The organism is Acrocarpospora macrocephala (assembly GCF_009687865.1).
Lineage (GTDB): Bacteria > Actinomycetota > Actinomycetes > Streptosporangiales > Streptosporangiaceae > Acrocarpospora > Acrocarpospora macrocephala.
Genome location: NZ_BLAE01000041.1, coordinates 1 through 56,309, shown reverse-complemented (window position 1 = coordinate 56,309; position 56,309 = coordinate 1). Strand labels below are relative to the sequence as shown.

The window sequence follows — 56,309 nt, the reverse complement described above, 5'->3', positions numbered from 1 at the left end:
CGCCATGCTGACCACGCTCAACCGGGGGCACGAGTTCGCCGTGCACGTGCGCGGCGCGGTCGCCAACGGCGTCACCGAGTCGGAGATCCAGGAGGTCCTGCTGCAGGCCGCCGTCTACGCGGGCGTGCCGGCGGCGCTGGAGTCGTTCCGGATCGCGGAGCGGACGCTCGCGGAGCTGCGCGAGCAGGGGGTGACGATCCCGTGACCGCGGTCGGTTTCGTGGGTCTTGGCAAGATGGGCCTGCCGATGGCGGCCAGGCTGGTCTCGGCCGGCTTTCGCGTCAGGGCGTACGACATCAGCCGCCCCGAGGGCATCGATGTGACGGGGGACGTCACCGAAGTGGCCGAGGGCGCCGACGCGGTGGTGCTGATGTTGCCCGACTCCGACGCGGTGGAGGCGGTGCTGGCGGACGCGGGCCTGCTGGCCGCCGCCGCGCCCGGCACCGTGCTGATCGACATGGGCTCCTCGCAGCCGCTGCGCACCCGCGCGCTGGCGGCCCGAGCCGCCGAGCGGGGGGTGCGCCTGGTCGACGCGCCCGTGTCCGGCGGCGTCAAAGGCGCGGTCGACGGCACCCTCACCATCATGGCCGGCGGCGACCAGGACGACCTGGACCGGGTGCGCCCGATCCTGGAGACGCTGGGCAGCCGGGTGCTCCGGCTCGGCCCGGTCGGGGCCGGGCACGCGCTGAAGGCGCTGAACAACCTGATGTCCGCCACCCACCTGCTCATCACGGCCGAGGCGCTGCTGGCCGGGCAGCGTTTCGGCCTCGACCCGGAGACCATGCTGGCGGCCGTGAACGGCTCCAGCGGGCGCAGCGGCTCGACCGAGAACAAATGGCCGAACTTCGTCCTGCCCGGCACCTTCGACTCGGGCTTCGGGCTGCGCCTGATGCTCAAGGACATGCGCATCGCCGTGGACCTCGCCGAGGCCACCGGCGTCGCGCCGCGCCTGGGCCGAGCCACTGTCGACCTGTGGGCCGACGCCGCCGAACACCTGCCCTCCACCGCCGACCACACCGAGATCGTCCGGTGGCTGCGCCAACTCCAAGAGGACACCGAGCCGAGCGCGTAAACGCCCCTCGCCTGTACCCGCCGCCACGGCGGGGCACCTTGACTGACTAGCCACTCATTTATATGCTTCCGCCATGGCTCGGCCGAAGAGCAAGGACAAGAGGGACGCGCTCATGGCGGCTGCGACTCGTGTCATCGTCGCGCAAGGCCTGAGTGCGCCCACGGCGGTCATCGCGCGGGAAGCCGGCATCTCGAACGGCTCGCTGTTCACCTACTTCGAGACGAAAGCCGACCTCTTCAACCAGCTCTACCTTGAGCTGAAAACGGGGATGGCCGCCGCCTCGCTGGATGGGCTTTCGACGAAGGCTCCGCTGCGCGAGCAGTTTTCTCGCATGTGGTCGAACTGGATGCGCTGGGCGACGTCGAACCCCGACAAGAGGCGAGCGCTCGCCCTGCTGGACGTCTCCGACGACATTGCCCAGGAGACCCGTGCCGCCTCGCATCGGGCGATGGCAGAAGTCGCAGGAATACTCGAACGGGCGCGCGCCCGCGGACCGATGCGGGACGCGCCGATGTCGTTCGTCGTCGCGATCATGAACTCGCTGGCTGAAACGACGATGGACTTCATGGTCAACGACCCCGCCAACGCCGACGAGCACTGCAGAGTCGGGTTCGACGCTCTGTGCCGGATGTTGGGCGACTGATTTTTTTTGAGCTAATAAATGACTGACCAGACAGACAACTAAGGAGAGCACATGGCGAAGACAAGTTCGGGAGAGCGCAAGGCGTACATCATCACCGGCCCGACGTCGGGCATCGGTCACAGCACGGCTCTCGAGTTGGCGAAGCACGCCACGGTCGTCCTGGTGGGTCGCGACCGAGGAAGACTCGACGAGGTACAGAAGACGATCGAGGGCGCGGGCCGGCACGCGGTGTCGGTCGTGTGCGACTTGTCGGATCTCGCGAGCGTACGGCGCGCGGCCGCAGAGATCATCGCGCTCCATCTTCCGCTCGCGGGCCTGGTCAACAACGCGGGCATCATCGAGATGCGCGCCACGAAGAACGCGCAGGGCTGGGACACGGCGTTCGCTACGAACCACCTCGGTCCGTTCGTGTTGACCGAGGCGCTCATGCCGCATCTCCCCCACGGCGCGAACGTGGTGTTCGTCTGCTCCGGCGTCGAAGACCCCGAGCGCAGGCCCGCCGTGGTCGCTGGGTTTCGAGGCGGTCGCTACATCTCTGCCGAGGCGAGCGCGCGCGGCGAGTGGCAGCCCGGTGGTTCCACCCTTCCCGGCGGCGACGCCTACGCGACGTCGAAGCAATGCAACCTCGCGACGGTGCTGGCGTTCGCGCGCGAGACTCCGCGGTTGCGCTTCAACGCCGTCGAACCGGGCTTCAGTCCGGCCACGAGCCTCTCGCGCGACGCGAACGTCCTCCTGCGCTTCCTGGGGAGGTACGTACTGTCGTTGTTCGCCCCGTTCATCAAGTACTGGAGCACTCCGGCGCGGGCCGCGAAGGTCATCACGAACGCCCTACTGAACGAGTCGGGAGGGACCGGCGTCTACTACGACGACCGGGGCCGGCCGATGCTCGGCTCGACGCTGGTGCGTGACCCGAAGTTTCAAGACCGCGTCGTCGCGGAGACGCGCGCTCTGCTCTCGACGGTCTTGGCCTGAAGCCGGTCATGCGCAAGACGCTCGGTTACGTCGCGTTCGGCTGGTGACGTAGCCGACGTACATGCCGATCGGCTGGCCCTGGACTACAGGACGGCGACCACACCGAGATCGTCCGGTGGCTGCGGGAGGACACCGTGTAAAGCTCCTTTTTCCAGGATGTATACCTCGCCTATACCGCCCTGAGAGATGATCAGCTTCCGGCTTTGGACCAGGAGCTGAGGTGATCGGGAGTGGCGGTGGAGTTCCGGCTGCTTGGGCCGGTCGAGGTGAGCGCCGCCGGGGTGGCAGTGCCGCTCGGCGGAGCCAAACCCCAGACGCTGCTGGCGGCGTTGCTGCTGGAGCACGGGCACATCGTGCCGACCGCGCGCCTGATCGACATCATCTGGCCGGATGATCCGCCGGAGACCGCCAAGGCGGCGATCCAGACCTACGTCAAGACGTTGCGGCAGGCGCTGGCCCGGCACGGCGTCGCGGATGTGATCGTCACTCGCGCGCCCGGCTACCTGGTCCAGATCCCCGCCGGGTCGCTGGACGTGGACCTCTTCGATCAGCTGCTCGCCCAGGCCCGGGAGGCGTCCACGCCGCAGGAGACCTCCGACCTGCTCGGCGCCGCGCTGGCCCTGTGGCGCGGGCCCGCCCTGGCGGGATCGCACACCTCACTGCTGGCCGGAGAGGTGGTCCGGCTGGAGCAGCTGCGGCTGACCGCCACGCAGGAGCGCATGGCCGCCGATCTGGCGCTGGGCCGGCACGGCCAGCTGGTGGCCGAGCTGGCCGCGCTGGTCGGCCGCCATCCCGCCGACGAGCGGCTGCGCGGGCAGTACATGACCGCGCTGTACCGGCTCGGCCGCCAGTCCGACGCCCTGGCCAGCTTCCGGGAAGGCCGCCAGGTGCTGGTCGAGGAGCTCGGCGTGGACCCGGGGCCGGAGCTGACCGGCCTCTATCACGCGATCCTGCGCGGTGACCCCATCCTGCTGGCGTCGCCGTCCGGGGAGGCGGTTGGCGTCGCCGTGCCGACGCAGCTGCCGCTGGCGCCCGCGGACTTCACCGGCCGCGCGCTCCAGACCTCCACCCTGGTCGCGGCGCTCACAGATCCTGCCCCGGCCATCCAGGTCATCGCGGGGCGCGGCGGCAGCGGCAAGTCTGCCCTGGCCGCCCACGTCGCCCACCAGGTGGCGACCGCGTTTCCCGACGGGCAGCTCTACGCCGAGCTGCGCGGGCTGAGCGAGACCCCCGCCGAGGCGGGCGAAGTGCTGGGGCTGTTCCTCAGGGCGCTCGGCGTGGAGCCGGCCGCCGTCCCGGCCGCCACCGCGGAGCGGGCCGAGCTCTATCGCCGCCTGCTGGCCGGGCGCCGGGTGCTGGTGCTGCTGGACGACGCCGCCGATGAACGGCAGGTACGGCCGCTGCTGCTGGGCGGTGGCGGCTGCGCCGTGCTGGTCACCTCGCGCAACCGGCTGGGCGGGCTGGCGGGCGTGCGCCGTACCGACCTAGACGTGCTCGATCCCGATGAGGCGGTCGAGCTGCTGGTACGGATCGTCGGGGCCGACCGGGTGAGCGCGGAGGAACCGGTGGCCCGTGAGATCGCCGAACTGTGCGGGCGGCTGCCGCTGGCGATCAGGATCGCCGGGGCCCGGCTGGCCACCCGCCAGCGCTGGCCGCTGCGCTTGCTGGCCGACCGGCTGACGGACGAGCGGCGCAGGCTGGACGAGCTGGCGATCGCCGACCTGGAGGTGCGGGCCGGTTTCGAACTCAGCTACCGGGCGCTGGACACCGGCGCGCGCCAGGCGCTGCGGCGGCTGGGCCATCTGGGGGTGCCGGAATTCGCCTCGTGGGTCGTCGCCTGGCTGACCGGCACCGCGGAGACTGCGGCGGAGGATCTGGTGGAACGGCTGGTCGACGCGCAGCTGGTGGACTTCAGCCGGGTCGACGACCTGGGCACGCCCCGGTTCCGCGTACACGACCTGGTACGGATCTACGGGCGGGAGCGGGCCGAGGCCGAGGAGCCCGCGCAGGAGCTGGCGGCGGCCGTGGGCCGGGTGCTCGGCGGCTGGCTGACCCTGACCGACCAGCTGGCCGCCGACGCTCCGTCCGACGAGATCGGCCGGCCGCGCCCCGCCCTGGCGTCCTCCCCCGTCTCCGACGAGCTGGCCGCGCGGGTGCTGGCGGCCCCGCACGACTGGTTCGACATCGAGCAGCCCGCGCTGGTCGTCGGCCTGGAGCGGGCCGCCGCGCTGGGCCTGCACGACCTGGTCTGCCAGTTCACCTCGGCCCGGCTGGGGCCGTCGTTCCTGGGCGTCAACCGGTTCGAGTCCCGGGAGCGGATCAACCAGGCCGCGCTGGCCGCGGCCCGCCGCGCCGGCGACCGGTACGGCGAGGCGACCATGCTGGCCGAGCTGGGACACCTGCGCTACGACCAGGATCACTTCCCGGAGGCGCGCCGGGTCCTCGACGAGGCGCTCGGCGCCTTCCGCGAACTCGGCGACGCGCGGGGGCAAGCCGTGGCGCTGTCCGGGCTCGGCGTGATCTGCCGGGAGGCGGGCCGCCTGGTCGAGGCGCTGCACTTCCTGGATGAGGCCGGGGCGCTGCTCGGCGAGGATGCCGCGATCGCCTACCCGCGGCGGCTGGCCGCTTCGGTCCGGCTGGAGCGCGGTGACTTCCCCGCCGCCTGGTCCGGCCTGGCGGAATCCCTGGCCGCCTACCGCCGCGCCGGCAGCCACCGCGGCGAGGCGGTGACCTTACGCACCATGAGCCTGTTTCACCGCGCGACCGGCGAGTACGCCCCGGCGATCGAGACCGCCGAAGCCGCGAGGACCATCTTCGACCGGCTCGGCGACAAGCTGATGGAGGCGTACTCGGTCCGCGCGTGGGCCAAAGCGCAGCTGCGCCTGGGCCGGACCGAACAGGCCCTGGCCCCGCTGGAAGGGGTGCTGTCGACCTGCCAGGCGATGGGTGACCGCTGGGGCCTGGGGGTGACCCTGCGCACCCTGGGCGAGCTTCATCTGGCCGACGGCCACCTGCGGGACGCGGCCGCCTGCCTGACCGCGGCGATGGAGGTGTGGCAGGACATGGACGCCCCGCTCTGGCGCGCCCGCACCGAACGCGACCTCGCGCTGCTACACGAGGCCCGGGGCGAGTCCGGGCTGGCGGCGAAGATCATGGACCGCGCGGTCAAAGTCTTCCGCGACCACGGCGCCCGCGAATACGGCGAGCTCACCGGCGGTACGGCCGCATTCTGAGATCCCGCCCGCCCGGAATTTCAGCAAAGTTTCAGCGCCTCATTCGAACCTTCTGGTGTCAGCAGGAAGAACACTCTCCCCCGGAAGCTAGTAATGAGACCTAACCGCCTTATCTCCGGCACCCTCGGCATCTGGACGGCAGCCGCTCTCGGCTTCACGAGAGCCACGGTCACATCGTCGCGGTCGCCCGTCCCCGGCGGCGGACTCGCCTATCCCCATGCGTGGACCCACCGCCACGGTGGGTCCACCTGACTTTCGGCAGGCATCACCGGCTCCGCCCTCGAGTGACTCCGTCTCCCCTATCCCGAACTCGCAATGGCCGTCCGATCTCTGACCGGGCGGCCTACAGCGCTATCCAGACTCGATCCGAAGGACAAGAAATGATCCTGCTCTCCGATCCCGTGATCAGCCGAATGCCGATTGAGGAGTCTGGCGAGGTATTGATCGATCTCCGCACCGTCCAGGCGCTGCGCCTCGATCCGCGCATGGCCGACACGGGAGCCGCCTACTCCCATCTTCGCGTCAGCGTCGTGGACCGCCTGGTCACCGCGCAAACCTTGCTGCCACCCGGGCTCTATTTCCTGATCATCGAAGGCTTCCGGCCCGTGGAGCTCCAAGCCCGGTATTTCGACGACCACGTCGCCCGGCTCCGAATTGTCCACCCGGGCCAGGATCCCGCGTGGTATCGCCAGCGGGCCAGCCGCTACATCTCCCCACCCGAGGTCGCCCCGCACGTGGCCGGCGCCGCCGTCGATCTGACCTTGTGCGATACGGACGGCAACGAGCTCTGGCTGGGCACGGAGGTCAACGACACCGACACCGAGGCCTGCCACACCGACAGCGTCGCGATCCCCGCCGAGGCCAGGCGACACCGCCGCGTCCTCAGCGAGGCACTCACCGCGGTCGGCCTGGTCAACTACCCCACCGAATGGTGGCACTGGTCCTACGGCGACCGTTACTGGTCCTGCGTCACCGGCGCCTCAGCCGCCCGGTACGGACCGACGGCACTCCCCACCTCCTGACCGCGAGACGCCCGCCGTGGGGGCTACCGTGAACGCCCGTCTACGACAGCCCCCATCGCGATCACCATGACAGCTTCCGCTGTTTCGGTGGGCCTACGCCGCAGGTGCCAGAGGCATGCCCAAGACGGAGGCACTCACCACATTCCTGGCGGCGCAGCACCCTCAATGGACTAATAACCCCTATAGGGTTATCTTGGGGGCACAGGAGTCTGTGGAGGTGTGCGCGATGCCGAAGATCAACGTCTATCTGCCCGATGATCTGGCCGAGGCCGTAAAGGAGGCCGGTGTGCCGGTGTCGGCGGTGTGCCAGCGGGCTCTGGAGCAGGCCGTGCGACGGGTGACCGCCATCCGGGAGACGGTTCTGGGCGATCTCGACGACGAACCGACCGGAGCGCTGGCGCACTTCACCGCAAGGACGCGGGCCGTGCTGAAACTGGCGGTGGAGCGGGCGCGGGACGCCGGCGAGCCGAGGATGGGAACCGAGCACCTGCTGGGCGCCATGCTGGACGAGGGCACCAACCTGGCACTCCACGTGCTCCGCGCCATGGAGATCGAGCCGGAGCGGGTCGGGCGTGATCTGGCCCGCCGGCAGCCCGGAGAGCGAGAGACCGCCCCGCCGGACGGTGATCCGCGCCGGTTTGACGGGCCCGCGGCCAACGCGCTGGAGCTGGCGGTCACCGAGGCGACCTCCCTCGGCCACAATTACATCGGCTGCGAGCACCTGCTGCTCGGCCTGGCCGTCGAACCCGACGGAGTCGCAGGACAGGTTCTGCGGGCCCTGGGGGCCGATCCCAAGCTCGTCCGCCGCGCCGTCACCGCCGCGCTGGCGGGCTACGTTCACCTGCGGGCCGAGAGCGGGCAGGGCCAGCCGACGGCGTCCGCCGCCGCACAGCAGGCGCTCGCCGCGGCCGTACGTCAGGGAATCGAACCGCTGAGTCGGCGCATCGCCCGGCTGGAGGAGCACCTCGGGCTGACCACCGAAGGCTGACCGCCGTGTTCCGCCGCGCTCGCCGTAGGCCGCCCGATCAGAGGCGGCGGTACGGCCAACGTCTCCTTCCGCTGTGGCAGCAGTGGCTCCAGCTGGCCGCCTTAGTCCTCATCGTGTTGGCAATTCTGTGGTGAAACATCTGCTGATGCCGGGAGCGAGCACGTAGATCAGGCGTGGCGGAGGACGGCCGCACCCGGCTGATCTTCCGGATCGAAACCCCACAACGGAACCGACCTCGCTGGCGTGTGGGACGCCTTCGGTGTGTGAATAGCCCGATAGGCCGCCCGGTTGAAGATCGGACGGCCTAGCGAGCTTGGCTGGTTACTGTGCGGTGGGGATGTGGCTGAAGGTGCTCCACAGAGTGCCGAGGCTGACGTACTGGTCGAAGGACGGGACCGCCGTGCCCTTGCTGCGCCAGGCCAGCATCTGATCGGTGCCGTTGAGACCGAGCAGGTCGGTCTTGCCGTCACGGTCGTAATCGGCCACCAGGAAAGTGGTCACGGTCTTCCAGCCGCTGGTGATGAGCATGCTCTGCCCGCGCGCGGGAGCACCGACGGCGCTGGTGTTGGGCACCACCCAGAACTGGTCACCCGTGGCCGCGTCCACGCCAGCGATGTCGACCTTGCCGTCACCGGTGAAGTCGGCGATGACGATCTTGGACAGGGTGCTCCACTGGGCGCCCAGGTTCACGTACTGGTCGAAGGACGGGACGGCCGTGCCCCTGTTACGCCACACGAACATCTGGTCGGTGCCGTTCAGGCCGAGCAGATCGGTCTTGCCGTCGCCGTCGTAGTCGGTCACCCAGAACCGGGTGACGGTCTTCCAGTTGTCACTGATGTGCATGCTCTGTCCACGTGCCGGGGCGCCGACGGCGCTGGTGTTGGGCACGACCCAGAACTGGTCACCGGTGCCGGCATCGACACCGGCGATGTCGACCTTGCCGTCGCCGGTGAAGTCGGCGATGACAATCTTGGACAGGGTGCTCCACTGGGTACCGAGGTTGACCGGCGGATTCAGTGACGGATGACCAGGTGAACTGGTGTTGATCCAGGCCAGCATCTGATCGGTGCCGTTGAGACCGAGCACATCGGTCTTACCGTCACCGTCGTAGTCAGTCAGCCAGTACTTGGTGACGGTTTTCCAGCCGGTGCTCATGGGGATGCTCTGTCCGCGTGCGGGCGCGCCGGGGGCGCTGGTGTTGGGGACGAACCACATGTCATCACCGGCGGCACCCAAGCCCAGGAAGTCCGGCTTGCCGTCGCCGTCGAAGTCCACCAGCCGCCCCGCCTGCGGATCCACCACCGGCCTGGGAATGGAAAGGCCGGACAACTGGTCCAGGTACGCCTGCGTGCCGTTGAAGACGTTCAGGGTGACATTCGTGGTCGGGACTCCGGGGACGGAGCCGACGTCGGCGTACTGCCACATGAGCCAGGAGCTCCAGCCGGGCGGAACGGCGGGGGTGGTGTGGCTGCTGATGTAGTCGGCCACCTGCAGGCCGTACGAGCCGAAGGCGGTGGTGCTCCCCATGCAACCCGTCATGAACCCCTTCGCCGTGTAGATCCACGGCTTGACGCCGAACGCGGCCTGCACCCTGTCCAGCCAGGTCTGCGCGAACGCCACGGTGGTGTACGGCGGGCAGGAACTGGTGCCGTCGTCGGTCCACTCCAGGTCCAGGATCGGCGGCAGTTCACCCGCCCGGTGCCCGGTGTAGCCCGCCGCGCGCACTGTGCTGATGAAGAAGTCCGCCTGGGCGACGGCGTTCGAGCTGGTCCCGGTCAGATAGTGGTACGGCGCGGTGGCGATGCGCTGCGCCAGGGCGGCGCCGAGATCGCCGCCGAAGTAGGGATTGGTCTTGTTCGTGCCGCGGGTGGCCTTCAGCGTGGCGAAGGTCACTCCGGACTGCCGGATCTGGGACCAGTTCACCGAGGCCCCACCGGGGTGCTGGTATTCCGTGACGTCCACACCCTTGATGGGGAACCTGGCCGGATCCGGGTTGGCGGACGACGCACTGGCTGGCTGAGCGAGCACCCCGGCGAGCCCCACGGCGACGGCGGCCGCAGCAATGAGCCGGCGAGTCAATCTCGGCCATGTCTGTATTGCGGACATTTCTGCTCCAAGGTTGAGAGATATCGAGCGCTGGAACGCACCCGCCGGCCCGACCGCACCCATCCGGTGCGGTCAGCGGCCGGCGGTCGATGGGGTTACTGCGCGGTGGGGATATGGCTGAAGGTGCTCCACAAGGTGCCCAGGCTGACGTACTGCTCGAAGGACGGGACCGCCGTGCCCTTGCTGCGCCAGGCCAGCATCTGATCGGTGCCGTTGAGACCGAGCAGGTCGCTCTTGCCGTCACGGTCGTAATCGGCCACCAGGAAAGTGGTCACGGTCTTCCAGCCGTTGGAGATGAGCATGCTCTGCCCGCGCGCGGGGGCGCCGACGGCGCTGGTGTTGGGCACCACCCAGAACTGGTCACCCGTGGCGGCGTCGACACCGGCGATGTCGACCTTGCCGTCAGCAGTGAAGTCACCGATGACAATCTTGGACAGCGTGCTCCACTGGGCGCCCAGGTTCACGTACTGGTCGAAGGACGGGACAGCGGTACCCCTGTTGCGCCATACGAACATCTGGTCAGTGCCGTTGAGACCGAGCAGGTCGCTCTTGCCGTCACCGTCGTAATCGGTCACCCAGAACCGGGTGACGGTCTTCCAGTTGTCACTGATGTGCATGCTCTGCCCACGCGCCGGGGCGCCGACGGCGCTGGTGTTGGGCACCACCCAGAACTGGTCACCGGTGCCAGCATCGACACCGGCGATGTCGACCTTGCCATCACCGGTGAAGTCGGCGATGACAATCTTGGAGAGGGTGCTCCACTGGGTACCGAGGTTGACCGGCGGATTCAGTGACGGGTGGCCGGGTGAACTGGTGTTGATCCAGGCCAGCATCTGATCGGTGCCATTGAGACCGAGCACATCGATCCTGCCGTCACCGTCGTAATCGGTCAGCCAGTACTTGGTGACGGTCTTCCAGCCGGTGCTCATGGGAATGCTCTGTCCACGTGCGGGCGCGCCGGGAGCGCTGGTGTTGGGGACGAACCACATGTCATCACCGGCGGCACCCAAGCCCAGGAAGTCCGACTTGCCGTCACCGTCGAAGTCCACCAACCGCCCCGCCTGCGGATCCACCACCGGCCGCGGAGTCGGCTCGTCGACATCACTTGCACCCACGGGGCTGGAGTAGCCGACGATGTCGATGTTGGTGCGGGAGTAACTGTTCTCCTTGACGCGATCGCCGCTGTTGCCTTCGATGGTGTAGACCGTGCTGCCGCTCGCCGACTTGACGATCCCGACGTGGTCGATGACACCGTTCTGGTCCCAGTCGAAGACGAGGGCGTCGCCCGGCTGCGGTGTGTAGCCGCTGCCGCGGGTGTGCCAGGTGCCGTGCGTCGTGCCGTAGTCCTTGAACGAGCTGGCCCAGCCGGTGAGCACGCCTCCGCTGCCCTCGGGCACATCGGCGTACGGCACGCCGGCGTTCTTCCACACGTACTTGGAGAAGTCGGCGCACCAGTCGCTGTCACGCCACTGAACTCCGTCGGTGGCGGGGCAACCGGTTCCGGGCTTCCAGGTTCGGAAGTAGCCGGTGTAGTAGTTGCAACCGCTCCCCAGCGGCTGCTCGTGATTGCGCGATGCGTTGTTCAGCTGGCTTTGCGCGACCGAGACGATGGAGTCACGGGACACGGCAGCGGCCGGCATCGTAGTGATGGCGATCAATCCCGATCCCAGAACAGCCGTAGTGGCCAGCCCGACGCTGAGGCGACGGACGAATCGCAGGCCGCTCTGTGCTCCTATGCGGGTGAGGTTCATGAGGATCCTTCCGGTGGAGGACGGTGCTTCGTACTGACACCGGAAGATTCGAAGGGCCTGCTGAAACCTCGCTGAAAATCCGCGGCGGCCGGCTTTCAGCGCGCGGCACCCTCAGCGGCCGGACCGCCGGTGAACTCGTCGTATTCGCGGGCACCGTGGTCGTGGAAGAACTCCGCACCGGCCCTAGCCCGGGTGATGTGCGTGCCCGAAATCAGATATGGGCGATGATCTGGCGTACGGGACGGCCCAAGGCGTTCGCGAGGGCTGCCAGCTCCTCGTCGTTGAACCAGCCTCGATCCGGGTTCCAGATGGCGATCTCGAACCGCGCGAAGCCGCAGGGCCAGTCGTAGTCCAGCGCGTCCAGTGCCGTCTGGCCGCCGCAGCACGGGACCTGGATCGCCAATGTGGGCAAGCCGTCTTCGTAATGAACGTCAAGGAGCTCGGCCCACCACCCGGTGTCGATCGAGGTGCCGCAGAGCGGGCAGCCGATCTTTGTCAGGTTGGCACCGCAGTCGACAGCGGTGAGGCTCTCATACCAGGTGACTTCGATCTCGACGTCCAGGCCGTCTGGGATTCCGGGGGCGAGTTCCGCCGCGAGCGCGGCGGCACGCTCAGCGGCGTCCCGGTCGGGTTGCCAGTACGGATCGGCCGGGATGATCGAGAGCACGTCGTCACTCATCTGGCCCTCGAGGCAGGATCCGCATGCTGACGGATAGTACATGCCCTACTTGTAGAAGGCTTCCTGGCCGGGATTCGCGCGGCGACGGTCGCGGACGATGACATGCCCCGGTCCCTTCGGGGCACCACAGTCCGGGTCGTGCAACTCAAGGTGATCGGTGGGGAAGGCGGCGCCGCGCCCGAGGCGTCCGGGATCGAGGACGAAGACGATACGCGTACCGCTGCCGACCGGAGCATCGATCTCCCAGGGCTCGGCGAGCGGCCGGATGCCGGCGAGTTCCTGGCGGAAACCGCGACCATCGCTCCACATCTCCACGGTCACGCTCTCGCACAGCGCCGCCACAGCGGCAGGAAGCCACCACTCAGGGCCCAACAGGGAGCCGTAGTAGCCGAGTGCGGGCGAATCCGCCCCGCCCCACGCATGCACTTGATCCATCGCCACCGTAAAACCGAGATCATCGAATACCTCGATCACCGTGCGCAGCGTGTGCTCCCTGGCGACACCGGCCGCCGGATGAAGAGCATGTCCCGCCACTGCGCAGAGCAACGCGGTCGGCAGCCTCGGATCGTTCAGCCCCACCCCGAAGTACATTTCGGGCCGCTTCCGCACAACCTCGTCGAACTCCAGCACGGTGATGTCGGCCGCGGTGTATTCGTTGCCCGCCACAGGCCAACACGCTACTGGGGCGACGATCTCCGCGGCCAACGGAGGCCACCGCGCTCCCGCCGGGCCTGGCTCAAGTCTGCCGCCCGTCATGCACGAAGAGCGCCCTGCTCGGGGGCGCTCAGCGCAGCTCCTCAGAGGGGCGATGAACGCGGTTCCTCTGTGTCTGCCACGAGGAAAATCCCCACCTCCCACAGTCGGTGTAGCAGATCGGTCACGGCGTCCGGGTTCTCCAGGGAGGCGTGGGAGGCAGCACGCGCCGGAGTAACCGGAGTAAATCGTCGAGAGCTGTGGATGTGGTGGGGTGCCCACCCGGGCTGGTGGGTCTTCTGGAGGATGGGCTTGAGTCTCCAGTAAGGGGAGACGCGAAGGTGGGGGTATGGACGGCGACACGCTCTACACGATCGGGGCGCTGGCCCGGCGGACCGGGCTTACGGTGAAGACCATACGGTTTTACTCCGATGCTGGGATCGTGCCGCCGACTGGCCGCAGCCCGGCTGGCTACCGGCTCTATGACCTGCGTGCGCTCGCGCGTCTGGATCTCATACGTTCGTTGCGTGACCTGGGCCTTGATCTCGCTGTCATCCGGCAGGTGCTGGATCGGGAGATCTCGGTGCCTGAGGTCGCGGCGGCGCATGCCAACGCTCTGGACGTGCAGATCCGCACTCTGCGGCTGCGGCGCGCGGTGCTGCGAGCGGTAGCCAAGCGGGGCTCCACCCCTCAGGAAATGGATCTCATGCACAAGGTCGCGAAACTCTCCGACGACGAGCGTCGGCGCCTCGTCAACGACTTCATCGACGACACCTTCGGGGGCTCGGACGCCAATCCCGATTTCGTGGACTTGATGCGCTCCGCCATGCCCGACCTGCCGGACGATCCCGAACCCGATCAGGTCGACGCCTGGGTGGAACTCGCCGAGCTCACCCAGGACCCGGACTTCCGCACCGCGGTACGCCGGATGGCCGAGTACCAGGCTGCCGAACGCGCCCAAGGCGACACCACCGGTCTGCACCACGACCTCACCGAAACCGTCCGCCAGCAGGTCAGCGATGCCCTCACCGCCGACGTCGCCCCCGCCTCGGCCGAGGCGGCGCGCATCGTCGACGCCCTCACTGCCCGCTACGCTCAGGTTTTCAGTCGGGCCGACGATACTGACCTGCGTCGCTGGCTGCTGAGGCGCCTGGAGATCGCCAGCGACCCGCGCGCGGAACGCTATTGGCATCTCCTTGCCGTAATCAACGGATGGCCCGTCCCGCCGAGCCTGGCGCCGGTATTCGCCTGGTTCATCGAGGCCGTGCGCGCCGGTCTCAAGCCGTAGCCCGCTGCCGCACCCCGCTCAGTCCGGTCCTGGCGGTCTGAGACTCAGGCCGCCAGGACCGGGGCGCCAGCGCATCGACCTGCTCTGGCCGCTGAGGGATTGTTAACCTGGGCCAGCAGAAGCACCTTTTACAAAGATCACCGGGAGCTGTGTGCACATAGCGGGAATACGGCTGCTGGCCTGGATGGCCTTGCTCTTGACCGTGGCGGCGTGCGGCCAGGAACGGCCGGTCGCGCGGGCGACCGTCACTCCGCCCGCGCAGGAACGTGCGCCCACGCCGAGTCCCGCCCCGCAAGAACGTGTGCCCACGGCGAGTCCCGCCCCGCAAGAGAGCTCCAAGGGCACTGAACCGCGTGGGAGCGATTATCAGGGGCCGGATCGCTGGTTCGAGGCGAGGCTGGCGCTCGCGGACGGACGCCAGGTGGCGATGCACTACCGGCGCGGCGAAGGACTCTACGAGCAGCATCGCAGCCCGCAGGCCAGCAGGTGGACCAAGCCGCACCTGATCTACGGCACCAAGACCGATGCCTGCCAGGGAATCACGCTCCAGGCCAGCGGCGGCACGGTCACCGCAATCGCGGACTTCGGCGTGTACTGCTCGGACGGCGAACCGCCGACGGAGTCCATCGCGGCGGTGGCTGTGGGAGATCTACGCAGCTGGGATCACCACCTCACCAAGGACTTCGACGGCTGGAGGCGCGCCACAATCACCGACAGAGGCAGGAAGGCCACCTTCCGGGGTGGGCGCAGCACGCTCATCTGGACCTTGACCGGCGGCTTCTCGGACCCGGTGCACAGGTATCCCAGCTGAAACCGCCACGTCGCGTGGGTGGCGCCGGTGGCGAGGAAGTGGGCAACGCTGCCGGAGCCGTAGTCGATGTCGGGCCGCTGCCCGTCTTCAGGCGTTCTCCCGCTGGAACAGTCGGGTGCCGAGGAGGACGCCGACGAGGAGGAACAGCACGCTGACCAGGACGCCCCAGCCGACCTCGGCTGAGGTGTAGGAACCGGTGAACAGCGAGCGCAGCGCCTCGACGACGTAGCGGAAGGGGGTGAGCCGGGACAGGACGTCCAGCCAGGCGGGCGCGAGTGACATCGGCAGCAAGGCGCCGGAGAGCAGCATCAGTGGCACCAGCGCGGTGGACATGAGCGGCGGGAAGAGTTCCTGGTCGATCGTGAGCGCGACGGCGTAGGAGAAGGACGCCAGGCCCACGGCGAGCATCACGATGAGGGCCAGGCCGAGTAGCACGCCGCCGGCCGGGGCGCGCAGACCGAAGGCGTACCCCAGGGTGATCACCAGAACGGCCTGGACGAGCAGGACCACGCTGTCCTTCAGCACCCGGCCGAGCAGCAGCGAAGTCCGGCTCGCGGGAGTCACGCGCAGCCGCTCCAGCACGCCGAACCGCTGGTCGAGCACGATGCCGAAACCGGCCAGGCCCGCGCTCATCAGGGCGAGCTGGATCAGCAGGCCGGGGACCAGCGCGCCCCACGAGCCCACGCCGCTCCGGTCGAACAGCGGCCCGAACAGGACCAGGAACAGGATCGGCTGGATCGCGGTGAACAGGATCGCGAACTTGCTCCTGAAGGTGGCGCGCAGGTAGTAGCGGGCCAGGATCAAAGCGCTCGGGGACATCAGGCCACCGCCTCTTCGCGCAGCTCGCGGCCGGTCACCGTGAGGAAGACGTCGTCGAGCGTGGCGTCCGGGCCGATCCCGGCCTTGAGCTGGGCTGGCGTGCCCTCGGTGACGATCCGGCCGTGATCGATGATCAGCACGCGGTCGCACAAAGCGTCGGCCTCGTCGAGGTAGTGGGTGCTGAAAAACACGGTGACGCCCTCGTCGTCGCGGAGCCGCCGGATGTGGCCCCAGAGGTTCGCGCGGCTCTGCGGGTCGAGGCCGGTGGTGGGCTCGTCGAGGAAGAGCAGCGCGGGCCGGTGGAGCAGGCCCATCGCGATGTCCACGCGCCGCCGCTGCCCGCCGGAGAGCGAACCGGCGACCCGCTGCTCCACACCCGTGAGGTCCAGTTGCGCCAACACCTCGCGCACCCGGGCGCGGGCTTCGGCGGGGCGCAAGCCGTACAGCCGGGCCTGGACTTCTAAGTCCTCGCCGACGTAGCCCATTGGGCTGACTGTCGCGCCTTGGGCGACGTAGCCGATGCGGCGCCGTACGCCGGTCGGGTCGGCGAACAGGTCGTGGCCGGCGATGGTGGCGGTGCCGGATGTGGGTTTCAGCAGGGTCGTCAGCAGGCGCATCGTGGTGGTCTTGCCCGCCCCGTTGGGGCCGAGGAAGGCCACGATCTCGCCCTCGGCCACCTCGATCCGGACCCCGCGCACCGCCTCGACCGCGCCCTTCCTGGTTTCGAAGGTCTTCGTCAGTCCTATGGCGTGAATCATGCTCGATAGAGTAACACCAATTTTGGTGTCACTTAAATTTTGGTGATGCCATATAGTTGGACCATGTCGGACGAGCTTGGCCTGCGCGAACGCAAGAAGCGGGAGACCCGGCAGCGGATCGCCGACGTCGCCATGGGGCTGTTCCTGCAGCGCGGGTTCGACAACGTCACGGTCGCGGAGATCGCGCGAACAACGGATGTCTCGGTCAACACGGTCTTCAACTACTTCAAGACCAAGGAAGACCTGTTCCTCGACCGCAACGACCTCGCTCAGGACTCCCTGGCGCGCGTGGTGCGGGAACGGCTGCCCGGCGAGTCCGCGATCCAGGCGATCAGGCGCGACTTCATCGACGCCCTGGAGACCCGGCACTGGCGTTACGGGTTCAACGAGGGCGGCGACGTGTTCGCCAGGCTGGTCAGGGAGAGCCCTTCCCTCTCCGCCCGGCTGCACGAGATGCACTGGACCCGCCAGGTGCTCCTCACCGAGGCCCTCGCCGACGTGGCCGACGCCGATCCCGACGACCCCACCCCTTCGATCGTCGCCGCGCAGGTCTACGCCGTCATCCGCACCCTGACGATGCAGACCCTCATACGGAGGATCGCCGGCGAGATCTGGGACGAGATCGCCCCAGACCTCCGCACCCAGGCGGAACGCGCCTTCGCCCTTCTCGAACACGGCATCGGCGACTACCCCAACGCCGGTCAGTGACCGCCGCCCGCCAGGTTGAGGCCGACGACACCGCAGAGGATGAGAAGGATCGAGGCGATCTTGATGGGGGAAACGTTCTCGCCCAAAAGGATCATGCCTAGGGTGGCGGTGCCGATGGCGCCGATGCCGGTCCAGACGGCGTAGCCCGTACCGACGTCGAGGCTCTTGAGGGCGAGTGCGAGCAGGCCGAAGCTGACGACGGCGGAGGCGATGAAGCCGATGCTCGGCAGCGGTGCGGAGAATCCGTCGCTGAGCTTGAGCGAGTAGGCCATGACGACCTCGAACAGACCTGCGGCGATGACCAGAAGCCAGGCCATGACGGCTCCCTCCTAAGGAGCGTCGTCTGGCAGGCCGGGTACGGCGCGTCTCGTCCGGGCGGGCCTTGATCGTGGCCCGCATAGGGAACAACGGCGGCGGCCTCGTGCGGATTCCCGCACAGCGCCCCGCCCGGAGGGACGGGGCGCCGTTGGCTGGTCAGAACCTCTGAACGGTCTCGCAGGCGACCGGCTCGGGGTCGAGGCCGCCCTTGTCGATGACGATCTCGTCGATGCCCAGGCCGCAGTCCAGGTCGCTGTCCTTGGCCAGGTCCTTGGCGAAGAGCTCGTCCTTGCCGCCGAGGCCGAACAGCTTGTCACCGGCGCCGCCGCCGTCCTCGATCCGGTTGTTGCCGTTGCTCCCGATCAGGAAGTCGCCGCCGAGGGTGGAGCCGACGATGTTCTCCACGTCGTCGCGGACGTTGTCGGAGTCGATGTTGCGGCCGTCGCCGGCCTGGTTGTCCAGGCTCACCCGCACCGACAGGTTGCTGCTCTTGTAGGAGACGGTGTCGGTGCCGGTGCCGCCGATCCAGGTGACCGCCCGGCCGGTCGGCGAGGTGGTGCTGGCGATGAGGTTGTCGTTGCCGTCCCCGCCGTTGACGGTGCCCTTGAACGAGACTCCGACGCTGAAGGAGTCGTTCATGTCGCCGAGGTTGGCGGCGAATTCGCTGGCCGACGTCCCGCAGGTCACCGCGCGCGGGGTGAGCTTCTCGCACCCGGGGAGCGCGGTGAGCGGCTCGGTGTCGAACACGGTGATCTTGCCGTTGAAGACGGTGATGGACGCGCTGTTGATCCCGCGGGCGCCCGCGGTGTAGGTGATCTTCCCGTTGCTGAGGCCGACCGTGCCGGCGGAGGCGGCCTGGCTGGGGGTGGCAAGGGTGGCGGCCAGCGCGGCGGACGCGAAGGCCAGCAGCGACGTCCGGGCCAGGTTCTTGGTACGCATGTCATGTCCTTGATAGTGGGTTCCGTTCTTTCACCCACCCGGTACGCCCCGGCTTGAGCGGGGAGTTCCGCTGTTGGTCAAAGGACACACATCTCCCGCAGAGGAGTCACCGGGAGCGGCGGCGGGTCGCCGCCAGCACCAGGCCAGGGATCACCGCCAAGCCGCAGGCGAGCAGCAGTTCACCGGCGCCGAGCGGCTCGATACGCAGGAGCTGCCGCAGCGGCTCCAGGTACATGGGGGCGACCTGGAAGATCAGCGCCGTCACAACGGCCAGGTCGAGGAAGCGGTTGCGGCGCTGGTGCTCGGCGGGCACCGGAGCGCGCACGGCCAGCGCGACGCCCAGCTGCGCGAGCCCGAGCGTGATGAAGATCATGGTCTGCCAGGGGCGGCCGGTCGCCCAGGCCCACGCGCCGAGCCCGACCGCGATGGCCGCGATGGCGGCGCCGGTCCCCGCGATCGGCGCGAGCAGGCCGCCGAGGATGGACTGCCGCAGCGGGCGCGGCGGGCGGCCCATGGCCCCCGGATCGGCCGGTTCTGCTCCCATGGCGACACCGGGCAGCCCGTGGGTGAGCATGTTGATCCAGAGGATCTGCGCGGGCTGCAGCGCCACGGCCGGGCCGAAGAACGGCATGGCGAGCATGACGAGCAGTTCGGCGAGGCCGCCGCTGAGCCCGTACCGGAGAAAGCGGCGGATGTTGGCGTAGATGCGGCGCCCTTCCTCGACAGCCGACACCACGGTCCGCAGGTTGTCGTCGGTGAGCACCAGGTCGGCGGCCTGCCGGGCCACCTCGGTGCCGCCGCGGCCCATGGCCACCCCGATGTCCGCGCGGCGCAGCGCCGGTCCGTCGTTCACGCCGTCGCCGGTCATCGCCACCACGTGACCGTCCCGCTGCAGGGCCTGGACGATGTCCAGTTTCTGCTCCGGCAGCGTACGGGCGAAGACGCGGGCCCCGGCGAGCCGATCCGCCGACACGCCCTCGGCGAGTTCGGGCCCGGTGACCACCTGGGCGGCCGCGGAAGGAATGCCGACCCGCTCGGCGACGGCCCTGGCGGCGGCCGGGTGGTCGCCCGTGATGAGCCGGAACTGGATGCCCGCCCGCATGCAGGCGGCGACCGCCCCGGCGGCGTCGGCCCGGGGCGGATCGGTGATCGCCACCAGCCCCAGCAGCCGCAGCTCGCCCTCCATGCTGGGCGACATGTCGGACATGTTTTCGGCTACCGCGATCACCCGGTACCCCGACGCGGCCAGTTCCGCCGCCTTGGCCAGGGCAGCCGCCGAGTCCCCGATCACATCGGGAGCGCCCTTGCAGGCGACGAGCCAGCCGCCGGCGGGGGTGCGGTGAACGGTGGTCATGCGCTTGCGGGAGCTGTCGAACGGCACTTCCGACACGCGCGGGTACTCGCGCTGGCACGCCGCCGGGTCCATCCCGGCCTTGCCGGCCAGGGCCAGCAGGGCGGCCTCCAGCGGATCACCGGCCGCGCTCCACTCGCCGTCCGGGCCGGGCGGCACCAGATGGGCGTCGTTGCACAGGACCACGGCCCGCAGCAGAGGCGAGAGGTCATCGGGGTCCGGTCTGATCTCGCCGACCGGCGCGTACCCGCTGCCGGTGACCTCGTACTCGGCTCCCGAGGGGATCCAGACGCGCGTGGCCACCATCCGGCCCTCGGTGAGGGTACCCGTCTTGTCCACGGCGAGGACGGACACCGAGCCCAGCGTCTCGACGGCGGGCAGGCGGCGCACCACGGCCGACCGCTGCGCCATCCGGCGCGCCCCCAGGGCCAGCGCCAGCGTCACCACCGCGGGCAGCGACTCCGGCACGACCGCCACCGCCAGGCTGACCCCGACCAGCAGCATTTCCAGGACCGGCTCGCCCCGGAGCACGCCCAGGACGAACACCAGCGCGCTGGCCGCCAGGACGCTCAGCGCCAGCAGGCGGCCCAGCCGGGCCAGCCGCGTCTGGAGCGGCGTCGGGCGGGGCCGCTGACCGGCCAGCGAGGCCGCGATCCGGCCCAGCGAGCTGTCCGCCCCGATGGCGGTCACCACGGCGGCGCCGCGCCCGTGCGTGACCACCGTGCCCGCCCAGACCCGCCGCTCGTCCGGGCCCACGGTCACGATCTTGTCCACGGGCACCGACTCGCCGGTCAGCGCCGCCTCGTCGAGCTGCAACTGCACCGCTTCGGCCAGCTCGGCGTCGGCGGCCACCACGTCACCGGCCGTGAGGATCATCAGATCCCCCGGCACCACCTCGGCGGCCGGTATCACCCGGTCGGCGCCGTCCCGCCGGACCCGGGCCGTGGGCGCGGCGAGGTCGGCCAGGGCGTCGACCGCGCGGGCGGCGCGCAGTTCCTGGAGCACTCCGATCGTGGTGTTGACCGCGATCACCAGGCCGATGACCAGGGCGTCCACGATGTCCCGCATGGCCAGCGCGATCGCGCCCGCGGCCAGGAGCAGGACGATCATCGGGTCACGTAGCTGGGTGAACAGACGGTCCCAGAGATGCCGGCCGCGCCGTATCGGCACAAAGTTGGGGCCACAGGTGGCCCGGCGATATTCGGCCTCGGCCGACGTCAGGCCTGCGACAAGGGTGGTATTCGTCCTCATACACGTCCTTTGATCGAGCCAAGAAATTCGGCCAGCGAACCCGCCACGTCCAGGTTCTGATCTCCGCCGGCGATGCGGCACCTGGCGAAAGTCCCGAAATCACCGCCGAACGGTTCTCAACGGAGGGCTTTGGTCCTGGCGATCGGGGACTTCCGGACGCTGAGAGGAGCACCGCTCCCCCGCGACAGTGGGATGTGTGAACGGGCGGAAGAGCGTGCTGGCCGAGGCGGCGGGTGAACTGCGCCTGCCGGCTCCGGATCCTGGCACCGGCGTCATCAGTTCCTGGGACCTGTCGATCGGGGTCGACGGGCCTGGGACCCGGTTCGTGGTCTTCACCGCCGGGTGCGCGCTGCGCTGCCTCTACTGCCAGAACCCGGAGACGTGGCGGATGCGCGACGGCCGCCGGGTCACGACCGGCGAGGTCATGGCCGAGGTGGGCAAATACCGGCGGTTCATCGCCGTGGCGGGCGGCGGGGTCACCGTCAGCGGCGGCGAGCCCCTGCTCCAGCCTCGTTTCACCGCGGACCTGCTTCGGCGCTGCCACGAGAGCGGCCTGCACACGGCACTGGACACCTCGGGCTTTCTCGGCGATCGGGCCACCGATTCCCTGCTGGCCGACACCGATCTGGTGCTGCTCGACATCAAGTCCGCGGATCCGAGGGCGTACCGCGATCTCACCGGGGTCGAGTTGGAGCCGACCTTGCGTTTCGCCCGCCGCCTGGCCGAGCTGGGCCGGGCGACGTGGGTCCGTTTCGTGCTCGTGCCCGGCCTCACCGATGATCCGGCGAGCGTGGACGCCCTTGCCGCCTTCGTTGCGGATCTGGGCAATGTGCAGCATGTCGATGTGCTTCCCTTCCATCGCATGGCCATCGGGAAATATCAGAGACTCGGCCTGACCTTCCCGCTCGCCCACGTCCAGCCGCCGGATCAGGCGCTGCTCGACCGCGTCCACGCCCAATTCCGAGCCCGCGGGGTCGTCAGCATCTGACGGCCGCGGATGCCACACTGGCGGTCATGATCCAGCTACCTCCGGTCTTCGCGGATCTGCGGGGCTACCGGCGTACGTGGCTGCGCGGTGATCTGCTCGCCGGGCTCACCGTGGCCGGATATCTGGTGCCCCAGGTCATGGCGTACGCGACGGTGGCCGGGCTGCCGCCGGTGGCCGGGCTCTGGGCGATCCTGGCGCCGCTGGCCCTCTACGCGGTGCTCGGGTCCTCCCGCCAGCTGTCCATCGGGCCCGAGTCCTCCACCGCGCTGATGACGGCGGTCTCGATCGGGCCGCTGGCCGCGGGCGATCCCGCGCGGTACGCGGCGCTCGCGGCCACGCTGGCCGTCCTGGTGGGGGTGTTCGCCACCGCCTGCTGGGCGCTCCGGCTGGGTTTCGTCGCCGATCTGCTGTCCCGGCCGGTCCTGGTGGGGTATCTGGCGGGGCTCGCCTTCACCATGATCGTCGGGCAGCTGGGCCGGGTCACCGGGGTGCCGGTGTCGGGGAACGAATTCTTCGCGGAGCTGGCCTCGTTCGCGCGCGGGCTCCCGGGGATCCACGGGTGGACGCTCCTGTTCGCGGTGGCCGTCCTGGCTTTCCTCTTCCTGGTGCGGCGGCTGTTTCCCGCGCTGCCGGGCCCGCTGCTGGTGGTCCTGCTGGCCACCGCCGCCGTCGCGGCCTTCGGTCTGGAACGCTACGGGATCAAGGTCGTCGGCCCGATTCCCGGCGGGCTCCCGGCGCCGGGCCTGTCGATAAGCGGCGTTGGCGAGCTCGTCCTGCCCGCCCTGGGCGTCCTGCTGGTGGGTTACAGCGACAACATGCTCACCGGCCGGTCCTTCGCCGCCCGCCACAACCAGCAGATCGACGCCAACCAGGAGCTCCTCGCCCTGGGCGCCGCGAACGTGGGCGCGGGTCTGTTCCAGGGATTTCCGGTCAGCAGCAGCGGCAGCCGTACCGCGCTGGCCGACGCGGCGGGCAGCCGCACCCAGCTGTATTCCCTGGTCACGCTGCTCGTGGTGGTTCTGGTGCTGCTGGCGGGAGGGCCGCTGCTGGCCGGGTTCCCGCTCGCGGCCCTCGGCGCCATCGTCGTCTACGCCGCCCTCCAGCTGATCGACGTGGCCCAGTTCCGCCGCCTGTTCGCCTTCCGGCGCAGCGAGCTGCTCCTGGCCGTGGCCACCTGCGTCAGCGTCCTGGTCCTCGACATCCTGTACGGCGTGCTCCTCGCCGTGGCCCTCTCCGTCGCGGAGATGCTCGCCCGGGTGGCCCGCCCCCACGACGCGATCCTCGGCATCGTCCCCGGCCTGGCGGGCATGCACGACATCGACGACTACCCGCAGGCGCGGACCATCCCCGGGCTGCTCATCTACCGCTACGACTCCCCGCTGTTCTTCGCCAACGCCCAGAACTTCCGCCGGCGCGCGCTGGCCGCCGTGGACAGCCAGGAGGACCACCCGATCCGGTGGTTCGTCCTCAACGCGGAAGCCAACGTCGAGGTAGACATCACCGCGCTGGAGGCCCTCGACTCGCTGCGGTCGGAGCTGACCGGCCGGGGCATCGTCTTCGGCATGGCCAGGGTCAAGCAGGACCTCCGCGATTCCCTGGACGCGTTCGGCCTAACCGCCAAAATCGGTGAGGATCGCCTTTTTCCCACTTTGCCCACCGCCGTCGCCGCCTACGAGGCGTGGCGGTGATCAGGCCCTGGGGCGTACGACGGCGACCGGGCACTTGGCGTGGTGCAGCACGCCCCGGCTGACCGACCCGAGCACGGCGGAGCCGAGGGCGCCGCGGCCGTGGGATCCGACCACGAGCAGGTCCGCGCCGCCGGAGGCGTCCACGAGCGCCTCCACCGGATGCGCGGAGTGCACGTCCTCGATGACCTTCACGTCCGGGTATTCCTCCCGCCACCGGTCCAGCAGGCCGGTCACGACCGCGTGCTGGGCGGTCCTGATCTCGTCCATGTCGTAGCTGATCTCGGGTGCGAAGGCGTGCACGGGGAGCTGCCAGGCGTGCAGGGCGCGCACCGCGCTGCCGCGCAGCCGGGCCTGCTCGAAGGCGTAGGCCAGGGCGGGCTCGCAGGCCGGGGAGTCGTCGACCCCGACGACGACCTCGCCGCGGGTCGTCTCGGGCAGCCGGTTCACCACGACCACCGGTCCTGGCGCGTGACCGGCCACGTGCGTGCTGACGGAACCGAGGAGGGCCCGGGCGAAGCCGCCCATGCCGCGGGTGCCGACCACCAGCTCGGCGGCGCCGGCCGCCAGCTCGCGCAGCACCTCGGCGGGCCTGCCCTCGATGACCTCCGTGGTGACGGCCATGCCCGGGCGGCGGGCGTTGGCGGTCTGCTCGGCCTGGTCCAGGATGCGGGCGGCACTGCGGGTCAGCTGGTCGCCCAGGTTGTGGTCGGGGAACTTCACGATCTCGTACGGGTAGCGGTCCAGGACGAACACGATGCGCAGCGGCGCGCGGGTGCGTACCGCGTCGTCGGTGGCCCATTCCACGGCCGCGAGCGAGGCGGGCGAGCCGTCCACGCCGACCACGATGACATCCTTCATGACTCCTCCTTCGTCCCCTCCATCGCATCGCCCGGCGGCCGGGCGGCCCAGAGCCGAAGGTCCCACCGGACCAGGCCCATCGGCCATGTCATCCCGGACCGCCACCGGGAAGACTCGGAACCAGGACGACGAGGAAGGACGATCCGATGGCGGAGACGAGGAACGCGACCGGCGCTGAACTGCACGAGCTCGGCGCGGCGGAGTGCCTGAGCCTGATCTCTCCCGGGGGCGTCGGCCGGGTGGCCTTCAACGGCTCGGACGGGCCGACCATCCTGCCGGTGAACTACCGCGTCATCAACGGCGCGATCGTGTTCCGGACCCGCGCGGGCGGCGCGATGGACGAGGATCTGCGCACGGGCATCGAGGACCTGGAGATCAAGATCGCTTTCGAGGTGGACGAGATCGACGTCGCCCGGCACGAGGGGTGGAGCGTGCTGGTGCAGGGTCCCGTCCATCACGTCGCGGACGACGAAGTGCGCTGGGTGGCCGATCCGGGGGTCCAGGCCTGGGCGGGCGGCACCCGTGACCACTACGTCCGTATCACCCCGCAGCGGATCACCGGCCGCCGTATCCAGACTCTGTGAGGTCCGCCATGACGGTCACCATGGACCGGGAGCCGATGGCCCCGGTCATCGCCTGGCACGGTTTCCGGGGGACGGCCTGGCGCGCGGGCATCGACGTGCGCGGGTTCATCCAGGCCAACTACACGCCGTACGAGGGGGACGAGACCTTCCTGACCGCGGCGACCGAGCGGACCCGCGCCGTCTGGGGCAGGATCGCCGGCCTGCTGCCCGAGGAGCGGCGGCGCGGCGTCTACGACGTGGACGCGTCGACGCCGTCCTCGATCACCGCCCACCGGCCGGGCTACATCGACCGGGAACGCGAACTGATCGTGGGCCTGCAGACCGACGCGCCGCTCAAGCGGGCGATCATGCCGCAGGGCGGCCTGCGGATGGTCGAGAACGGCCTGGCCGCCTACGGCTACCAGCTCGACCCCCTGGTGAAGGAGATCTTCACCAAATACCGCAAAACCCACAACGACGGGGTCTTCGACGCCTACACCGCCGAGATCCGCGCCGCGCGCCGCTCGGGGATCGTCACCGGCCTGCCCGACGCCTACGGCCGGGGCCGCATCATCGGCGACTACCGCCGCGTCCCCCTGTACGGCGTGAACCGCCTCATCGAGGCCAAGAAGGACGAACTGCACAGCCTCGACCGGGCCTTCTCCAGCGACCCGGTGATCCGCGACCGGGAGGAGCTGGCCGAGCAGATCCGCGCCCTGGCCGAACTGCGCGAGATGGCCGCCTCCTACGGCTGCGACGTCTCCCGGCCGGCCGCCACCGCGCGCGAGGCGATCCAGTGGCTCTACCTGGCCTACCTGGCCGCGGTGAAGGAGCAGAACGGCGCGGCCATGTCGCTGGGCCGCACCGCCACCTTCCTGGACATCTACCTGGAACGCGACCTCGCCGACGGCCTCATCACCGAGGAGCGCGCCCAGGAACTGATCGACGACTTCGTCATCAAGCTGCGGATCGTGCGCTTCCTGCGCACCCCCGAATACGACCAGCTCTTCTCCGGCGACCCGACCTGGGTGACCGAGTCGATCGGCGGCATGGGCGAGGACGGCCGCACCCTGGTGACCCGCACGAGCTTCCGCTACCTGCAGACCCTGCGCAACCTCGGCCCCGCGCCCGAGCCGAACCTGACGGTTTTCTGGTCCCCCCGGCTGCCCGAGCCGTTCAAACGCTTCTGCGCCCGGCTGTCGATCGAGACCAGCTCCATCCAGTACGAGAGCGACGACCTGATGCGCCCCCAGTTCGGCGACGACACCGCGATCGCCTGCTGCGTGTCGGCCGCGCCCGTCGGGAAGCAGATGCAGTTCTTCGGCGCCCGGGTCAACCTCGCCAAGACCCTGCTGTACGCCGTCAACGGCGGCCGCGACGAGATGACCGGCGACCAGGTCGGCCCCGCCGTCCCGGCGCTGACGGGCGAGTACCTGTCGTACGAGGAGGTCGCCCCCGCCTTCGACCGGATGCTGGACTGGCTGGCCCGCACGTACGTCAACGCGCTCAACGTCATCCACTACATGCACGACAAGTACGCCTACGAGCGCGTCGAGATGGCCTTACACGACTACCCCGTCAAACGCACTCTGGCCTGCGGCATCGCCGGCCTCTCAGTCGCCGCCGACAGCCTCTCCGCGATTCGCCACGCCCGCGTGCGCGTCATCCGCGACGCCGCCGGCATGGCGGTCGACTACGTGGTCGAGGGCGACTACCCCGCCTTCGGCAACAACGACGATCGGGTGGACTCCATCGCCGCCGACCTGGTCCGCTCGTTCATGGCCAAGGTGCGCGAACATCCCGCCTACCGGGGCGCCGAGCACACCCAGTCGGTGCTGACCATCACCTCCAACGTGGTGTACGGCAAGCACACCGGCAACACCCCCGACGGCCGCCGGGCAGGCCAGCCGTTCGCCCCGGGCGCCAACCCGATGAACGGCCGCGACCGGCACGGGATGATCGCCTCGGCCCTGTCGGTGGCCAAGCTGCCCTACGCGGACGCCCGCGACGGGATCTCGCTGACCAACACGGTGACGCCCGAAGGGCTCGGGCGTACCCCGGCGGAACGGGTGGGGAACCTGGTCGGCGTGCTGGACGCGTACGTGGACGCCGGTGGCTTCCACATGAACGTCAACGTGCTGACCCGCGCCATCCTGCTGGACGCGATGGAGCACCCGGAGAACTACCCGCAGCTGACCATCCGCGTCTCCGGGTACGCGGTGAACTTCGTCCGCCTGACGCGCGAGCAGCAGCAGGACGTGATTGACCGCACCTTCCACGGATCGCTCTGAAGTCCGCTACCAGACGTTGGGGAAGCGGGCGTAGCTTGAGCGGCCGTAGATGATCGGGTTCTGGTTCTTTCGCGACCAGTCCCGGACCGAGCGGGCCACCTGCTCATAAAGCGAATGCAACCCCACCGTATTCTCCCCCGTCGCGGCCGGACCCTTGATCAGAAAGTGGGTGAACACGCCGCCACCGACAACGGCCGACTCTTCGGCCCTCTCGTCCTCCCCGCACGCCGTGATGATCAGCTTGCCCTCGCCGAGATCCAGATCCCGCAACGACAAGGAGATCGGCGCGCGGCTCCCGGCACGGCGGCGCTGCAGTTCCGGTCCCATGAAGGTACGACCGCCGGCACCCCCGCTGAAGCACGAGTCGATCAACATGAGCACCAGCTTGGGCCGGTCGATGCGCTCGAACCACCGGTTGATCTCACTGTCGAAGTCGATGGCCGTCGCGTAGATGTTGCTCTTCTCGGTGTCGTGCGTCACCAGATATCGCGCCACATCATCAGGATGCTGACCCTGTTCCGGGCTGCCATGCCCGGCGAAGTAGATCAGAACCACATCATCAGGACCGGCTTGCCCGCGGAGCCGCACCCCGATCTCGGTCATGATGGCGTGCTTGGTCGCCTCTTCGTCGAGCAAGAGCCGGATGTCCCGTTCCGCGGGATCGATGCGGGTCAGCAGCCGGGCGACGGCCTCGGCGTCGGAGCGGGCGAAGCGCAGGTTGCGGATCCTCCGATCCCGATAGCGGTCGATGCCGACCAGCACCGCGTGGAGCATCAGTCTCTCCTTCTGGAATCATGCAGCGCGGCGATGGCGTCCAGGACATCCTGCTGCGCGAGTTGGACGATGGGCATGGCACCGCTCTCGGTGACGAGCGGCGCCCACTCCGGCCTCGGCTCGCGATTGATGTGCGGCACCTCACCCTCGTACGCCGGCTCGAACGTCTCCAGGACCTCGCGGACATGCGCGATGAAGCCGAGCAGCGCGAGCGCGTCCCGATCGATGGGGATGACCGGTTCGCCGGTCGTGCCGGGTGGCTGGGTCGACATCGTGTCCACGAGCAGCCGGAAGCCCTCGGCCGTCCGCAGTTCCGCCAGGACTTCGACCAGGCGGTTTCCGGTGAGGATGCCGGGGTCGGCGCGTTGCAGGTCCGCGCAGAGCGCTTCGGTCATCAGCCGATCCCGGCGGGCCTGCCGCCAGGGGCGGACGAACCTGGCGATGCCTACCGGCAGCACGATCAGGAAGAAGAGCACGATGGCGCCCGCCACCAGCCGCGCGAAAACAGGACTGCGGTCCATCTCCGCGGAGATCCACGGCCTGGCGGCCATGAACGTGAACGCGGCCACACCGGCAGTGATCTTCAGCCACCAGAAGCGGCCGCCGTAGATCTGGACGACCACGGACAGGCGCAGCCATCCGGGCCACCACTGGCGTGGGGTGACCAGCCGCTTGGCGCTGCGGCGCGCCCGTGCTCCCACCGGATATCCCACGAAGCGGAGCCAGTCGGCCGGGCGAGGGCTGACGTGCCCGTTCAATGCCCCTTCTCGTACCGCCGACGGCCAGATCCCGACGAGCACGGTGACCACGTACACGCCCAGCCAGCCGGCGACCTCGGCGATCGGGGTGCCCGCCAGATACGCGTACAGCAGGCTCGGCGTTCCGATCAGGATCGCGGCCGCGCCGATCATGTGCCTGATCGACAGAGCGTAGTCAGGGAAGAAGTCGGGCCCGAGCTCGAAGGCCGCGAATCTGCGCTCCCACCAGAGGCGGCGCGTTCCCGCCGCGCCCGGCCAGGCGCCGCGGCGAAGCCCGGCCCGGTAGCCCAGATGCAGGCCGAGCATGAGGAGGGTGACGGGGATCAGTGCCACCAGGTCCTGCTCGCCGGCGATGATGAAGAGCGCGGGCCCCAGGGCGAGACACACCAGCAGGTCGATGGCCTGGCCCACGCGGAGCAGCCGGATGGTGTGCAGCAGTGTCGGTTCCCGGCCCGCGCCGCGCAGCTGGGCCCGGATCGTCCGCATTCTGTCGCGCAGGCTGCCTTCTACCTGCAGGGTGAGCAGAGTGCGCCGTAAGTGCGAGAGGACCGCCGCCGGGACGACCGGACGGGAGACCGCTTGGCGGAAGGCGGTGTCGCGCAACACCATGCCCTGGGCGCGGAAGGCCTGGCCCAGCAGCTCGTTCTCGGTGTCCGGATCGGCGGCCGTGGCGAAGCGGACGATGTCGACGCGCTCGGCTGTGCCGGCCTTCGGCCAGACGTCGAGCAGCCGCCGCCCGACCCGTGCGCGCAGGCCGGCGGGGAGTTGGTGCGGTGCGGGCGGCGCGAAGCCGTCGGCGAGCGTGGCGAGCAGGTTGACCGTGGTCTCCCGCCACGGCGTCGCCTCATCGTCGGGGGTTTCATCAGCGGCCAGCAGCGTGTCGGCGATGCCGGTGAGCTCCCCCACCACCTCGCTCGACCGGCGGCGGAGCATCGACACGGTAGCCGGATGCCAGCGGCGCTCGGTAAGCAGTTCGACGGCGGGCACCCGATATGGCCGCGCCAGCAGCGCGACGGTCACGAAATACTCCTGCACCGCGCGGTGCACGAAACTGAACCGCCGCTCCCCTCGATCGGCCGCGAGCGTGGTGTACGCGCCGAGTTTGGCGCTCTGGAGTGACTCGAGCAGCATTTGGATCATGTCGGGAGCCGGACCGGTGCCACCCTCGGGCGTGAGCGCGGCGCACAGTTCCCTGATCGACGGATTGAGGCTCAGGCTCGGATGGTGGGACATGGCCAGCGCGATCTCGGCGGCCGCCGCCGTCACCGACGGGGTGTCGCCCAGCTGTTTCCGCACGTAATGGTCGAGCACGTCGTGCCGGTCCGTGGGAAACCAGCCGCCGGGATCGGCGGTCACCACCCGGTAGAGCAAGCTCAGCAGCAGCGGATTGTCGGCCAGCTCCTGAATCGGAACCGGCGCCGTGGCCAAACGGCTCTCCAGCCGCCTACGGGTGGCGGGGCTCGACCCGAACTTCTCCAGCAGCTGGCCGCGCACCCGCTCGCTCATCGGCAGGATCCGCAGCCTTGGCACCGCCTGGAACGCCGTATATCCGGCGATGTCCCTGGTCGCGACGACCGCGCCGCACGGGGTGAGATCGTAGAGAAAGGCCAGGATCGCCGCCGCGTAGCGTTCCGCCGCGGCGGCCGGGTCGTGCACGCTGAGCAGGGCGGGGATCTCGTCGAAGGAGTCGAACAGGAACTGCCACCAGCCCAGTTTCAGCCCGTGGTCGAACCAGGTGTCCACGAAGTCGGCCACCGCGCCGGATCCGCCTGCCTTCATCGCGGCCAGCACCTCGGCTCGCACGGCGTCCGCAGTGACAGGCCCGGACGGACGGAACCCCCGCAAATCCACGTAGACCGGAACCATCGGCGTCTCGGCCTGCGGAGCTGCGAAGGCATCGCGAACCAGGTCCAGCAGGGCGGTGCTCTTGCCCGAACCAGGACCGCCGGTCAGCAGCACCACCCTGCGCCGCTCCTCGCCGGAGGTCCGCCGCCCGGTCGCGGCCAGGGCCGTCCGGAGTGTCACCACCTGGCGGCGATGGGGCCGGCCCCGGTTCAGGGATTGGCCGAGCCGGGCCTGCTCGTCGGGTTCCTGGAGCTCGGCTTCGAGGTCGGCGCGGCCGTCCATGACCGATCCGTACGAGGCCGTCCTGGTGCGGAACGCGAATTCCGCGACCTCCCGGTATTCCGCCCACTCCGCGGCAGTGGGACCGCTCCCCACCGGACTCCGCCGCGGCGCGGGCGCGGGCGCCGGAGCGGGCGGCTGCGCAGGGTTCGCATGCTGCTCCTCACCGGCCGCGTCCCGGTAGTGCAGCCACCATGGATGCTGGGAGCCATCCGCCATCCGGGTGTGGACCTGCTGGAACACCTCCCGCATGTCGGCCGGCCAGGCGGTGTCCAGCACGTCCATCAGCGCGGTGGAGAACCGGCCGGAACCGTTCTCGGTATACGCTTCGGCACCGCCTCTGGTCGCGACGATCACGGTCTGCTCGCGTGCCGGACGGCCGGGACCGGTCGGTGGGGCGATCGAGGACCATTCGGTCGCCCGGGCGCTGCCCGGCGTCGTCCGGCAGGCGTCGACCAGGAAGATCTGGCGCGGGATCCGGACGAAATCGGTGCGGTAGCTCCGCAGCAGCGCCCGCAGGTTCAGATTGCGGCCGTTGTCGCGCCCTTCGAGGTCGGCCAGGAACAGCCGCTGGTCCTCGTCGGCGCCCTCCGCGCCGTGTCCGGCCCAGTAGAACCAGAGCAGATCGCCCTCGAGGTCGCGGACGCGCTGGGTCAGCAGGCGGTCGATGGTGTAGTGCGTGGGCGACCCGTCGATCAGGCCGAGAGCCGAGCGAGCGGCGGTGGATTCGTCCAGCAGCGAGGCGTAGCACAGGATCTGGCGATCGGGCACGCCGCAGCGGCGCAGCCAGGAGACAAAGCGGGCGGCGTCATTGCCGGGGCCCGGTAAATCCCAGCTTTTCCCCGCATCGTACTGTTCAACGGCGACCACGATGGCCCAGGTTCGTTCGGGCGAAATGTACCGATCCACCCGGTTTTCTCATCTCCTATCCGCTCCCGTACGGAAAAATCTTAAACAAACGTGAGCACGTAGCGAAATATCATCTTCATGCCCAGAATAGGGATGAGGAGCGTGGATTCCCGCTGGAGGGTCGAGCATGGCGCAGTTCGCCGAGACGGAGAGCCATCCGGTTTTCCCTGTCTATCTGCTGATAGACGTCTCGTATTCGATGGCGGGAGCGCCCATCGCGGCCGTCAACGCCTCGCTCCCCGGACTCAAACATGTCATCGACGAGGACCCGATGGTCGGTGAGCTGGCGCGGGTGTGCATTCTCTCCTTCGCCGAGGACGCACGGATCGAGTTACCCCTGGCCGATCTGCAGTACGCCGAGCTCCCCCGGCTGGAGTCCCGCGGCAACACCAATTTCGCCGCCGCGTTCGCCCTCGCCCGTACCGAAATCGAGGCCGGCATCCGCGCGCTCGGAACGGGAACACGTTTCTACCGGCCGGTCGTCTTCTTCATGAGCGACGGCATGCACAACGCAGTCGAGGACTGGCGAGACCCACTACGTGCGCTCATCGATCGCAATTGGCCGTTTTTTCCTGAAATAGTGGCGTTTGGTTTTGGGGATGCCGACGCCGAGGCGCTGGGCACCATCGCCAGTCGTTACGCCTTCAGGGCCAATGGCGAGGACACGGCCGCCCAGGTCCAGGAGATCATGTCCACTCTCGTGCGGAGCATCCAGCGGACCTCGGGGTCGATGGGCTCCGGCGGGCAGGGCGAACTCGTCGTGGACGTGGAGCCGTCCAAATACACCCCGCTCCCGATCCTTGAGGTCAAATGACCCGCGCCGAGCCGGTCCCGCCCGCGTTTGTCCGTGACGAGGACACCACCGCGCCGACCGTCGGCCGGGCCGCGCACGGTTTCCGCGCGTCGCTCGACCCGGCCAACCCGTTGCGCGTGCCGAGCGTGGTCGCGGACGCGGGTCAGCTCGGGCCGTACTGGGTCGCCGCCGCCGCGCTCACCGGCCTGTCGCATCTGCACCTCGGAACGACCGGCCAGGACCGCTACTCCTTCCATGCCGATGCCTCGACCCAGGGGGTGGCCGTCACGGTCGCCGACGGCCTCGGCTCTCGTCCTCGCACGGCGCAACTGGGCGCGGACACCCTCGCGCGCACGCTGTCCCAGGCTCTGGCCGCGACGCCCGGCACCGCGTTCGGCAGCGATCCCCGCCCGGCGGTCGCGGCGGCGGTCGCCATCGCCAACGAACGCCTCTGCGATACCGCCGATCCCCGCGGGCCCGAGAACCTGGCGTCCGTTTTCGCCGCTGCCCGGCTGCCGGAATCGGGCGGGCCACTCATCCTCGCCCGGGTCGGGGATTGCTCGGCGTTCGGCCTCGGCCCTGACGGATTTTTCCCGATATTTGGGGAGAAGGATGGTGCGCTGAACGAGCCCGGCGCGTATCTGCCCGCCGACGATCCGTTGACCGGGCTGGAACTCCGTACCGTCCCGGCTGGGGGGTGTCGCGCGCTCGTCCTGGCCACCGACGGTCTGGCGGAGGACCTGCGCGGCTCGCCCGCGATCCGCGACTGGCTGGCCGCCCGCTGGGAGCGGCCCTGCCACACCATGTGGATGCTCAACTCCCTGCGCTATCGCCGCCAGGGCTCACATGACGACCGGACCGCGCTCGTGGTCTGGTTCCCACCGTTCGAGTAGGGGAGGACATGCGGCTCGTTGGTCGATTCGGCGGCTACGACTGTGAAGACGCGCCCTTCGCCCGTGGCGGCACCGCCTCCCTGTACCTCGCCGAGGGCGCGACGCTGGTCGGCAAGTGTTACGACCAGCCGATCGTGGACGAGTCGCGGATCCGGATGAGCGGCGAACTGTGCGCGCTCGGCCGCAACACCCTGCGTGGCGGCGTGCCGGTCGGCTCCACGGTGGCGACCTCGCTGTGCTGGCCGATCGACTTGATCGACAGGCCGGACGGCGCGATCACCGGGGTGATCCTGCCCGCTCTGCCCGGCGGCTTCCTCCGCGACAAGGGAACCCCGCGCAGCCTGGACTTCCTGCTGATGCGCCGGGCCGCGCCACCGCCCGCCGAGATCCGGGTACGGGTGGTCCGCCGCCTCGCCGAGGTCTTCGCCTGGCTGGACGAGCTCCGCCTGGTCCACGGCGACCTCTCCCCCAAGAACGTCGTGTGGACCGCCGACCCCGAGCCCGCCGTCTGCGTCATCGACGTGGACGGCATGAGCCCGCGAGCTCCCTCGACCGGCGTCGCCACCCCCGGCTGGATGGACCCCCGGCTGGTGGAGGGGCAGATCCCGGCCCACGACCACTTCAGCGACCGCTACGCGCTGGCCCTGGCGATCTATCGCGGCCTGTTCCTGACCCCCGGCAACCTCGACCGCCGTACGGACGGCACCTGGCCGAAGCCGACCGCCATCCCCGAAGGAACCCCGGCCGGCCTGCGCGCGCTGCTGCTGGCCACCCTCGGGAACCCGCTCTCGACCGAGGACCGGGCCAGCCCGGAAGACTGGGTGCTCGCCCTCGACTCGGCCTTCTACCGAGGGGATGGAACGCCCGACAGGCACGCCCTGGACTGGCTGGATGAAGCCGCGGGCTACGACGAGATCCCGCCTACCCCCGCGCCACCGGCCCCCGCGCCGCCCCTCATCCGAACCGACCCGCCTCCCAGCAGTGCCGCCCGCATCGCCCGGAGTCCTGCGGCGATCGCCGTGAAATGGCTGGCCAGAGTAGTTTTCGGCCTGCTTCTCCTGGCGGTGTCCTTCGTCCTGCGAGTCGTCCCCTCGCTCCGCCGCCGCTTCGACGCCGTACCGTGGATCACGAGGGAGATGCGGTACGCCACCGAGGGCCTGACCATGGTGTTCTTCGTCGGCATCGGCATCCTGTTCGCCTACGGCCTCGGCTCGGCGATCGTGAGCGGCATCTACGACTTCTTCGAGTTCGACCTCCCGGCGGGCCCCAAGAGCACAGCCAACCTCGCCGTCGGTGACTGCGTCTTCTACCATCCCGGCCCCAGCACGGCCCCGGTCGTGGTCGGAGACTGCGACGACCCGCACTGGGGGCAGGTGTTCGCCCTGCCGGTCATCGTCAACCCTCCCGTGGTAACAGAGCCGACCGTCAGCCAGGCGTCACAGGAGGCCTGCGCGACGGCGTTCACGGCCCTGCCCGGGGAAACCCGGCAAGGCATGATCCACTTCACTTTCTATCCCAATATCGCCAATTGGGATCCTGTGCTACCGCACCGCGCCTCCTGCCTGCTGGCCCGGCCCGACGGGATCCCCTGGACGGACAGCCGCGTCGACTCCTGATACTTCCAGGTGTAAACTTAGAGTCACTGGATATCTACTTTCCGTAAACGATACAGGTCAAGCGCCATGCGTTTGACCTGACCCGATGGCCTTCAGGTCACGGGAGGCGTAGACGGAAGGGAAGACATCATGCTCCTGCCGCTGCTCGCCGGAGGTGGGACACCGACTGCGAAGGGTGCGCTGCGGACCATTCGGCCGGTGCTGGCGATCTCCTCGCTGACGCCCCTGCTGTTGAGCCCGAGCGCCGCGGCCCGCGACCTCACCCGATCGGCTCCGTCGACGTGCAAGGCGCCCGACCTGATCTCCCACCGGGGCTGGGGAACGGAGAACACGCTGACGGCGTTCCGGCGTGCCCTGGAGGCGGGTTCCGACCGGGTCGAATTGGATGTGCGGTTCACCAAGGATCACCGTCCGGTGCTGATGCACGACGCCACGGTCGACCGCACCACCACGGCCGGCGGGAGCGTCTCCGACATGACGCTGGCGCAGTTCCGCGCGCTGCGCACCCCCGACGGCCAGCACCCGCCGACCCTCGACCAGGCCCTGCGACTGCTGCGGGGCAAGACCACGGAGACCCTCGTGGAGCTGAAGGAGGTTCCGGACCCCGCCGACCTGCGCTCTTTGCGAGATCTTTACCAGCGGCTGGCGGCCTCGCCATGGGCGAGCCTGACCTCGTTCCTCCCCTCGGCCCTGCGCACGGTGAGTTCCATCCCGGCCCGCAAGGGCCTGCTGTCGATATCCGCACCGCGAGTCGCAACGGCCAAGGGGTTCTCGTTCGTCGCGGTCCGTTACGACAATCTGAGCCGTACGCGAGTCCGTGCCTACCGCGCGGCGGGCGCGACCGTCTATGCGTGGACCCCCAACAGCCCGCACCTGTGGCAACGCCTGGGAGATTACGGCGTGCAGCGGATCGTCACCGACCAGACCCCCGCCTACCTCGCCTGGGCCGCGCGAAGCTGCGGGCTGGAACCGTCGTTGACCCCATAACTCTGAATATGTAGAGTTAACGCATGACGCGCATCCGACGCCCCTCCGCGCAGACCACGGCGGTGGTCCTGGCGCTGGCCGAGGAGCCGACCGCCTGGCGGTACGGCTACGAGCTGTGTCAGCAGCTGGGCCTCAAGCCCGGCTCGCTGTACCCGATCCTGGTGCGGCTGGCCGACCGGGGTCTGCTGGAGACCACCTGGGACACCGACGTGCCCGCCGGCCGGCCACCGCGCCACCTGTACCGGCTGACCGGCTCCGGCCGGGCGCTGGCCACCGAGCTCGCCGCCGCTGCCGCTGCCGCCGCCTCCACTGGCGCGGCGGCGATCCGGCGATCCGGTCCACAAGAGAGGTGGCAGGGCGCATGAGACGCAGGTTTCAGACCGTCACGACCTGGGTGGTCGTGGTGGCATGGGTGGTGTTCTACGCCGTCGCTCTCGCGACCGCCGACCCGCTGCCCCCGCCGGGGACCGCCATCGCATGGCTGGTCGTCCCGCCGCTGCTGTGGGTGATCGCCGCCCGGCTCGTGCTGCGCCACTGGTGGTCCGCGGCCGAGGTGTCCGCGATCGACCCACCGGGGCGGTTGCTCGCGGTCGCGGTGGCGGCGCTGCCCGAACGCCGGCGTGAATGGGGCAGAGCGATGACCGCCGAGCTGGCCGAGGTGGAAGGGCGGTCGGCCCGGTGGCGGTTCGCGCTCAGCAGCGTCGGGGGCCTGCTGATGCTGCCGCCGGCGGGTGGGTGGCCGGTGCTCGCGCTCGTGGCCGGGGTGGTCGTGGCCTCGGTCGCGGCGGCCGGGCCGGCGGTCGGCGCGGCGGTGCCCGGGCTGCGGGTGTTCGCGGTGGCCTTCACCGTCCTGGCCGGTGCGATGGTGGTGCTGGCCGTCGCCCGCTGGCGCCGCCCGCGGCTGCCGGTGCTGGCGCCGACCGTCCTGGTGACCGGCGGCGTGGCCGCCTCGATCGCCATGACCGTGCTCTTCCTGCGTCGGGAGCCGGCCGCGGCGCAGTACCTGCCGCCGGTCGCGGCGGTGTGTCTCGCCGCCGTGCTGGCCGGTTGCCTGTGGGTCGCCCTGGCAGCCCCGCGGTGGCTGGGCACCGGCAGGCTCGCGCCCCATCTCGGCGGCGCCGCCGCTGTCGTGTTCGCGGCCTGGTTCTGGCTGGCGATCCGCACCGACGGGACGGAGCCTCCGCTCCCGCTCGTGATCGTGCTCTCCCTGGTGCTCGTGCTCGCGCCACTCGGCGCCTTCTTCGTCCCGGCGTTCGCGGCGGGGCGGGCCGGCCGGTCGTTCCGCTCGGGGCTGCAGGCCGCCGTCTGGACCGTGATCGCTCTCATCCCGCTCACCTACGCCGTCTGGCTGCCCGAAGCGCTGCGTCAGCACGCGATCGACGGCGGGCTGCTCCTCGGCGGCGAGGTGGCGGCTCCCGTCGGCGCGAACCTGGCCGATGCCCTGGTCTTCTGCCTCGGCGTCTTTCCCGTGCTCGGCCTCACGCTCGGGGTGATCGGCGCCGGCCTCGGCGCGCGGACCGCCGCTCCGTCCTAGCGGCCATCATCTCCCGAAGCGGGCAATGCGGGAGATGATGGAATGCATGCGGATCGGGATCCTGGGTGTCACGCGGATGTGGCGTGACGACGGGACTGAGGTGGCGCTGGGCGGGCCGGTGCGGCGGGCGCTCCTGGCGCTGCTGTCGGTCCGCGCCGGCGAGGTGGTGCCGCCCGACCGGCTGATCGACGACCTGTACGGCGGGCAAGCCCCCGACGGCGCGGCGCACGCCGTGCAGTCACAGGTGTCACGGCTCCGTCAGGCGCTGCGCCCCGGCGCCGCGATCGAGTTCGTCCCCGCCGGTTACCGGCTGCTGGTCGATCCCGAAGACGTCGACGCCTGCCGTTTCGAGCGGCTGGCGGACGAGGGGCGGCAGGTCCTCGCGCGGGGCGACGCCGTACGGGCCGCGGAGCTCCTGCGCGCGGCGCTCGATCTGTGGCGCGGTCCCGCGCTCGCCGACGCCGCCGACGCCGGCTCGGTACGGGCCGAGGCGGCCCGGCTCGAAGAGCGCAGGCTCGGCGCCCTGGAGGACCGGATCGAGGCCGAACTCCAGCGGGGCGGGCAGCGGGCGCTCGTCCCGGAGCTGCGGGAACTGGCCGCCCGGCATCCGCTGCGGGAACGCCTGTGGGGCCTGCTCATGCGGGCGCTGCGCGCCGACGGCAGGCAGGCCGAGGCGCTGGTCGCGTTCGAGGAGATCCGGCGGCTCCTGGCCGACGAGCTCGGCGCGGACCCCTCGCCCGGGCTCGCCGCGATCCACCGTTCCCTGCTCCGCGGCGACCCGGCCGCGCCCGCGCTCCCCGCCCAGCTCACCACCTTCGTGGGCCGCGCGGACGACCTGGCCGCGGTCGCCGGCCTGCTGGCGCGAGCCCGCCTGGTCACCCTGCTCGGCCCCGGCGGCGCGGGCAAGACCCGCCTGGCCATCGAGGCCGCGAGCGCGGAGCCCGAGGTGTGCCTGGTGGAGCTGGCGCGGGTGCGTGACGGGGCGGAGGTGCCCGCGGCCGTGCTCGGGGCGCTCGGCTTGCGGGAGAGCGGCTTCCATGCCGGGCAGCCTGGGGTGCGGCCGGAGTCGCGGCTGGTCGCGGCGCTGGAGGACCGGGCGGTGCTGCTGCTTCTCGACAACTGCGAGCATCTGGTCGACGCCGTGGCGGCGCTGGCCGAGCGGCTGCTGAAACGCTGCCCCGCGCTGCGGGTCCTGGCGACGAGCCGGGAGCCGCTGGGCATCACCGGCGAGAACCTGTGGCCGGTCCGGCCGCTCCCGCCGGCCCCGGCCGAGTGGCTGTTCGCCGACAGGGCCGCCGCGGTACGGCCGGGCTTCGTCGTGGACGACGCCAGCGCCGGGACCGTACGGCGGATCTGCGACGCCCTCGACGGCCTGCCGCTGGCGATCGAGCTGGCGGCGGCCCGGCTGCGCACGCACGAGGTGGAGGAGCTCGCCGCCGGTCTTGACGACCGGTTCCGGCTGCTGTCGCGGGGCAGCCGTACCGCCGAGGCCAGGCACCAGACGCTCCGCGCGGTCGTGGCGTGGAGCTGGGATCTGCTGCCGGAGACCGAGCGGGCGATGGCCAGGCGGCTGACCGTCTTCCACGGCGGCGCCACCGCCGAGTCGGCGCGGCGGGTCTGCGCGCTGCCCGATGCCGAGGACGTGCTGGACTCCCTCGTCGGCAAGTCGCTGATCGAGGTCGCCGACGGGCGCTACCGCATGCTGGAGACGATCCGCGCCTTCTGCGCCGAGCGGCTGGAGGAGGCGGGCGAGGCCGACGCCGTACGGCGCGCGCACGCCGACCACTGCCTGCGGCTGGCCAGGACCGCCGATCCGCACCTGCGAGGGCCCGAGCAGCTCCGGTGGCTGGCCACGCTCAAGGCGGAGGAACCGAACCTGCACGCGGCCCTGCGGTGGGCGGCCGAGTCGGGCGAGACCGGGCTGGGACTCGCGCTGCTCGGGTCGATGGCCTGGTACATCTGGCTGAGCGGCACCCGCGCCTCGGTGACGCCGTGGGCGACCGCGCTGCTGGAGGCGACCGGCACTGCTCCGCCCGCAGGGCTGGAAACCGACTATGTGCTCGGTGCGCTGATCGCGGCCGCCGGTGGCGGACCGGGTGTGTGGGACCGGTGCCGACCGGCGGTCGAGTCGATCGTGGCCGACGAGGATCGGCCGCTGGGCCATCCGGCCATCGCGTTCCTCTGGCCGGTGATCAATACCCCGATGGGCGATCCCGGAGTGGTGCTCTCGGTGATCACACGGGGGCGTGCGGCATCGGATCGGTGGCAGGCGGCGATCAGCAACGTGGTGTGGGGCTATCCGCAGCTCCTGACGGGCGGGTTCGCGGCGGCCGAGGAGGCGTTCGGCACGGCGGCCGAGACCTTCCGGGCGCTCGGCGACCGCTGGGGGGCGGCGCTGGCGCTGGACTCGCTGGCCGGCCTGGCATATCTGCGCGACGAACCCGACCAGGCCATCGTCCTGACCGGCGAGGCACTTGCCCGCACCGAGCAGCTCGGTGCGCTGGAGGACGTCGCCGACCTGCTGTGCAACCGGGGCGACTATCGCGTCCATCGGGCCCGTACCAGGCTGGCGGGAGACCTCGCCGGGGCGCGCGCGGACTACGAGCGGGCCGCCGAGATCGCGCGCCGCGTGGGCAGCCCCACCTATCTCGCCGCCGCGATGACCGGCTTCGGCGACATCGCCCGGCTGGGCGGCGACCTGGCCGGGGCGCGCCGAATGTACGAGCAGGCGCTGGAGCGATTCGAGACCCACTGGCTCAAGAGCGCCAGGAGCCGTCTCAACACGTTCATGGGGCTCGGCAAGGTCGCCGAAGCGTCCGGTGCGCCCGGCGAGGCCCGGGTCTGGTACGTGCGCGCCGCCGAGGTGGCGCTGGCCGGCCCGCTCCCCGAGGGCGCCCGCGCGGTCGAGGCCCTCGCCGGGACCGCTCTGGCCGGGATCGCTCTCACCGAGGACGACGCGGCGTGGGCGGCGCGGCTGCTCGGTGCGGCCACCGTACTGCGGGGAAGCGCCGCCGGGACCGATCCCGATGCCGCGAAGGTCGCCGCCGCCGCCCGGGCCGCGCTGGGCGGCTCGCCGTACGAGGCCGCCTACCAGGAGGGCGCGCGGATGTCCCTGGCCGACGCTTTTCGCCTGGTGGGCGTGCCGGAGTCGGCCATCGAAGTCCTGGAAGTGAGCAGAGCCCCGGACCGGTGAGCCGGCGGTGAGCGTCCGGTGAGCGCCGCCGGGCACGCTCGTCGCATGACAACCAACACGAACATTCTGATCTCGGGGGCGAGCATCGCCGGCCCGGCACTCGCCTACTGGCTGCGCCGCCACGGGTTCACTCCCACGGTGGTCGAACGGGCCCCCGCCCTGCGCGACGGCGGCTACGCGGTCGACTTCCGCGGCGACGTGCACTTCACCGTGCTCCGGCGGATGGGCATCCTGGCCGACGTCGAGCGACAGCGGACCCACATGGGCGACATGGCGCACGTCAACGCCGCGGGCAAGAAGGTCGCCACCATTCCCTCCGGCATGTTCAGCGGCGACCTCGAAATCCTGCGCGGCGACCTGGCCCGCATCCTGTACGACGCCACCAAGGACCACACCGAATACCTCTTCGACGACTCCATCACCGCCATCACCGAAGACGCCGACGGGGTGGAGGTCACCTTCGAACGGGCCGCGCCCCGGCGGTTCGACCTGGTCGTGGGCGCCGACGGGCTGCACTCCAACGTACGCGCGCTGGCCTTCGGCCCCGACCGGGACTTCATCGAGGACCTGGGCCTCCACCTCGCGATCTTCACCGTGGACAACCATCTGGGGCTGGACCACACCGGGATGATGTACGGCGTCCCCGGCAAGACGGTCGGCGTCTACAGCGCCCGGAACAACACCGAGGCCAAGGCCCTGTTCCACTTCGGCTCGCCCCCGCTGACCTACGATCGGCGCGACGTCCAGCAGCAGAAGAAGATCCTCGCCGAGGCGTTCGACGGGGTCGGCTGGGAGACTCCCCGGCTGCTCGCGGCCATGGGGGACGCGCCCGACTTCTACTTCGACTCGATCAGCCAGGTCCACCTGGACACCTGGTCGCGCGGCCGGGTCGCGCTGCTCGGCGACGCCGCCTACTCGCCCTCGCCGCTGTCGGGCATGGGCACCGGCCTGGCCATCGTCGGCGCGTACGTCCTGGCGGGCGAACTGGCCGCGGCCGGCGGAGACCACCGCGCCGGCTTCGCCGGCTACCAGGAGGCGATGCGCGACTACGTCGCGGGCTGCCAGAAGGCAGGCCAGGGAGTGGCCAAGTGGACGGTCCCCCCCGAGAACAGGTTCCTGGCCTGGTTCATCAACCAGAACTACCGCCTGCTGCCCTACATCCCATGGAAGGGCGTCTTCATCAAGAGCATCAGAAAGACGGCGAGCGCCATCACCCTGAAACCGTACGACCAGGACCTTCCCGCCACCCGTGGATAGTGGCCATCCTTGGGGCATGCAAAGTGTGTATGAGGCCGTGGGCGGCACCGAGGGCCTGCTCCGCCTGGCTGAGGCATGGCACCACCGGGTGATGGCCGACGAAATGGTCAGCCACGCGTTCAGCCAGGGATTCCATCCTCAGCACAGCGAACGGCTCGCTGCCTACTGGGCCGAGGCCCTCGGCGGGCCCACCGTCTACTCCGACTCCTACGGCGACGAGACCTCGGTCGTACGGCTCCACAGCGGCCACGGCCCGCACGAGGAGATGGACCGCCGGGCGATCGCCTGTTTCGACCAGGCCCTTGAGGACGTGGGGCTGAACGCGTCCGAGCCGCTCCGGCAGGTGTTGCACGACTACTTCGCCTGGGCCACCAGGACGACCATGTCGCACTATCACGAGTCCGCCGACGACGTCCCCGAGGGCCTGGGCATTCCGCAATGGTCATGGGACGGACTGCGGCGCTGAGCCCGCTGTTTCAGGGCAGCTTCAGGCCGATGTCGAAGAGATTCCCCTCTGGATCGGCCAGGGTGGTCCAGATCATGCCGTACTCGGCGAAGTCGGCGACGTGCTTGGCGCCCAAGCTGATCGCCCGGGCGACCTCGGCCGCCACGTCCGGCGCGTGCAGATCCAGATGAACGCTGTTCTTTCCCGGAGTGCGTTCCGGCACTTTGATGAACATCAGTACTGGGTGGGCGCCGCTCTCGCGTCCCACAGTGGCGAAGAATTCCGACGCTCCAGCGTCGACCGGGCGGTCCAGCAACGCCGCGTAGAACCCGGCGAGGCCGGCCGCGTGGGCGCAGTCGGTGGTGACGTTGCCGAGGGCAAGCTCAGTCATGTGCTCTCCTTATTGGATGGGCCAGCAGATTTCGGTCTGGAATTGGTTGGGGTCGTTGGTGTGGTCGGGTCCGACGAGGTAGACCTCGACGATGGGGTCGGCCAGGGCGATGTCATGCGCGGCGACGTGCGCGCCGAGCCAGCCGTAGGTGAGGTCGCAGTCGCTGAACGGGCCGGTGTGGAGGGCGACCGCGAAGCGCTGCCGCGGCAGCACGGCGAACCGGTCGTCGCCCGGGGGCACCGCGTCGGGTAGCACCGGCACGAACGCGACCACCTCCCCCTGGTCGTGTTCGAAGAACTCCGCCGAGTACGTCGCGCCCGCGGCACCGGCCGGATCCAGGCCGCAGTCAGCCAGGGTTCCGTACAGCCGCGGGTAGGTCTGCCCGAACCACTCGGACATCTGGGTCCGGGCGACCTGGGCGCTCATTCGCAGCACGGTCGACGTCGGCGACTGGCGGTGGTTGACCGGTACCTGCGGTGGACTGCCGAGCAGCCGGCGCAGCGAAACCACCACGTCCCGGGTCCGGGTGAGCTCCGCCTCCATCCGATCCAGGTGCCGGGCCAGCGCGTGCTCGCGCGCAACCTGGTCTGGCTCGCCCAGTACCTGCCGGATCTCGGCCAGCGGCATGTCGAGGTCGCGCAGCCGCCGGATGAGGTGCGCGTCGGCGACCTGGCTTACCGAGTACCGCCGGTAGCCGGTGCTGTCGTCGACGGCGTCGGGAACCAGCAGCTCGATGTCGTGGTAGTACCGCAGCGTCTTGGCGCCCAGGTGACAGAGCCGCGAGAACTCTCCGATCGAGACATCTGATGTCATGGGTCCACCCAAGACCTTCCAGTGACGGGAAGGTCAAGCGGGGTCACCGCGGACACCCTCGCGGCCGGTCGCCGCCCCGCCGGGCCGAACAGATTGCCCGGGATTCGTCACCCCCTCCAACAGTGCTACTCAATTGGAGAGTAAACTACTCAATTGAGTAACACCTCGAGAAAGGGGTCACAACGATGAGCAGGACCGCAGCGACGTACTCCAAGGAATGGGTGACATCGGCCGATGGCACACGGATCGGCTACCGCCGGCTCGGCCGCGGCCCCGGAGCGGTACTGCTTCATGGCGGAGTCAACGCGGCTCAGCACATGATGAAGCTCGCTGTGGCCCTTGCCGACGACCACACCGTCTACCTGCCCGACCGGCGAGGCCGTGGCATGAGCGGCCCCATCGGGCCCGCGTACAGCATCGAACGAGAAGACGAGGACCTCGCCGCGGTGGTGCACCACACCGGCGCGGAACTCGTGTTCGGGCCGGCCGATGGTGGGCTGTTCGCCCTGCACGGTGCGATCGGTCTGGACCAAGTCCGCAAGGTGGCCGCCTACGAACCGCTTCTCCTGCTGGGCGACCAGGACGACACCCAGATCCGTCGCGTGTTCACGACGATGCAGCAGCTGATCAGGTCCGGGCGGAGCGGCAAGGCGATCGTCTTCTCCGCCGCCGAGTCGGCGACCCAGGCGGCGCGCAACGGCCATTTCCCGGCGTGGCTCGCCGCCGTACTCCGCGGTATCCCCGCCGGACCGACGGGACGGCTGATCGACCTGCTTCTCCGACTCGAGCCGGGCCGCCGCGACACCGTGCGCATGCGAGAACTGCTCGCCGCCATCGCCCCGGAGCTCGACCTGGTGATGGCCACTGCGGGAACAATAGATGAGTACCGTCGCCTCGATGCCGACGTGCTGCTCATGTACGGGGGCCGGACGGAGCCGATCTTCGTGACCACGGCCAAGGAACTGAACAAGGTACTGCCGCGCTCCACGGTGAAGGAGCTGCCCAGGCTCAACCACGACTCCGCGCAGACCTACGGAAAGCCTGCCGCCATCGCCGCCGCATTGCTGGAATTCTACGGAGCATGAGCGATCTGACCGCCAAAGCCAGGATCCGCGACGCCGCCATGCAGCTGTTCGGCGAGGTCGGTTACGAGCGCGCGACGACCCGGGCCATCGCCGAGCGAGCAGGCGTGACGTCCGGATTGATCCGCCATCACTACGGCTCCAAGGAGAAGCTGATCGCGGCCTGCGACGAGCGGATCATCGAGCTCATCCGGCAGCTGGAGGCGCAGGCCGAGACCGGCATCGGGGTGCTGAGCCCGCTGGAGAGCATCGGCCCCTACCGCCAGTACCTGACCCGGGCCCTGTTCGAAGGCCGTGCCGCAGCCGTGTTCGACCACATGGCGGCCACCACGCAGAACTGGTTCACCCTCGCTGACCAGGCCCGGCCAGACCCCACCGACGTTCCCGCCCGAGCCCGCGCCACGCTCCACACCGCCTTCGCCCTCGCCGTCGGCATGCTCGGCCCGCACGTCTCGCGTGGCCTGGAAACCGACATCACCACACCCGAGGGTGAGCACCTGCTGCTGCAAACACTTCTCGACCTGTACTCACACTCGCTCATCAGCCCGCAGCAGGCCCGGCAGTACCGCGCGGAACTCGACGCCGGGTACGAACGCCGCACCCAGGTCAAGGGCAGGCGCCGCGCATGATGTCGGTGAACAGCGTGTGGATGTCGTAGGCGTGCGTGGTGTTGGTCATGACGGTGATCGCGAAGTCCAGGTCAGGGTAGAGGCGTATGCCGTTCCAGAAGCCCGCGCCGGTGCCGTAGTGCTCGACGAACTCCGGCCTGCTGCCGCGGTGGTCCGGCCTGCGGAACCAGCCGATGCCATGGTCGAACGGCTCGCCTCGGGCATGTATTCGCCGCATCGCTTGGGCGGATTGCGTGGACAGGAGGCGTTGCCCGTTGATGGCGGCACCGTCGCCGAGATGGAGCGCGGCGAGGCGGGCGGCATCCACGACGTTGCCGACGAGTCCGCCGTAGCCTGCGCCGGTGACGAGGAACGGGCGAAGGCTCAGGTAGCGGCCGTAGCGCTCACCGGCGATGCCGGGGGGCAGCAGCGCCGAGAGCGCGGTCGTGAGCAGGCGCGGCCCCCGAACATAGCCGCTGGCCATGTCGGCTTCGGGCGCGTACTGGTATCCGGTGGCGCTCATGCCTGCCGGGGCCAGCACGGCCTGGGTGACGTACCGCTCGAACGGCCGGCCCGTCACCGCCGCGACGACCTCAGCCGCGAGTAGATATCCGAGGTTGGAGTAGCGTGCTGAGCCGCCAACGGGATGGCGGGGCTTGCCGTACTTGCGCAGAACGCGCGCCAGGAACGCGTCTGGTTCGTCATCGGTGGTGGCTGGTCGCACCCAGCGGATCGGCAGCGGGTTGGCCAAGCCGGCCGTGTGGTTGAGCAGCTGTCGTACCCGTGGCTGCGGCGTGATGGCGGGATAGGCGGCGATGTACTCGCGCACAGGTGCGTCGAGGTCGAGACGCCCCTCGTCCGCCAGGCGCATCACGGCGGTGGCGGTCACGATCTTGGACAAGGAGAACCACAGGTAGCTGGTGTCGGGAGTCGCGGGGCGGTCAGCGGCGAGGTCGGCCAGCCCGAACCCCTCGGCGTACAGCAGCCGGTCATGGCGGGTGACCGCAAGCGACAGGCCGGGGATCTTCGATGTCCGCATGACGTGCGTGACCGCCGCCCTGATCGACGTCACGTCGATGCCGTCGTCGGTCGCGAGCGGTGATTGTCCGCTCGGGTCATCATGCGACCGGGGCCGGTAGTTGAGAGCCATGTCCTGTTCCTTCCTACGGACAATCGCCGGCGGGCTGCGCCCGCACGAAGTCGATGTAGTGCCGCACGAGCCGTTCCTGCTTGGTGTTCAGCGGTTCGCCGCGGTAGGAGAGTCGCCGGTTTTCCGTGTGCTCTCCGATGCCGCCGGTCGCGTCGTCGATCACGGTGTAAGGGCGGGGATCCATGCCGGTCGCGTCGCGCAACGCGCTGTCGACATGCTGCAATGCGAGCCGTTCGTCGAGGGAATCCGGCTGAAAGGCCGGTGCAAGGGTGTGCATCGCCGCGAGGAAGGCCACCGTCGCCGCGTCGTGCGCGGCGACGCCGTCCGAACTGAGCCCTATGAGGTACGACCGGCGGTCGGCCGGATTGGGCGTCCGCTCGGTGTGGCTGCGCGCATCCATCCGCTTCAGGTACGCCGAGACGGTCGTGGCGCCCATTCCCGTCCATCGGCTGAGCTGGCTCGGAGTGACCGGTCCGAACCGGCGCAGCAGCGAATACATACCGAAGTCGTCCCCGGTGAGGCCGCTGCCCGCCAGTGCGTCGTCGAGCAGACGGGAGGCGAGGCTCATGACGAGCCACACGTCGAACAACAGGGACATCGGGCCCGCAGACGGCGGCAAAGAATCGTTGGTCACGGAGATAAAGTACAACAATGCAGTAGGTACTGCAAATATGAAGTACTTTGCGTCATGGGCGTCGCCGGGCATCGTTCACTGGATCGAGCCTCCAGCTGGGCCGATATTCGGTCGCCCGGTCGCGGCGGGAACCGGTGCACTGGCGCCGCGGGCAGGGAGAGGCCCGGGCGCGGACTGCTCGCCAATGGACCGAGGACTGCTGGCAGGCACCGCGACGCCCGCAACAGAACCCTCACCAGCACAACAGCCCACACAGGGACATTCCCTAATGAAAAGCCCTCTAAGAAGCGGCCAAGGCGGGTGGTTTCGAGGGTGTGGCGGATCGTCCTGGTGGGTCAGCGGGATGGAAGGAGTTCTAGCAGGGTCGCGTTTGCCTGGCCGCCGCCTTCGCACATCGTCTGGAGGCCGTAGGAGATGTCGTTGTCTCGCATGTGATGGAGCAGCGTTGTCATCAGGCGGGCGCCGCTGCCGCCGAGAGGGTGGCCCAGTGCGATCGCTCCCCCAAGCGGGTTCACCTGGTGGGGCTGGGCTCCGAGCTCGATCATCCAGGCGAGGACTACGGACGCGAATGCCTCATTGATCTCCACGGCGCCGATGTCGCCCAAGGATAGTCCGCAGCGCTTCAGTAGTTTCCGCGTCGCCGGGATGGGCCCGGTCAGCATCGGCATCGGCGCGGAGCCGACCACCACGGAGGTGTGGACGCGCGCGATCGGCCGCAAGCCCAACTCGGCCGCCTTGTCCGAGGTGGTGATGAGCAGCGCGGCCGCGCCGTCGCTGATCTGTGAGGCGTTGCCCGCGGTTACCAGGCCGTCCTCCCGGAAAGCCGGGCGCAACCTGCCCAACTGCTCGATCGTGCCGCCGCGCCGGATGCCCTCATCCTCGCTGATCACGGTGCCGTCCGCGAGTTCCACCGGGAGGATCTGGGCCGCGAAACGGCCTTCGTCGGCGGCGGTCGCGGCCTTGGCGTGGGACTCGAGGCTGAACTCGTCCAGCTGGGTACGGGTGATGCCCCACTCCTGGGCGACCATCTCCGCGCCGATGCCCTGGTTGGGGAACTCCGCGCCATACCGCTCGATGTAGCGCCGGCCCAGCGGGAAGCCGCCGGCCTGGGAGGAGCCCAGGGGAACCCGGGACATGACTTCCACTCCCCCGGCCACGACCACGTCGTAGTGACCGGCTATGACTCCGGCCGCCGCGAAGGAGACGGCCTGCTGGGATGACCCGCACTGCCGGTCGACGGTCACACCGGGAATGTGCTCCGGCCATCCCGCCGACAGCACCGCGGTGCGCGCGATGTCGAAGGACTGCTCACCGACCTGCCCCACACAGCCCCAGATCACATCATCGATGACCGCGGGATCGATCCCGGCACGGTCACTCAGCCCCCTCAGCACCACCGCAGAAAGATCGGCGGGATGGACCGAGGACAGGCTTCCGCCACGTTTCCCAATCGGCGTGCGAACTGCTTCGACGATGACCGCGTCTCTGTTCAAGGCTGCTCCTTCAGATGGCGCCCGATCACGCAGTGATCGTTCCGCCGGTGACCCCCCGAGAACCAATCTGAGTACCAAAGTATCAGTTCTGGTACTCAGTTCATAAGGTCGGCGTCATACCGCGACCCGTACTCGATCGTGGCCAGCGCCAGCCGCACATAAGACTCAAGGCGCGATCACGGCACCGTGGTCCTCGTCTGGCAACGCCCGAGTGAGCTGCGCGGTCAGTGCGGGGTCGGCCAGAATGCGGGCAGTGGCCCGCCATTCGACGATGACCCGGTGCAGAGTGGCGTGCACGTCTAGATCGACCGCATCACGCGTGGCATCGACGAGGTCGTGAACGAACTCCCACATCTCAGCCTGGGACAGGTGCCGGACCCACGGGAAGACCAAGGGCAGGGCGTGTAGCACGGCACGGTTGCCATCGTCGCTGCCGACGAGCGCGATCAACATGCGGGCTGCGAAGTCCGCCGTCTCCGCCCGATCCCGGTCGTGCCGCGCCGTGGTGATAAACAAGTCCTCTCCATCGCGACGCTTGACATGCAGCCGATGGACCCGGTCGAGAGTCTCAGCGACGCGCTTGGAGTTCTTGGACAGATCAGAGAACGGGACAGTCGGCGTGACCATGCCACCAAATTACTCCTGAACGTATTCCGAATTAATTTGATGTCAGAACGAGTGATGAGCCCGGAGCACTGTAAAGGAAGGAGATCCTGGACATTCGCTGACAGACTTCACGGCCGAACATCTGCTCTTTGGCATGAGTGCTCGGCTCGCGGCATGAGTGGATGTTGCCTTCCTGGCCGGGATGGTCCTTGGCTACGGTGTCTGGCATGGCGGTGTGGGAGATCTGGCAGGGGGAAGACCGCGGCCGGGACCGGATCAGTGTTCACCACGATCGCGTCGAGGCCTTGGCTGGAATGCTCGCGCTGCAGGCGCGGTCAGTGGATGGGTCCTTGTATCGGGTCGATGGTCCGCCGGATCCGCTCTGCCGTACCAATCGTGATCTGTACTCCCGGCTGGTCGGGGTGGGAGAGGACATGAAAGCCGCCGGGCGTACCCTTGATGAATTCCTGCGGGCATGGTGGCTGGTGAGCTGGCCCATGGCCGGGCTGAGGGGGCTTGAGCTGGATGTGGTCGCCGCGATGGTCACGGCCGCCGCCGTGATCGATCCACCGGCGAGACGCCCGGTGTGGCGTACCACCTCCTACGATCTCGCGCGCGAGCCGGCCTCGTATGCCGATTGGGAACAGGTCGTGCTGTCCCAGATCGCCGATCTGGCTGATTTCGCCGATGCCGGTCCGCTCGATGAGTACGCGTTTTTCGGCGTGGACGTGCCGAGGCCATGGGGTGTTGTACGGGCTACCGGCGTGCGGTGGTACAACTTCGACCCGCGGACGTATCTGGAGTGCGGCATGGCGGGATCAATCGGCGGCTGGGATGAGGCCGACGGGTTCCGCAAAGCCGTGCCCGGACCGGTCATTTCCCTGACGTCCGAACCCGAGCCGGGCGAGCGACCCCTGAACACTCTTACCTGGGCCGATCTTGCCGAGTTGGCGATCTGTGGACAGGAATATGAGTAGGTGACGTCCGCGCCGGCGCGAGCGCGCGGTCATGCTGCTGCGCATCAAGGAGCTCATCCACGAACAGTTCGGCGACGGGCCGGAATGTCAGTGGCCTCCGGTAGAAAGCACGCCATGGGTACATGGGATGTAGGGCCGTTCGACAACGACCATGCCGCTGACTGGTGCGGACACCTGGACGACGCGCCCGCGGAGAAACGGCCGCAGCTGATCAGGCGCGCTTTCACGCAGGTCATGGTGCAGGAGGATTACTTGGACAGCGACGAAGCCGTCGAAGCCATCGCGGCTGCGGCGATCGTCGCCTCCCAGCGAGGGGGACAGCCGATTACTTCGCCCTACGCGCCAGACTTCCTCCTCGAAGGCGGGACATTGGAAATCGGGGACGACCTGGCATTACTGGCGATCCGCGCTCTTGACCGCGTGGTGGCCGAGCACTCCGAGTGGCGGGACCTATGGGAGGATGCCGACGCTTACCCCGAGGCCGCAGCGGTGATTGCGCAACTGCGCACGGCCCTGACCGCGGTTTCCTAGCAGCGGTGGGGTGAGCTCCGACGCTCACGCGTACCACGAGGGAGCGAATTACTCCAAGAGTTCCGCATCTCGCTGCCGGGCTGCTACGGCTACGACCGCTTCTTCAGGTGGCCCGCTCGTCAGCGAGGCTCCGTCCATCAGTCCTGTTCTCTGCGGGACGTGGTGATTGTTCCGCCGGTGTTCCCGGCGAGTGCGCGGCTGATGACCAGGCGCTGGATCTGGTTGGTTCCCTCGAAGATCTGCATGACCTTCGCTTCGCGCATGTAGCGCTCGACTGGGAAGTCGCGGGTGTAGCCGTAGCCGCCGAGGACCTGGACGGCGTCGGTCGTGACCTTCATGGCGTTGTCGGTGGCGACCAGTTTGGCGATGGCGGCCTCCCGGCTGAACGGGCGGCCCTGGTCCTTCAGGCGCGCGGCGTGCAGTGTCGTGGCGCGGGCGCTTTGGACGGCCGCGTCCATGTCGGCGAGGAGGAATGCGAGGCCCTGGTGCTTGATGATCGGTTTTCCGAAGGTCTGGCGCTCCTTCGCGTACTCCACCGCATGGTCGAGGGCGCCTTGGGCCAGGCCAGTGGCGACCGCCGCGATTCCCAGCCGGCCGGAGTCGAGGGCGGTCAGTGCGATCTTGAGGCCGTCGCCCTCCGCGCCGATCCTGCGGTGGGCGGGCACGCGGACGTGGTCCAGGCGCATGGTGGCGGTCGCGGATCCGGTCAGGCCCATTTTGCGCTCGGGCGGGTCGGCGCTCAGGCCTTCGGCGTTCGCCGGGATCAGGAAGCAGGAGATGCCCTTGCGATCGTCCGAGGTCCGCGCCATCACCTGGTAGAAGTCGGCGTGCCCGCCGTGTGTCGTCCACGCCTTCGCGCCGTCGAGCACGTAGTCGTCCCCGTCCCGGACGGCGCGGGTCCGCATCGCGGCGGGATCGGAGCCCGCGTGCGCCTCGCTCAGGCAGTACGCCCCGAGGAGGTCGCCGCCGAGCATGTCAGGCAGCCACTCCCGCCGCTGCTCATCCGTACCGAATTCGACTAGCCCGAAGCAGGACAGCGCATGCACGCTGACGCCGACTCCGACGCTCGACCAGATCGCCGCGATCTCCTCGAGCACCTGCAGATACGCCTCGTACGGCTGGCCCCCGCCGCCGTACTCCTCGGAGTACGGGAGGCCGAGGACGCCGGCCGCGCCGAGGATCCTGAAGACCTCGCGCGGGAACTCCTCGTCGGCCTCGGCCCTGGCGGCCCGGGGCGCGAGTTCCTTGCCGGCGATGTTCCGGACGAGGCTGATCAGCTCAGCGCTCTCGCTGGTGGGCATGACACGTGAGGCGGGCATGGACATCCTCCGAGAACTAATCTGAGTACTACGGTATCAGTTCTGGTACTCTGCCATAAGGTCAGCGCATGCCACTTCCAGGGAAAGCTCGCGCACGCCGCGAGGAGATGCTGGTTCAGCTCCGGGAGCTGTTCCTGACCGAGGGATTCTCTTCGTTCAACATCGGAGACCTGGCGGAACGGCTGCGCTGTTCGAGAACCACTCTGTACGCCGTGGCGCCGAGCAAGGAGCAGATCGTTGTCGCAGTCGTACGCTCGTTCTTCAAGACCGCGGCGGAACGCATCGAGGCCCGGGTCGCGGCCTCCGAGGACCCGGCGAGGCGACTGGCGATCTACCTGGAGGCCGTCGCCGCGGAACTTCAACCGGCCTCGGCCATGTTCTTCGCCGACGTGGCCGACTTCGGCCCGGCCAACGACGTCTACCAGGAGAACACGCAGTACGCGGCCCGGCGGGTCCAGGCTCTCGTGACCGAGGGAGTGCGGGCCGGAGCGCTGCGCCCAGTGCACGCGTCGTTCGTGGGGGCCGCCGCGGCCGAGGTCATGGGCGCGATCCAGCGCGGGACGATCCAGGCGACCACCGGGCTCGACGCCGCCGAAGCCTACCGCCAGCTCGCCGACCTGGTCATGACCAGTCTGACCGATCCGAAAGAGCACCGTGACCACTGATACCGGCCCGCTGGCGGGCTTGCGCGTCCTGGAACTCGCCGGGCTTGGGCCGGCTCCGCACGCGGCCATGGTGCTGGCGGATCTCGGCGCCGACGTGATCCGGGTGGACCGGCCGAAGGGACGCGCGCTGGAACTCGGGAACCCTGGCGACGATGCCGTCCTGCGCGGCCGTCGCTCGATCCCCGTGGACCTGAAGGAGCCTGGAGGGCGGGCTCTCGTCCTGGATCTCGCCGAACGCGCCGACGTCATGATCGAGGGCTTGCGCCCCGGAGTGGTGGAGCGGCTCGGAGTCGGGCCGCGGGAGTGCCTGGAACGCAACCCCCGGCTGGTCTTCGGGCGGATCACGGGATGGGGTCAGGACGGGCCGTGGGCCCGGGACGTCGGTCACGACATCAACTACGTCGGGCTGACCGGCGCGCTGCACGCCATGGGCCGCGCCAGCCAGCCCCCCGCTCCCCCGCTCAACCTCGTCGGCGACTTCGGCGGCGGCTCCATGCTGCTACTGGTCGGCGTGCTGGCCGCGCTCTGGGAACGCTCCCTATCGGGCAGGGGGCAGGTGGTCGATGCGGCGATGGTCGACGGGGCCGCTCTGCTGAGCCAGATGACCCTGGCGCTTCGCGGCATGGGCGAGTGGCACGACCAGCGGCAGGCCAATCTGCTTGACGGCGGCGCCCCGTTCTACGACACCTACGCGTGCGCCGACCAGCGGTACGTGGCGGTGGGCGCGCTGGAACCCCAGTTCTTCTCGGCCCTTCTGGACGGGCTGGGCATCGACGCGCGCGAGTTCGGAAAGCAGCACGACCGGGCGTGCTGGCCGGTGATGAGAAGGCGCTTCACGGCCACGTTCGCGACTCGCACGCGCGAGGAATGGGCCGCCCGTTTCGCGGGCACCGACGCGTGCGTCACACCCGTGCTCACCTTCGCCGAGGCGGCCGGGCATCCCCAGCTGGCGGCACGCGGCACGTACGTCGAGGTCGACGGGGTGGTTCAGGCGGCGCCCGCGCCAAGGTTCTCCAGAACTCCCAACGCGCCCCCGGCACCGGTCGACAGCCGGGCGCTGAGCACGGAGGAGATCCTCGCGCGGTGGGCGCGCGGGCGCTGAACGCGGTGGGCGCGCTGAGACCGCCGGACGCTGAACGCGGTGGGCGCGCTGAGACCGCCGGACGCTGAGCACGGAGGGCGTGCTGAGACCGCCGCGCTCCTACCCCTGCTCGGTCGGTAGTTCGGCGCGTCCAGCTCGGCCGTTCCAGGTCGGGGGTGGCACCAGCGCCGGGACCCGCAGGGCGCTCAGCACATCCGGCAGGGTGTCCGGGGCCGCCCGCAACTCGGGTGTCTGGGTGAGATGGAGTTCGACCGCGGTGACGCCGGAGTGGAGATACCGGGCGATGTGGGCGCGGCACTCCGCTGGAGAGCCGTGCACCCACAGCTCGTCCACCACCGAGTCCGGCAGCGCCTCGGCCGCCCCCCGCTGGTCCCCCGCGTCCCAGGCCGCCCGCGACGCGGCCAGCGCCTCGCCCCGGCCAAGCCAGTCGTGGAACGCGCGGTAGGGCGGCTGGTTGAGTATCCAGCCGAGGAAGGCACGCCCGGCCGCCCGGGCGTGCCCGGCGTCCTCGGTCGGCGTAACGAAGATCTTGACGACGAGTTCCTGCCCGCCGGTGCGCGGCCCCGCGGCCTCGACGATCCTGGGCACCTCGTGGGCGGCCAGCACATTGGTGATCGCACCGTCCCCCTCGGTGAAGGCCAGCTTCAGCATGCCGGGCCGCAGCGCGCCCACGATGACCTTCGGCCGCACCGGGAGACGCTGCCGGAGCTTGAAGTCGATCGAGAAGGTCTCGTACGCCTCGATGACGTGCTCCCCGTCGAAAGCCCGGCGGAGGAACCGCAGCAGGTCCCGCACATGGGCATAGGGCCGGCCGTGCGGGCGGCCGTTGAGGGCGGTGACGTGCGCGGGGACCGACGAGCCGATGCCGAGCAGCACCTCGGCCTGGCCCAGCTCGGCCATCGAAGCGGCGGTCTGCGCGAGCACGCCCGGCCCCCGGGTCTGGGCCGGCAGCACCCCGGTGCCCGCTCTCAGTCCCGGCGACCAGGCCAGCGCGGCGGTCAACGCGGTGAGGCCGTCGTAGCCGCCGCCCTCGCCGGTCCAGACGTCGCCGTACCCGAGCGAGGGCAGCGCCTCGACGATCTCCCTGTGCTGGTGCAGCCCGAGCCCGGGCAGCGGCAGGGTGACACCCCAGCGCACCTCGCTCATGCGTAGGTCGGTACTGCAATACCGTGCGGCTCGTCCCAGTCGGCCTCGTGCGGCTCGACCGCGATTCGCACCAGGCCGCCTTCCGCGTATGCGGGTCTGGTGAGCCGGATCGCCGCGAAGTCGGTGGTCTCGCGGAACGCCGGAATCTGGTAGAGATCCCGGGCGTACGGCCAGAGGTTGGGGTAGACGGGCCGATCGCTCGGACGGTCGAGCCTGCCCGGCCCGTACGGGCCGAAGGCGGCGACGTCGGCGGGACCGGCGTAGGCGGGTGCATGGGTGGTCACTAGGGCACCATCCTTCTCACAGGCACCCGTATGGTGCTTGTTGTTGGAACCCGGCGGGAGCCGGGGTGACGGCCTTGTGCGGTCGCTCTTCGAGGGCCTCCATGACACCGCCGCCCCCGGTTCTCGCGGGGCTTGGGACCGGCAACAGGGAGATGCGCCGTAGAGCGCCGGTTAGTGACCACCCGGGAGCAGGCCCCGTCGCCGCCGGGTCGTCGCTGCCACCGTCTGGAGTCGCTTTGCCCGTTTCGCTGCCTGTTTCGCTGCCCCCCGCGCAGTTCTTCGCCGGACTGGACTGGGCCACCGAGGTCCACGCCGTCTGCGTGATGGACGCCACCGGGACGATCGCCGACCGGTTCACCATCGCCCACACTGCGGACGGGATCGGGATGCTGATCCGCCGCCTGGCCAAACTCGCCGACGCCGCCGACGTGCAGAT

The 56,309-nt window shown here is 69.6% G+C and carries 51 protein-coding genes and 1 riboswitch (1 of these 52 running past the window's edge); of the genes, 30 read left to right on the top strand and 21 right to left on the bottom strand.

Annotated features, from left to right (window positions below; all coding sequences use genetic code 11):
• The 7 genes from pcaC to Amac_RS32620 form a co-directional block, all read left to right on the top strand.
• Positions 1-205 carry the 3' portion of a 4-carboxymuconolactone decarboxylase gene (pcaC, locus tag Amac_RS32650; protein ID WP_155358272.1) on the top strand. The gene continues 191 nt to the left of window position 1, outside the view, so only the last 205 of its 396 coding nucleotides appear in the window; the start codon falls outside the window, past its left edge; its stop codon occupies positions 203-205.
• Positions 202-1,071 (top strand): NAD(P)-dependent oxidoreductase, encoded by an 870-nt coding sequence (locus Amac_RS32645; protein WP_218041426.1) that lies wholly within the window; start codon positions 202-204, stop codon positions 1,069-1,071. Before pcaC ends, Amac_RS32645 begins: the two co-directional genes overlap by 4 nt.
• A gap of 73 nt (positions 1,072-1,144) precedes the next feature.
• Positions 1,145-1,714: a TetR/AcrR family transcriptional regulator gene (locus tag Amac_RS32640; RefSeq protein WP_155358271.1), complete on the top strand. Its 570-nt coding sequence runs from the start codon at positions 1,145-1,147 to the stop codon at positions 1,712-1,714.
• Between the two features lie 51 nt (positions 1,715-1,765).
• A complete protein-coding gene (locus Amac_RS32635; RefSeq protein ID WP_155358270.1) occupies positions 1,766-2,686 on the top strand; it encodes an SDR family NAD(P)-dependent oxidoreductase in 921 nt (306 codons plus the stop codon).
• A gap of 230 nt (positions 2,687-2,916) precedes the next feature.
• Positions 2,917-5,919: an AfsR/SARP family transcriptional regulator gene (locus tag Amac_RS32630; protein ID WP_155358269.1), complete on the top strand. Its 3,003-nt coding sequence runs from the start codon at positions 2,917-2,919 to the stop codon at positions 5,917-5,919.
• Positions 5,920-6,299: 380 nt separating this feature from the next.
• Positions 6,300-6,941, top strand: a complete 642-nt coding sequence (locus tag Amac_RS32625) for a M15 family metallopeptidase (RefSeq protein ID WP_155358268.1) — start codon at positions 6,300-6,302, stop codon at positions 6,939-6,941.
• A 226-nt stretch (positions 6,942-7,167) separates the two neighbouring features.
• On the top strand, positions 7,168-7,929 hold the full coding sequence (locus tag Amac_RS32620) for a Clp protease N-terminal domain-containing protein (protein ID WP_155358267.1): 762 nt from the start codon (positions 7,168-7,170) through the stop codon (positions 7,927-7,929).
• Positions 7,930-8,250: 321 nt separating this feature from the next.
• Here the strand turns inward: Amac_RS32620 and Amac_RS32615 are convergent, their stop codons facing one another.
• From Amac_RS32615 to Amac_RS32600, 4 genes are all read right to left on the bottom strand, one after another.
• A complete protein-coding gene (locus tag Amac_RS32615; protein WP_170322777.1) occupies positions 8,251-10,035 on the bottom strand; it encodes a GH25 family lysozyme in 1,785 nt (594 codons plus the stop codon).
• A 95-nt stretch (positions 10,036-10,130) separates the two neighbouring features.
• The gene (locus tag Amac_RS32610; RefSeq protein ID WP_155358265.1) at positions 10,131-11,786 is read right to left on the bottom strand and encodes an FG-GAP-like repeat-containing protein; all 1,656 of its coding nucleotides are present in this window, start codon (positions 11,784-11,786) and stop codon (positions 10,131-10,133) included.
• A gap of 211 nt (positions 11,787-11,997) precedes the next feature.
• Entirely contained in the window at positions 11,998-12,465 is a 468-nt protein-coding gene (locus Amac_RS32605) for a hypothetical protein (RefSeq protein WP_155358264.1), read from the bottom strand.
• Positions 12,466-12,510: 45 nt separating this feature from the next.
• Complete coding sequence (locus Amac_RS32600; RefSeq protein ID WP_155358263.1) at positions 12,511-13,131, bottom strand: DNA topoisomerase IV subunit B family protein; 621 nt, start codon at positions 13,129-13,131, stop codon at positions 12,511-12,513.
• A 376-nt stretch (positions 13,132-13,507) separates the two neighbouring features.
• Here Amac_RS32600 and Amac_RS32595 point away from each other — a divergent pair, with 376 nt between their 5' ends.
• The gene (locus Amac_RS32595; RefSeq protein ID WP_155358262.1) at positions 13,508-14,446 is read left to right on the top strand and encodes a MerR family transcriptional regulator; all 939 of its coding nucleotides are present in this window, start codon (positions 13,508-13,510) and stop codon (positions 14,444-14,446) included.
• A gap of 184 nt (positions 14,447-14,630) precedes the next feature.
• Entirely contained in the window at positions 14,631-15,257 is a 627-nt protein-coding gene (locus Amac_RS32590; protein ID WP_218041425.1) for a hypothetical protein, read from the top strand.
• An 87-nt stretch (positions 15,258-15,344) separates the two neighbouring features.
• Here Amac_RS32590 and Amac_RS32585 read toward each other — a convergent pair whose 3' ends face one another.
• Both Amac_RS32585 and Amac_RS32580 read right to left on the bottom strand, forming a co-directional pair.
• Positions 15,345-16,076 carry an ABC transporter permease gene (locus Amac_RS32585; RefSeq protein WP_155358261.1) on the bottom strand — a complete coding sequence of 244 codons (732 nt, stop codon included), beginning with the start codon at positions 16,074-16,076 and terminating at the stop codon, positions 15,345-15,347.
• Positions 16,076-16,834, bottom strand: a complete 759-nt coding sequence (locus Amac_RS32580; protein WP_155358260.1) for an ABC transporter ATP-binding protein — start codon at positions 16,832-16,834, stop codon at positions 16,076-16,078. The genes Amac_RS32585 and Amac_RS32580 overlap by 1 nt, the downstream gene beginning before the upstream one ends.
• A gap of 63 nt (positions 16,835-16,897) precedes the next feature.
• On the opposite strand from Amac_RS32580, the gene Amac_RS32575 reads away from it, so the two are divergent.
• Positions 16,898-17,542 carry a TetR/AcrR family transcriptional regulator gene (locus tag Amac_RS32575; RefSeq protein WP_155358259.1) on the top strand — a complete coding sequence of 215 codons (645 nt, stop codon included), beginning with the start codon at positions 16,898-16,900 and terminating at the stop codon, positions 17,540-17,542.
• On the opposite strand, the gene Amac_RS32570 is transcribed toward Amac_RS32575, so the two are convergent.
• The 3 genes from Amac_RS32570 to Amac_RS32560 form a co-directional block, all read right to left on the bottom strand.
• Entirely contained in the window at positions 17,536-17,859 is a 324-nt protein-coding gene (locus tag Amac_RS32570) for a DMT family transporter (RefSeq protein WP_155358258.1), read from the bottom strand. The two genes, Amac_RS32575 and Amac_RS32570, sit on opposite strands and share 7 nt — an antisense overlap.
• Positions 17,860-17,875: 16 nt before the next feature.
• A riboswitch (guanidine-III (ykkC-III) riboswitch) is annotated at positions 17,876-17,941 on the bottom strand.
• 75 nt (positions 17,942-18,016) lie between these two features.
• On the bottom strand, positions 18,017-18,799 hold the full coding sequence (locus Amac_RS32565) for a hypothetical protein (RefSeq protein WP_155358257.1): 783 nt from the start codon (positions 18,797-18,799) through the stop codon (positions 18,017-18,019).
• Between the two features lie 106 nt (positions 18,800-18,905).
• Entirely contained in the window at positions 18,906-21,401 is a 2,496-nt protein-coding gene (locus Amac_RS32560; protein ID WP_155358256.1) for a cation-translocating P-type ATPase, read from the bottom strand.
• 196 nt (positions 21,402-21,597) lie between these two features.
• Here Amac_RS32560 and pflA point away from each other — a divergent pair, with 196 nt between their 5' ends.
• The gene (gene pflA, locus Amac_RS32555; RefSeq protein WP_246268868.1) at positions 21,598-22,389 is read left to right on the top strand and encodes a pyruvate formate-lyase-activating protein; all 792 of its coding nucleotides are present in this window, start codon (positions 21,598-21,600) and stop codon (positions 22,387-22,389) included.
• A gap of 26 nt (positions 22,390-22,415) precedes the next feature.
• On the top strand, positions 22,416-24,077 hold the full coding sequence (locus tag Amac_RS32550) for a SulP family inorganic anion transporter (RefSeq protein WP_155358255.1): 1,662 nt from the start codon (positions 22,416-22,418) through the stop codon (positions 24,075-24,077).
• Here the strand turns inward: Amac_RS32550 and Amac_RS32545 are convergent, their stop codons facing one another.
• Positions 24,078-24,935 carry a universal stress protein gene (locus Amac_RS32545; protein WP_155358254.1) on the bottom strand — a complete coding sequence of 286 codons (858 nt, stop codon included), beginning with the start codon at positions 24,933-24,935 and terminating at the stop codon, positions 24,078-24,080.
• A gap of 146 nt (positions 24,936-25,081) precedes the next feature.
• On the opposite strand from Amac_RS32545, the gene Amac_RS32540 reads away from it, so the two are divergent.
• Entirely contained in the window at positions 25,082-25,519 is a 438-nt protein-coding gene (locus Amac_RS32540; RefSeq protein WP_155358253.1) for a pyridoxamine 5'-phosphate oxidase family protein, read from the top strand.
• 8 nt (positions 25,520-25,527) lie between these two features.
• The gene (pflB, locus tag Amac_RS32535; protein WP_155358252.1) at positions 25,528-27,789 is read left to right on the top strand and encodes a formate C-acetyltransferase; all 2,262 of its coding nucleotides are present in this window, start codon (positions 25,528-25,530) and stop codon (positions 27,787-27,789) included.
• Positions 27,790-27,795: 6 nt separating this feature from the next.
• Here the strand turns inward: pflB and Amac_RS32530 are convergent, their stop codons facing one another.
• Both Amac_RS32530 and Amac_RS32525 read right to left on the bottom strand, forming a co-directional pair.
• A complete protein-coding gene (locus tag Amac_RS32530; RefSeq protein ID WP_155358251.1) occupies positions 27,796-28,563 on the bottom strand; it encodes a caspase family protein in 768 nt (255 codons plus the stop codon).
• Complete coding sequence (locus Amac_RS32525) at positions 28,563-32,354, bottom strand: caspase family protein (protein WP_155358250.1); 3,792 nt, start codon at positions 32,352-32,354, stop codon at positions 28,563-28,565. The genes Amac_RS32530 and Amac_RS32525 overlap by 1 nt, the downstream gene beginning before the upstream one ends.
• Positions 32,355-32,481: 127 nt before the next feature.
• Between Amac_RS32525 and Amac_RS32520 the strand changes: the two genes are divergently transcribed.
• The 9 genes from Amac_RS32520 to Amac_RS32480 all read left to right on the top strand — a co-directional run bounded on the left by Amac_RS32520 (position 32,482) and on the right by Amac_RS32480 (position 43,093).
• The gene (locus Amac_RS32520) at positions 32,482-33,168 is read left to right on the top strand and encodes a vWA domain-containing protein (protein WP_155358249.1); all 687 of its coding nucleotides are present in this window, start codon (positions 32,482-32,484) and stop codon (positions 33,166-33,168) included.
• Positions 33,165-34,040 (top strand): protein phosphatase 2C domain-containing protein, encoded by an 876-nt coding sequence (locus tag Amac_RS32515; protein ID WP_155358248.1) that lies wholly within the window; start codon positions 33,165-33,167, stop codon positions 34,038-34,040. The genes Amac_RS32520 and Amac_RS32515 overlap by 4 nt, the downstream gene beginning before the upstream one ends.
• Positions 34,041-34,048: 8 nt before the next feature.
• Positions 34,049-35,656 (top strand): phosphotransferase, encoded by a 1,608-nt coding sequence (locus tag Amac_RS32510; RefSeq protein WP_155358247.1) that lies wholly within the window; start codon positions 34,049-34,051, stop codon positions 35,654-35,656.
• A 129-nt stretch (positions 35,657-35,785) separates the two neighbouring features.
• Entirely contained in the window at positions 35,786-36,643 is an 858-nt protein-coding gene (locus tag Amac_RS32505) for a glycerophosphodiester phosphodiesterase (protein WP_155358246.1), read from the top strand.
• 23 nt (positions 36,644-36,666) lie between these two features.
• Positions 36,667-37,008 carry a PadR family transcriptional regulator gene (locus tag Amac_RS32500; RefSeq protein ID WP_155358245.1) on the top strand — a complete coding sequence of 114 codons (342 nt, stop codon included), beginning with the start codon at positions 36,667-36,669 and terminating at the stop codon, positions 37,006-37,008.
• Complete coding sequence (locus Amac_RS32495) at positions 37,005-38,177, top strand: hypothetical protein (protein WP_155358244.1); 1,173 nt, start codon at positions 37,005-37,007, stop codon at positions 38,175-38,177. The genes Amac_RS32500 and Amac_RS32495 overlap by 4 nt, the downstream gene beginning before the upstream one ends.
• A 46-nt stretch (positions 38,178-38,223) precedes the next feature.
• Complete coding sequence (locus Amac_RS32490) at positions 38,224-41,370, top strand: AfsR/SARP family transcriptional regulator (protein WP_155358243.1); 3,147 nt, start codon at positions 38,224-38,226, stop codon at positions 41,368-41,370.
• A 45-nt stretch (positions 41,371-41,415) separates the two neighbouring features.
• The gene (locus Amac_RS32485; protein ID WP_155358242.1) at positions 41,416-42,627 is read left to right on the top strand and encodes an FAD-dependent monooxygenase; all 1,212 of its coding nucleotides are present in this window, start codon (positions 41,416-41,418) and stop codon (positions 42,625-42,627) included.
• Positions 42,628-42,643: 16 nt separating this feature from the next.
• The gene (locus Amac_RS32480) at positions 42,644-43,093 is read left to right on the top strand and encodes a group II truncated hemoglobin (protein WP_155358241.1); all 450 of its coding nucleotides are present in this window, start codon (positions 42,644-42,646) and stop codon (positions 43,091-43,093) included.
• A 10-nt stretch (positions 43,094-43,103) separates the two neighbouring features.
• On the opposite strand, the gene Amac_RS32475 is transcribed toward Amac_RS32480, so the two are convergent.
• Positions 43,104-43,463, bottom strand: coding sequence for a VOC family protein (locus Amac_RS32475; protein ID WP_155358240.1), 360 nt, complete (start codon positions 43,461-43,463; stop codon positions 43,104-43,106).
• A 9-nt stretch (positions 43,464-43,472) separates the two neighbouring features.
• Positions 43,473-44,276 (bottom strand): MerR family transcriptional regulator, encoded by an 804-nt coding sequence (locus Amac_RS32470; protein WP_155358239.1) that lies wholly within the window; start codon positions 44,274-44,276, stop codon positions 43,473-43,475.
• A gap of 185 nt (positions 44,277-44,461) precedes the next feature.
• Here Amac_RS32470 and Amac_RS32465 point away from each other — a divergent pair, with 185 nt between their 5' ends.
• Both Amac_RS32465 and Amac_RS57465 read left to right on the top strand, forming a co-directional pair.
• The gene (locus Amac_RS32465) at positions 44,462-45,361 is read left to right on the top strand and encodes an alpha/beta fold hydrolase (protein ID WP_155358238.1); all 900 of its coding nucleotides are present in this window, start codon (positions 44,462-44,464) and stop codon (positions 45,359-45,361) included.
• Complete coding sequence (locus tag Amac_RS57465) at positions 45,358-45,987, top strand: TetR/AcrR family transcriptional regulator (RefSeq protein ID WP_155358237.1); 630 nt, start codon at positions 45,358-45,360, stop codon at positions 45,985-45,987. The genes Amac_RS32465 and Amac_RS57465 overlap by 4 nt, the downstream gene beginning before the upstream one ends.
• Here Amac_RS57465 and Amac_RS32455 read toward each other — a convergent pair.
• The 4 genes from Amac_RS32455 to Amac_RS32440 all read right to left on the bottom strand — a co-directional run bounded on the left by Amac_RS32455 (position 45,965) and on the right by Amac_RS32440 (position 49,870).
• A complete protein-coding gene (locus Amac_RS32455; RefSeq protein ID WP_155358236.1) occupies positions 45,965-47,116 on the bottom strand; it encodes a serine hydrolase domain-containing protein in 1,152 nt (383 codons plus the stop codon). The two genes, Amac_RS57465 and Amac_RS32455, sit on opposite strands and share 23 nt — an antisense overlap.
• A gap of 13 nt (positions 47,117-47,129) precedes the next feature.
• Positions 47,130-47,822: a MarR family winged helix-turn-helix transcriptional regulator gene (locus tag Amac_RS32450; protein ID WP_155358235.1), complete on the bottom strand. Its 693-nt coding sequence runs from the start codon at positions 47,820-47,822 to the stop codon at positions 47,130-47,132.
• Between the two features lie 263 nt (positions 47,823-48,085).
• On the bottom strand, positions 48,086-49,243 hold the full coding sequence (locus Amac_RS32445) for a thiolase family protein (protein WP_155358234.1): 1,158 nt from the start codon (positions 49,241-49,243) through the stop codon (positions 48,086-48,088).
• Between the two features lie 165 nt (positions 49,244-49,408).
• Positions 49,409-49,870, bottom strand: a complete 462-nt coding sequence (locus Amac_RS32440) for a prevent-host-death family protein (RefSeq protein ID WP_155358233.1) — start codon at positions 49,868-49,870, stop codon at positions 49,409-49,411.
• Between the two features lie 206 nt (positions 49,871-50,076).
• Here Amac_RS32440 and Amac_RS32435 point away from each other — a divergent pair, with 206 nt between their 5' ends.
• Together Amac_RS32435 and Amac_RS32430 are read left to right on the top strand one after the other, a co-directional pair.
• The gene (locus Amac_RS32435; RefSeq protein ID WP_155358232.1) at positions 50,077-50,826 is read left to right on the top strand and encodes a hypothetical protein; all 750 of its coding nucleotides are present in this window, start codon (positions 50,077-50,079) and stop codon (positions 50,824-50,826) included.
• A 114-nt stretch (positions 50,827-50,940) separates the two neighbouring features.
• Positions 50,941-51,357 (top strand): DUF4259 domain-containing protein, encoded by a 417-nt coding sequence (locus Amac_RS32430; protein ID WP_155358231.1) that lies wholly within the window; start codon positions 50,941-50,943, stop codon positions 51,355-51,357.
• Positions 51,358-51,494: 137 nt separating this feature from the next.
• On the opposite strand, the gene Amac_RS32425 is transcribed toward Amac_RS32430, so the two are convergent.
• On the bottom strand, positions 51,495-52,676 hold the full coding sequence (locus tag Amac_RS32425) for an acyl-CoA dehydrogenase family protein (protein ID WP_155358230.1): 1,182 nt from the start codon (positions 52,674-52,676) through the stop codon (positions 51,495-51,497).
• A gap of 107 nt (positions 52,677-52,783) precedes the next feature.
• On the opposite strand from Amac_RS32425, the gene Amac_RS32420 reads away from it, so the two are divergent.
• Positions 52,784-53,341, top strand: a complete 558-nt coding sequence (locus Amac_RS32420) for a TetR/AcrR family transcriptional regulator (RefSeq protein WP_246268867.1) — start codon at positions 52,784-52,786, stop codon at positions 53,339-53,341.
• Positions 53,331-54,443: a CaiB/BaiF CoA transferase family protein gene (locus tag Amac_RS32415; protein WP_155358228.1), complete on the top strand. Its 1,113-nt coding sequence runs from the start codon at positions 53,331-53,333 to the stop codon at positions 54,441-54,443. The genes Amac_RS32420 and Amac_RS32415 overlap by 11 nt, the downstream gene beginning before the upstream one ends.
• Positions 54,444-54,542: 99 nt before the next feature.
• Here Amac_RS32415 and Amac_RS32410 read toward each other — a convergent pair whose 3' ends face one another.
• Together Amac_RS32410 and Amac_RS56575 are read right to left on the bottom strand one after the other, a co-directional pair.
• Entirely contained in the window at positions 54,543-55,589 is a 1,047-nt protein-coding gene (locus Amac_RS32410) for an LLM class F420-dependent oxidoreductase (protein ID WP_155358227.1), read from the bottom strand.
• Positions 55,586-55,873, bottom strand: a complete 288-nt coding sequence (locus Amac_RS56575) for a hypothetical protein (RefSeq protein ID WP_246268865.1) — start codon at positions 55,871-55,873, stop codon at positions 55,586-55,588. The genes Amac_RS32410 and Amac_RS56575 overlap by 4 nt, the downstream gene beginning before the upstream one ends.
• 236 nt (positions 55,874-56,109) lie before the next feature.
• Between Amac_RS56575 and Amac_RS32400 the strand changes: the two genes are divergently transcribed.
• Positions 56,110-56,309, top strand: a 200-nt coding sequence (locus Amac_RS32400; protein WP_155358226.1) for an IS110 family transposase, incomplete at its 3' end; no start/stop codon positions are given.

Coding starts and splice junctions, on each gene's coding strand:
- Amac_RS32440 (WP_155358233.1), bottom strand. CDS start 49,870: ATGGTCACGCCGACTGTCCCGTTCTCTGATCTGTCCAAGAACTCCAAG.
- Amac_RS32505 (WP_155358246.1), top strand. CDS start 35,786: ATGCTCCTGCCGCTGCTCGCCGGAGGTGGGACACCGACTGCGAAGGGT.
- Amac_RS32540 (WP_155358253.1), top strand. CDS start 25,082: ATGGCGGAGACGAGGAACGCGACCGGCGCTGAACTGCACGAGCTCGGC.
- Amac_RS32475 (WP_155358240.1), bottom strand. CDS start 43,463: ATGACTGAGCTTGCCCTCGGCAACGTCACCACCGACTGCGCCCACGCG.
- Amac_RS32450 (WP_155358235.1), bottom strand. CDS start 47,822: ATGCCCGGCGACGCCCATGACGCAAAGTACTTCATATTTGCAGTACCT.
- Amac_RS32565 (WP_155358257.1), bottom strand. CDS start 18,799: ATGCGTACCAAGAACCTGGCCCGGACGTCGCTGCTGGCCTTCGCGTCC.
- Amac_RS32580 (WP_155358260.1), bottom strand. CDS start 16,834: ATGATTCACGCCATAGGACTGACGAAGACCTTCGAAACCAGGAAGGGC.
- Amac_RS32530 (WP_155358251.1), bottom strand. CDS start 28,563: ATGCTCCACGCGGTGCTGGTCGGCATCGACCGCTATCGGGATCGGAGG.
- Amac_RS32430 (WP_155358231.1), top strand. CDS start 50,941: ATGGGTACATGGGATGTAGGGCCGTTCGACAACGACCATGCCGCTGAC.
- Amac_RS32520 (WP_155358249.1), top strand. CDS start 32,482: ATGGCGCAGTTCGCCGAGACGGAGAGCCATCCGGTTTTCCCTGTCTAT.
- Amac_RS32595 (WP_155358262.1), top strand. CDS start 13,508: ATGGACGGCGACACGCTCTACACGATCGGGGCGCTGGCCCGGCGGACC.
- Amac_RS57465 (WP_155358237.1), top strand. CDS start 45,358: ATGAGCGATCTGACCGCCAAAGCCAGGATCCGCGACGCCGCCATGCAG.
- Amac_RS32560 (WP_155358256.1), bottom strand. CDS start 21,401: ATGAGGACGAATACCACCCTTGTCGCAGGCCTGACGTCGGCCGAGGCC.
- Amac_RS32425 (WP_155358230.1), bottom strand. CDS start 52,676: ATGCCCGCCTCACGTGTCATGCCCACCAGCGAGAGCGCTGAGCTGATC.
- Amac_RS32490 (WP_155358243.1), top strand. CDS start 38,224: ATGCGGATCGGGATCCTGGGTGTCACGCGGATGTGGCGTGACGACGGG.
- Amac_RS32465 (WP_155358238.1), top strand. CDS start 44,462: ATGAGCAGGACCGCAGCGACGTACTCCAAGGAATGGGTGACATCGGCC.
- Amac_RS32615 (WP_170322777.1), bottom strand. CDS start 10,035: ATGTCCGCAATACAGACATGGCCGAGATTGACTCGCCGGCTCATTGCT.
- pflB (WP_155358252.1), top strand. CDS start 25,528: ATGACGGTCACCATGGACCGGGAGCCGATGGCCCCGGTCATCGCCTGG.
- Amac_RS32420 (WP_246268867.1), top strand. CDS start 52,784: ATGCTGGTTCAGCTCCGGGAGCTGTTCCTGACCGAGGGATTCTCTTCG.
- Amac_RS32610 (WP_155358265.1), bottom strand. CDS start 11,786: ATGAACCTCACCCGCATAGGAGCACAGAGCGGCCTGCGATTCGTCCGT.
- Amac_RS32575 (WP_155358259.1), top strand. CDS start 16,898: ATGTCGGACGAGCTTGGCCTGCGCGAACGCAAGAAGCGGGAGACCCGG.
- Amac_RS32570 (WP_155358258.1), bottom strand. CDS start 17,859: ATGGCCTGGCTTCTGGTCATCGCCGCAGGTCTGTTCGAGGTCGTCATG.
- Amac_RS32410 (WP_155358227.1), bottom strand. CDS start 55,589: ATGAGCGAGGTGCGCTGGGGTGTCACCCTGCCGCTGCCCGGGCTCGGG.
- Amac_RS32605 (WP_155358264.1), bottom strand. CDS start 12,465: ATGAGTGACGACGTGCTCTCGATCATCCCGGCCGATCCGTACTGGCAA.
- Amac_RS32510 (WP_155358247.1), top strand. CDS start 34,049: ATGCGGCTCGTTGGTCGATTCGGCGGCTACGACTGTGAAGACGCGCCC.
- Amac_RS32435 (WP_155358232.1), top strand. CDS start 50,077: ATGGCGGTGTGGGAGATCTGGCAGGGGGAAGACCGCGGCCGGGACCGG.
- Amac_RS32515 (WP_155358248.1), top strand. CDS start 33,165: ATGACCCGCGCCGAGCCGGTCCCGCCCGCGTTTGTCCGTGACGAGGAC.
- Amac_RS32620 (WP_155358267.1), top strand. CDS start 7,168: ATGCCGAAGATCAACGTCTATCTGCCCGATGATCTGGCCGAGGCCGTA.
- Amac_RS32625 (WP_155358268.1), top strand. CDS start 6,300: ATGATCCTGCTCTCCGATCCCGTGATCAGCCGAATGCCGATTGAGGAG.
- Amac_RS32590 (WP_218041425.1), top strand. CDS start 14,631: ATGGCCTTGCTCTTGACCGTGGCGGCGTGCGGCCAGGAACGGCCGGTC.
- Amac_RS32550 (WP_155358255.1), top strand. CDS start 22,416: ATGATCCAGCTACCTCCGGTCTTCGCGGATCTGCGGGGCTACCGGCGT.
- Amac_RS32500 (WP_155358245.1), top strand. CDS start 36,667: ATGACGCGCATCCGACGCCCCTCCGCGCAGACCACGGCGGTGGTCCTG.
- Amac_RS32455 (WP_155358236.1), bottom strand. CDS start 47,116: ATGGCTCTCAACTACCGGCCCCGGTCGCATGATGACCCGAGCGGACAA.
- Amac_RS32485 (WP_155358242.1), top strand. CDS start 41,416: ATGACAACCAACACGAACATTCTGATCTCGGGGGCGAGCATCGCCGGC.
- Amac_RS32495 (WP_155358244.1), top strand. CDS start 37,005: ATGAGACGCAGGTTTCAGACCGTCACGACCTGGGTGGTCGTGGTGGCA.
- Amac_RS32545 (WP_155358254.1), bottom strand. CDS start 24,935: ATGAAGGATGTCATCGTGGTCGGCGTGGACGGCTCGCCCGCCTCGCTC.
- Amac_RS32480 (WP_155358241.1), top strand. CDS start 42,644: ATGCAAAGTGTGTATGAGGCCGTGGGCGGCACCGAGGGCCTGCTCCGC.
- Amac_RS32470 (WP_155358239.1), bottom strand. CDS start 44,276: ATGACATCAGATGTCTCGATCGGAGAGTTCTCGCGGCTCTGTCACCTG.
- Amac_RS32640 (WP_155358271.1), top strand. CDS start 1,145: ATGGCTCGGCCGAAGAGCAAGGACAAGAGGGACGCGCTCATGGCGGCT.
- Amac_RS32585 (WP_155358261.1), bottom strand. CDS start 16,076: ATGTCCCCGAGCGCTTTGATCCTGGCCCGCTACTACCTGCGCGCCACC.
- Amac_RS32635 (WP_155358270.1), top strand. CDS start 1,766: ATGGCGAAGACAAGTTCGGGAGAGCGCAAGGCGTACATCATCACCGGC.